The sequence below is a fragment of the Wenjunlia vitaminophila DSM 41686 genome (genome assembly GCF_000380165.1).
GTDB classification, from domain to species: Bacteria; Actinomycetota; Actinomycetes; order Streptomycetales; family Streptomycetaceae; genus Wenjunlia; species Wenjunlia vitaminophila.
Genome location: NZ_KB904652.1, coordinates 57,672 through 114,256, shown reverse-complemented (window position 1 = coordinate 114,256; position 56,585 = coordinate 57,672). Strand labels below are relative to the sequence as shown.

Here is a 56,585-nt window from a genome sequence, read left to right as displayed (position 1 = left end):
TCCACCTGCGCTGGACGGCGACCGACCCGGACACCGCCGCCGCGCTGACCGAACACGCCGGTCTGGTGTCCGAGGAGGTGCTGGCCACGGACTTCGGCCAGGGCGAGGAGGCCGACGCGTTCGGCCCCGCGTTCCACGAGGACTCCCTCGGCCTGACCTTCCGGCTCCGCCGCGCGGACCAGTAACCACAACAAGGCTCCGGCCCGGGGATTCCCCGGGCCGGAGCCTTGTTGTTCGTCAGGGGCGACGGGTCAGTTGTCGTCCTCGTCGATCAGGAAGCCGCGCATCGGCGTGGGCGCCTGCTGGAGCGGCTGGGGCGCCTGCGGGCGCACGGGGGCCATCGGCTGGGTCATCGACGGCGCCATGGGCTGGCCGTGGCCGTTGCTGTGACCGCCGCTCATCTGCTGGCCGCCCATGGTGTGGCTGCCGGCACCCATGCTGTGGCCCATCGCGGCGCCGGCCGGGGCCATGGAGGGGGCCCCCATCGAACCGCCGCCCATCGAGCCGCCACCCATGGAACCGCCGCCCATCCCCGAGGGGGCGGGCAGGGACGCCGCCGCCGGGGTCCGCGGGGGAGCCAGCGAGTCCTCGGCCTGGTTCTCCAACTGCCGTAGCTGGCTCTCCAGGTAGGACTTCAGCCGGGTGCGGTACTCGCGCTCGAAGCCGCGCAGGTCCTCGACCTTGCGCTCCAGGGTCGCCCGCGCGCTCTCCAGCGAGCCCATGGCCACCCGGTGCTTCTCCTGGGCGTCCCGCTCCAGGGCGTCCGCCTTGGCCCGTGCGTCGCGCTCCAGGCCCTCGGCGCGGCTCCTGGCCTCACCAACGATCTTGTTGGCTTCCGACCGCGCCTCGGCGATCGCCTGGTCCGCCGTCTGCTGCGCCAGGGAGAGGACGCGGGCGGCGCTGTCCCCGCCGGGACCGCCGGGGGGCGGCATGTGCGGGCCGGGGCCGCCGGGACCCATACCCGGGCCGGGGCCGAGCCCCTGCGGCGGATGCCCCTGGTTGGGGTGGCCCTGGTTGGGGTGGCCCTGGTTGGGGTGGCCCTGGGGGCCGTGGCCAGCCGGTCCTGCCGGGAGCTGCGGGGCGCCGGGAAGCTGGGGCGGCCCCATGTGCTGCGGCGGGACAGGCTGTGGTCCGGATATGGCCGCGGGGACCGGGGCGTTGGGCCTGTCCTGCGGCTCCGGCTTGCGCATCTGCTGCTGCTGGCTCTGCGCCGCGGCCCGAGTCGCCGCGGCCAGTTTGGCCCGCAGGTCCTCGTTCTCCCGCAGCAGGCGGGTCAGCTCTCCCTCGACCTCGTCGAGGAAGGCGTCGACCTCGTCTTCGTCATAGCCTTCGCGGAGACGGACGGTCGTGAACTGCTTGTTCCGAACGTCCTCGGGGGTCAACGGCATCTCTTCACCTCAACGTGATCGTCGACATATCGGGAGCCCGCATCGTTCACATCAGGCTCCTCACGACGGTAATCAGGATCCAGATGATGATCATCAGTACGAAGAAGGACAGATCGAGCGCCATGCCCCCGAGACGAAGCGGCGGTATGAACCGCCGCAAAAGCTTGAGCGGCGGATCGGTGACAGTGTAGGTGGCTTCGAGGACCACCACCATCGGCTTCCCCGGTTGCCACGAACGGGCGAACATGAAGACGTAATCCATCACCAATCGGAAAATCAGGACGACCAGGAAGCACATCAGCACGATGTAGATCACCTCCAGCGTGACGCCCATCGTGCGCTCCACTCCCCACTCGTAGATCGGCCCGGAACTGCCTACCGGACTCAGCTCTGGTTGAAGAACCCGCCCTCGGCGATACGGGCCTTGTCCTCCGCCGTGACATCGACGTTAGCAGGCGACAACAGGAACACCTTCTGTGTCACGCGCTCGATACTGCCATGCAGGCCGAACACCAACCCCGCGGCAAAGTCGACAAGTCGCTTCGCGTCCGTGTCGTCCATCTCCGTCAAGTTCATGATGACCGGGGTCCCCTCACGGAAGTGCTCCCCGATCGTACGGGCCTCGTTGTAGGTCCTGGGGTGCAAAGTGGTGATCCGGTAGGGCTCTCGCTCGGACACGACCTTGGGCATGATCACCGGTGCGTTCTTCTCCAGACTGTGGCGCTCAGGTGTGATGGATGCCACTGGCGCCACTCGCGGCTCCTGTCGGACCGGCGGGTGTGCCACCCTCGGTGTCGGCTCTTCCTGTTGCCGCGGCACCCGCTCGCGTTCGGGCTCGAGTTCGGGCTCGAAGTCGTCGTCGGGGTCGAATCCCCGGCCGTCGTACCCATCGTCCTCCACGAGGCCGAGGTAGACCGCCATCTTGCGCATCGCGCCGGCCATGCTCAGAACCCTCCGTCCGTGGTGGATCGGCCCGCACTGTGGTACCACGATCCACAGGCCCGCCCGGTTCCGCCGGGACAGACCATGATTTTTTGCTGTGGTCCGACTTTGCGTGACGTTACCCGAGCCGGGACCGTACGCCGAGTACCGCTGTACCGACGCGGACATGTGTCGCCCCCGCCGCCACCGCGTCCTCCAGGTCCCCGCTCATCCCTGCGGAGACCATGGTTGCAGCCGGATGGACCGCCCGCACCCGGGATGAGATTTCCCCCAGTGCCTCGAACGCCGCCCGGGGCCGCCCCCGGAACGGCCCCTCCAGCGGAGCCACCGTCATCAGGCCGGTCAGGCGCAGCCCCTGGGCACCTGCCACCGCGTCAGCGAGGCGGTCGATCTCCCCGGGCGCGGCACCGCCCCGCCCGCCGCCCGTCGGACCGCCACCGGCTCCGTTCCCGTCCGGGACCCCGCCCTCCAGGCCCACCTGGAGCAGACAGCCGATCTCCCGACCCTGGCGGACGGCGGCCGCCGAGAGCGCCGTGACCAGCCTCACCCTGTCGACAGAATGCACATAATCCGCATAGCTGACGACCGATCGTACTTTGTTGGTCTGCAACTGTCCGACAAAATGCCAGGTCAACGAGGTGTCAGCACAAGCCTGTGCCTTGCCCGCGGCCTCCTGGTCCCTGTTCTCGGCCACATGCCGCACACCGAGTTCCCACAGCAACCGCACATCGTCCGCCGGGTAGGTCTTGGTGACCACGACCAGGGTCACCTCGTCCCGGTGCCGCCCGGCGGCGGCGCAGGCCGCGGCGATGCGCTCCTCCACCCGGGCGAGGTTCGCGGCCAGTTCCGCACGGCGCTCGGACCGCGGTCCACGCTCCTGCTGGTGCCGCTCGTTCACCCGCTCCTCGCCGCTCACCCGTTCCCCCGTTCAGTCCGACCGCTCACCTGTCGCAGCCCCATCGGTCAACCCGCTCACTCGTCTGGCTTCTCGTCATCACCGGGGCTTACTCGCCGCCCAGCCAGACGTAACCGGCCTGGCGGCCGGTGGTCCGCTCACGCCGGTAGGAGAAATGATTCGTCGATTCCAGGGTGCAGACCGTGGACCTCCGCCCGGACGGGATGCCGAGCTGGCGCAGTTGCGCGTGGACCCCGGCCGGGACGTCCAACGCCGGCGTGCCCCAGCTCGTCGTGGCCCGTGCCTCGGGCACGGCCCGGGCGACCTCGGCGCGCATCTCCTCGGGCACCTCGTAGCACCGCCCGCAGACGGCGGGGCCGGTGGCGGCGACGATCCGGGACGGTTCCGCGCCCTGGGCGAGCATCGCCTCGACCACCGCGGGCACCACTCCGGCCAGCAGGCCCGGCCGTCCGGCGTGCGCCGCGCCGACGACGCCGGCGACGGGGTCCGCGAGCAGGACCGGAGTGCAGTCGGCCACCAGTACGGCGAGGGCGAGACCGCGCCGGGTGGTGACCACGGCGTCCACCCCGGCGTCCGGGGTTCCCGAGGCCGGGGCGGCACAGGTCGGGGCCGCGCCGTCGGCGTCGCCCGGTGGTGCGTCCACCACGGCGACGTCCCGGCCGTGCACCTGCCTCATCCACACCACGGCGGCCGGGTCGAGACCGAGGTGGGTGGCCGCCAGCTCCCGGTTGGCGCGTACCGCGCCCGGGTCGTCCCCGGCCGCCCCGCCGAGGTTGAGCTGGTCATAGGGAGCGGCGCTCACCCCACCCCACCGATCGGTGAAGGCGAAGTGCGCGCCGCCGCTGTCGAACCGCTGGCTTATCACGCCCCGATGGTCACTTAAGGAAGTCGGGGACGTCCAGCTCCTCGGCTGTGTCCTGGTGGTAGGGCCGCGCGGCCGGGACCTGGGGCGGGCTCGGCGGGGGCGTCGGCAGCTCGGGCTCGGGCTGCGGCTCCTCCGAGCGCGGCGGGACGCTGCCCAGACCACCGAACGACGACGTCCTGGCCGGTTCGCCCAGCCGGGCGGCGGTCGTCCCGGTGGACGCCGCGGGCTCCTCGGTCCGGGTACCGCTGTAGCCGAGCACCTTGTCCCGGCCTCCGCCCTTGGTGGGCGGCTGGCCCCCGTCGAAGCCCGCGGCGATGACGGTGACCCTGACCTCGTCGCCGAGGGCGTCGTCGATGACCGCGCCGAAGATGATGTTGGCCTCGGGGTGGGCCGCCTCGCTGACGAGCTGCGCCGCCTCGTTGATCTCGAAAAGACCGAGGTCGGAGCCGCCGGAGATGGACAGCAGCACTCCTCGGGCACCGTCGATGGAGGCCTCGAGCAGCGGGCTGGAGATCGCCATCTCGGCCGCGGCCACCGCCCGGTCGTCACCGCGCGCCGAGCCGATCCCCATCAGTGCGGAGCCGGCCTCCGACATCACGGACTTGACGTCGGCGAAGTCCAGGTTGATCAGGCCGGGCGTGGTGATCAGGTCGGTGATGCCCTGCACACCCGACAGCAGCACCTGGTCGGCGGACTTGAACGCGTCCAGCACGCTGACCTGGCGGTCCGAGATGGACAGCAGGCGGTCGTTGGGGATGACGATGAGGGTGTCCACCTCGTCGCGCAGCCCGGCGATCCCGTCCTCGGCCTGGTTGGCCCGGCGGCGCCCCTCGAAGGTGAAGGGGCGGGTGACCACACCGATGGTCAGCGCCCCCAGCGAGCGCGCGATGTTGGCCACCACGGGCGCCCCGCCGGTGCCGGTGCCGCCACCCTCGCCCGCGGTGACGAAGACCATGTCGGCCCCCTTGAGGACCTCCTCGATCTCCTCCCGGTGGTCCTCGGCGGCCTTCCGGCCGACCTCGGGGTTGGCGCCGGCCCCGAGACCGCGGGTCAGCTCACGACCGACGTCGAGCTTGACGTCGGCGTCGCTCATCAGCAGGGCCTGTGCATCGGTGTTGATCGCGATGAACTCGACGCCCTTGAGACCGACCTCGATCATCCGGTTGATGGCGTTGACGCCACCGCCGCCGATGCCGACGACCTTGATGACTGCGAGGTAGTTCTGCGGTGCTGCCACGTCGAAGGCCTCTCGCCTCGAGTTACGTGCCGCCTGGCGGTGACGCTTTGGCGGCTTATGCCGTTGGATTTCGCGTGCTCAGGGGTTTCTCACTGCCGACCCCAACCCTAACCTTGAGGTTTAGGGTTATCAGTACGCCTGTCTCTTATGCTGCGTTGAGACAGGACACTAAGTCGACAAGCGTGCCGCGTTCAACGAACACGCCGAACCTCCCGTTTTTCTTTTGACCCTATGTGATCAGCCCCTGGCCAGGCGAGCCGGGGTGGGAACGAACGCAGGGAACCAGTCAACTCCCGCTCGTGGCACGGCAGTACGGCTCAACACCCCTCCGGGCGGAACCGCCCCGGGGCACCCCGGTGACGCGGGTCAGCGCGCCGCCGCGGGAGCGGACGGGGCACTGACGTCGTAGCGCGTCGCGTCGGGGACGGCCTTCATCAGCGCGAGCAGGGCGCCCCGTTTGGCGTCACGGCCCTCCGGGCTCCCCCACACCACGGTGCGCTTCCCGGACAACCGCAGCCGGATCTCGTCATATGACCGGACGTCGATGGACTTCACCTGCCCCCGCACCTCCTCGGGCAGCGCCGCGGCGACCCGGGCGGACGCCCGCAGCAGGGCGGTGCGGCCACGGCCCGACGAGTCCTGCTGGCGACGGGGCGCGAGGTTGACCAGGGGGACGCCGGCCGGGGGCCGTTCCACGGTGGCGTACCCGACGCCCCGGCGATCCACCTCGGTGAATCCGGCGCCGCGGCGCAGCACCACGGCCGGGCGGCGTTCGGTGACCTTCAGCAGCACCGTGTGCGGCCAGGACCGCTCCACCTCGACCCGCTCGATCCTGGGCAGTTCCCCGCGCAGCCGACGGGCCACCGCGGAGGTGTCCACCGCCGCCAGGGGGCCGCCCGGCGAGATGTCCGCGACCTCACGCACCCGGGACGGGGCCAACGCCTCGGTCCCCGTGACCCGCACCTCGCGCACCTCGAACAGCGACGTGCCGTAGACCACCCAGACCCCGCCCCCACCGAGGAGGGTGAGCACGAGCAGCAGCACGAGCAGTCTGCGCCGCGACCGCACCGCCCGGGGCGGGGACCCGGCGGGGGGCGGTGCCGGGGCGTCGTGGCCCGGCAGTTCCTCGCCGGGAACCGGGGGACGGGCCCGCAGCCGGGGGCGGCGCCGGGGCGAGCCGGCACCCGCGGAGCGGTCAGGTCCCGCACCGTGCCCCGCGCGCTCGCTGGTCGTCGATCCCGCCACGCCCGCCCGTCCCTGGTGATCCTCGGTGGTGTCGTCCGCCTATCCTGCCCGGCCCGCAGCCACTGCCTCGCGCACCATGCCGACCAGCAGCTCGTCCGCGTCCCGTCGGCCGAACTCCGACGCCGCGTGGCTCATGGCGTAGAGCCGGTGCGGGTCGCTGAGCACGGGCACCACGTGGGACAGCACCCACTCGGGGGTCAGCTCGGCGTCGTCCACCAGCAGTCCCCCGCCGGCCTTGACCACCGGTTGGGCGTTCAGCCGCTGCTCGCCGTTGCCGATGGGCAGCGGCACGTAGGCCGCGGGCAGGCCCACCGCGGACAGCTCGGCGACGGTCATCGCGCCGGCCCGGCAGAGCATCATGTCGGCCGCGGCGTAGGCGAGGTCCATCCGGTCCAGGTAGGGCACCGGACGGTAGGGCGGCATGCCGGGCATGTGGTCCACCACCGGCAGCTCGTTCTTGGGCCCCACGGCGTGCAGGATCTGGATGCCGGACTGCTGGAGGCGCGGCGCGACGGCCTGCACCGTCTCGTTGAGCCTGCGGGCGCCCTGGGAGCCCCCGGAGACCAGCAGGGTGGGCAGGTTCTGGTCGAGGCCGAAGGCGGCGCGTGCCTCCGGGCGCACCGCGGCGCGGTCCAGGGTGGCGATGGAGCGGCGCAGGGGGATGCCGATGTAGCGGGCGTCACGCAGCTTGCTGTCGGGGGTGCTGACGGCCACGAAGCTGGTGTAGCGGGACCCGATCTTGTTGGCCAGGCCGGGCCTGGCGTTGGCCTCGTGGACCACGATCGGCACCCCGCGCCGCTTGGCCGCCAGGTAGCCGGGCAGGGCGACGTACCCGCCGAACCCCACGACGCAGTCGGCCTTGGTGCGCTCCAGGATGTCCTGGGCCGCCTTGATGGTGCCGCGCAGCCGCCCGGGGACCGTGATCAGCTCCGGGGTCGGGCGGCGCGGCAGCGGGACCGCCGGGATCAGCGCGAGATCGTAGCCGCGCTCGGGGACGAGCCGGGTCTCCAGGCCCCGCTCCGTGCCGAGCGCTGTGATCCCCACGGTCGGATCCTGCCTGCGCAGGGCGTCCGCGAGGGCGAGCGCGGGCTCGATGTGGCCGGCGGTCCCTCCGCCGGCAAGCACGACATGCACCGAATTTCACCGCTCTCCGGGTGGCCGTCTCCACAACAGCCGCCCCTTGGTCCGAGTTAGCACCCCTGGGCCCCGCGCGGCCAGCGCCGCTCGCGCGGCGGGCTCGCTCCTCGCGAAGGAGAGCAGCATGCCGACGGCGAACATGGTCGGCAGCAGCGCCGAACCCCCGTAGGAGAACAGCGGGAGGGGCACTCCGGCGATCGGCAGCAGGCCGAGCACCGCACCAATGTTGATCACTGCCTGGGCCGTGATCCAGGTGGTCACTCCTCCCGCGGCGAACCTGACGAAGGGATCGTCCGTGCGTCCGGCCACGCGGATACCCGCATAGCCTAGAGCCGCGAAGAGAGCGAGGACGGACAGCGTCCCCGCCAACCCCAGTTCCTCCCCCGTCACGGCGAAGATGAAGTCGGTGTGTGGTTCTGGCAGTTGCCCCCATTTCTCCACACTGGCTCCGAGCCCGCTGCCGAACCAGCCGCCGGAGGCCAGCGCGTACATCCCGTGCACGGCCTGCCAGCACTGGTCGTTCGGCCCGGGTTCCGTGGCGCCGAGGCAGGCCAGCCGCCCCATCCGGTTGGCGCTCGTCCTGATCAGCACCACCGAGAGGACGACGGCGATGGCCAGCGTCCCGCCGAAGAGGCGGCCGGGGGCGCCGGCCATCCAGAGCAGCCCGAACAGCACGGCGACCAGGACCATCCCGGTGCCCATGTCCCCGCCCAGCATGATCAGGCCGAGCAGCACCATGGCCCCGGGCACCAGCGGGACCAACAGGTGCTTCCACTGGGTGAGCAGGCGGGTCCGGTGCTTGCGCGCGATCAGGTCGGCGCCCCACAGCACCAGCGCCAGCTTGGCGAACTCACTGGGCTGGAGCTGGAACGGCCCGCCCAGGTAGATCCAGTTCTGGTTGCCGTTGACCGCGTGGCCCACCCCGGGGACCTGGACCAGCAGCAGCAGGAAGACGGAGCAGAGCAGCAGCGGGTACGCCAGCGCGCGGTGCAGCCGCACGGGCATCCGGGAGGCGACCAGCAGCAGCACGCAGCCGAGAGAGGCTGCGAACAGTTGTTTGACGAAGAAGTAGGTGGAGGGCAGTCCCGCCTGGAGGGCCTTGATCTGCGAGGCGGAGAAGACCATCACCAGGCCCAGCACGATGATCAGCAGGCTGCCGCCGAGGATCAGGTAGTAGGCGGTGAGGGGGCGGTCGAACGAGCGGCGTGCCTGGGCGGCGGAGCGCCGCAGCCCGCCGAGCGGCGTGGCACCGGTGGCCCTGGCGGGCGGGCGGGCCGCGGGGCGGGGGCGGCGGGCGGGCGGCCGGGCCGGGGGGACGCGGCTGCGCCCGGCGCGCGGTCCTCCGGTTCGCTGGTCCGGCATGCGTGTCCCCTCCGCGTCCCTGGCCCAACCTGGGCCAACCCAATCAGCCCGAACCTGGCGCCGCGGCCGGCACGGGCCACCAGACGGGACCCTATGCCGCAGACGCCCCGGCCCGCCCCGGACACACCCAACCCGGCCACGACCAAAACCGCACCCGCGGACCCGCCCCTCTACGAACCAGCCGCAGCGGGTGGGCCGCTACCGGAGGTCGGCCACCGACACACCCGCTCCCGCCCCTCTACGAACCAGCCGCAGCGGGTGGGCCGCTACCGGAGGTCGGCCACCGCCGCGGCGAAGGCGTCCCCGCGTTCCCCGTAGTTGACGAACATGTCCATCGAGGCGCAGGCCGGAGCCAGCAGGACGGTGTCGCCCGGCTGGGCCAACCGGGTCGCGGCGTGCACCGCCGCGGCCATCGCCCCGGTGTCGGTCTGGTCGAGGTCCACGACGGGCACGTCCGGGGCGTGCTGGGTCAGCGCGTCGCGGACCAGGTGCCGGTCGGCACCGATCAGGACCGCCCCGCGCAGCCGGGGGCGGGCCCGGCGCACCAGGTCGTGGAAGTCCGCCCCCTTGGCCAGCCCGCCGGCGATCCACACCACCTGGTCGAACGCGGCCAGGGAGGCGGCCGCGGCGTGCGGGTTGGTCGCCTTGGAGTCGTCCACGTAGGTGACCCCGCCGACCGTGCCCACCACGGCGATCCGGTGCGCCTCCGGGCGGAACGCGCGCAGGCCGTCGCGGACGGCGGTGGCGGGCACCCCGTAGGCGCGGGCCAGGGCGGCCGCGGCCAGCGCGTTGGCCACGTTGTGCGGGGCCGGCGCGGGGCCGGGAACGCCCCCGTCCACGACCTCGTCGCCGGTCGGCCAGGCCAGGTCGGTGACCTCGGCGAGCTCCTGCGCGTGTGTGCGCCGGTTCTCCACGAAGGCCCGGTCCACCAGGATGCCCTCGACCACGCCCAGCTCGGAAAGGCCCGGGCTGCCCAGGGTGAAGCCCACAGCCCGGCAGCCCTCCACCACGTCGGCCCCGCGGACCAGGCGTTCGGTGGCGGGGTCGGCGGTGTTGTACACGCAGGCGACCCGGTTGCCCTCGTACGCCCGGCCCTTGTCCGCGGCGTACGCGTCCATGGAGCCGTGCCAGTCCAGGTGGTCGGCGGCCACGTTGAGCACCACCGCGGAGTGCGCCCGCACCGAGGGCGCCCAGTGCAACTGGTAACTGGACAGTTCGACGGCGAGGACGTCGTACGGCTCCCGCGAGGTCACCGCGTCCAGGATCGGGGTGCCCACGTTGCCGACGGCCGCGGTGCGCAGGCCCGCCGCCTCCAGGATCGAGGCGAGCATGCGCACCGTGGTGGTCTTGCCGTTGGTCCCGGTGACCGCCAGCCACTCGGCGGCGTCGGGGCCGCGCAGTCGCCACGCCAGTTCCACGTCCCCCCACACCGGCACGCCGCGGTCGGCCGCCGCCGCGAACAGCGGGCTGTCCGGTCGCCAGCCGGGCGAGGTGACGACCAGGGTGCTGTCCTGCGGGAGCGTCTGCGCGTCGCCGAGCCGGACGACGGCGCCGGCCGCTTCCAACGCGTCGGCGCGGTCCTGGAGCCTGGCGCCCGCCCCGCCGTCCACCGCCGTGACCCGGGCGCCGAGGCCGAGCAGCGTGGTCGCGACGCTGACCCCGGTGATGCCGATCCCGGCCACGCACACACGCTGCTCTTCCCAGTTCACTTGGCCAGCCACCCCGCGTAGAAGATCCCGATGCCGACGGCGACGCAGACGCCCTGGATGATCCAGAACCGGACCACGATCAGGACTTCACTCCATCCCTTCAGTTCGAAGTGGTGTTGGAGCGGTGCCATCCGGAAGACGCGCTTGCCGGTCATCCGGAAGGAGCTGACCTGGATGATCACGGAGAGGGTGATCAGCACGAAGAGGCCGCCGAGCATCGCGAGCAGCAGCTCGGTGCGGGAGCAGATGGCCAGGCCGGCCAGGGCGCCGCCGAGAGCGAGGGAGCCGGTGTCGCCCATGAAGATCTTCGCTGGTGAGGTGTTCCACCACAGGAAGCCGAAGCACGCGCCCATCAGGGCCGAGGCGACGATGGCCAGGTCGAGCGGGTCCCTGACCTCGTAACAGGCGGGCCCCGCGGTGGCCTCGTGGGCGCAGGACTGCCCGTACTGCCAGACGCCGATGAAGACGTAGGCGCCGAAGACCATCACCGAGGCACCGGTGGCCAGGCCGTCCAGACCGTCCGTCAGGTTCACCCCGTTGGACATGGCCAGGATCATGAACAGCGCCCAGACCGCGAAGATCACCGGTCCCAGGGACCAGCCGAAGTCCTGGGTGAACGAGAGCCGGTCCTCCGCCGGCGTCCGCCCCCCGGAGTCCGCGAACCGCAGTGCCAGCACCGCGAACGCGATGCCGACGATGAGCTGGCCGGCCATCTTCGCCTTGGCCCGCAGACCGAGGCTTCGCTGCTTGGCGACCTTGATGTAGTCGTCGAGGAAACCGACCACGCCCATCCCCGCCATCAGGAACAGGACCAGCAGGCCCGAGACGGTCGGCTCGCTCAACGTGATGACCTTCGCCCCCACGTAGGCGAGCAGCGTGGCCAGGATGAACACCGCCCCGCCCATGGTGGGCGTGCCCCGCTTGCTGTGGTGGCCCTGCGGGCCGTCGTCCCGGATCATCTGGCCGTAGCCGCGGCGCACCAGCAGCCGGATGGCCAGCGGCGTGCCGATCAGGGACAGGAACATGGCGATGACACCGGCGAACAGGATCTGCTTCATTACCGGCCGCCCTCGTCCTCGCTCCCGGCCACCCGGGCGCCGCCGCCCCCGTCAGGGGGCGGGCCGGCCTCGGCGGCGAGCGCCGTCGCGACCCGTTCGAGACCCACTGCCCGCGACGCCTTCACCAGCACGACGTCCCCCGGGCGCACCTGTGTGCGCAACAGGTCGATCGCCGCATCCGCGTCGGACACCAGCACCGACTCCTCACCCCACGAACCCTCGTTCTTGGCACCCATGTCGAGCCAGGCGGCTTCGCGACCGCCCACCGCCACCAGCCTGGTGACGTTGAGGCGGACGGCGAGCCGTCCGACCGCGTCGTGCTCGGCGAGCGAGTCGTCCCCGAGCTCCGCCATCTCCCCGAGCACGGCCCAGGTGCGGCGGCCCGCGCCCATCGCGGCCAACGCGCGCAGCGCGGCCCGCACGGAGTCCGGGTTCGCGTTGTAGGCATCGTTGACGATCGTGACGCCGTCCGCGCGCTCGATGACTTCCATGCGCCAGCGGGACAGGGCGCCCGCCTCGGAGAGTGCGGTCGCGATCTCCTCGACAGGCATGCCGAGTTCACGGGATACGGCGGCCGCGGCGAGCGCGTTCGACACGTGGTGCTCACCGTACAGGCGCAGGGTCACCTCGGCCGAACCCTGGGGTGTGCGGAGTGTGAAGCTCGGGTGCCCGGCCGTGGTCAACCGGACGTCGGTGGCGCGCACCTCGGCCTCGGGCGACTCGCCGAACAGCACGGTCCTGGCCCGGGTCCTGGTGGCCATCGCGGCCACCAGCGGGTCGTCGGCGTTGAGCACGGCGAGACCGTCCGGCGGGAGCCCTTCGACCAGCTCGCCCTTGGCCTGGGCGATGGCCTCCCGGCCGCCGAACTCGCCGATGTGCGCGGTGCCCACGTTGAGCACCACCCCGATGCGGGGCGGGGTGAGGCCGGTCAGGTACCGGATGTGTCCGATGCCGCGCGCCCCCATCTCCAGGACCAGGTGGCGGGTGCCCAGCTCGGCCCGCAGCGCGGTCAGCGGCAGCCCGATCTCGTTGTTCAGGGAGCCCGTCGGGTACACCGTGGGCCCGATCCGCTCCAGCAACTGGGCGATCAGGTCCTTGGTGCTGGTCTTGCCGGCGGAGCCGGTGAGCGCGACGACGGTGGCACCGAGCCGTTCCACCACCAGCCGGGCCAGCGCCCCGAGACCAGCGGTGACGTCCTCGACGACGACGGCGGGGACGCCGACCGGCCGGGCCGCGAGCACTCCCACGGCCCCGTCGGCGACGGCCTGCCGGGCGAAGTCGTGCCCGTCGACCTTCTCCCCGGAGAACGCCACGAAGAGGCCGCCCGGCTTCACCGTACGGGAATCCAGGACGACCGGCCCCGTCACTCGGGCGGCCGGGTCCGGTATGTCGTGCATGCTCCCGCCGACCGCCTGGGCGATCTCGGCGAGGGTGAGTGGGATCACTGGTTCTCCGTGTTGTGGTTCAACTGGCCCGGCCACCCTCGGTGGGCGGGCGGTGATGGCCACCGGACGGGACGGGCGGCGGTCCGCCGCTCACCTGTCGGGCACCGCCGTGGTGGGGGTCCCCGGGGTCGGCAGCGCCGGCCCGGCGGTCGCAGCGGGCCTCGATGGCCTCGCGCAGCACCTGTCGGTCGTCGAACGGGCGGGTCACACCCGCGGTCTCCTGGCCCTGTTCGTGGCCCTTTCCGGCGACCAGGACGGTGTCCCCCGGACGGGCGCGGGCCACCGCGGTGGCGATGGCCGCCGCGCGGTCCCCGTCGACCAGCACCGCGCCCCGCTCGTGGGCGGGGACGCCCGCGGCTCCGGCGAGCATGGCGGACAGGATCGCCAGGGGGTCCTCGGACCGGGGGTTGTCGCTGGTGAACACGGCGGTGTCGGCGAGCCGGGCCGCCGCGGCACCCATCGGGCCGCGCTTGTGCGGGTCCCGGTCGCCGCCGCAGCCGACGACGACGTGCAGGGCGCCCTTGGTGACGCCGCGCAGGGTGCGCAGCACCGACTCCACCGCGTCCGTCTTGTGCGCGTAGTCCACCACGGCGAGGAACGGCTGGCCCGCGTCCACCCGCTCCAGCCGGCCGGGCACCCCGGGCACCTGCGCGACCCCGGTGATCGCCTGGCTCGCCGGCACCCCGGCGGTGACCAGCGCCACGACCGCGGCGAGCGCGTTGGCGACGTTGAACCCGCCGGGCAGCGGCACCGAGGCGGCGGCGTCCACACCGGGGCCCACCACCCGGAAGGTGCTGCCCAGCGGACCGAGCACCACGTCCTGCGCGCGCCAGTCGGCCTCCGTGGAGCCCTCGGCCGAGTAGGTGACGACCGGGACGGTGGCCTGCGCGGCCAGCCGGCGGCCGTACTCGTCGTCGAGGTTGACCACGCCGACCCGGCTGCGCCGCGGGGTGAACAACTGTGCCTTGGCCCGGAAGTAGTCCTCCATGTCGGTGTGGAACTCCATGTGCTCCGGGCTGAGGTTGGTGAAGACGGCGACGTCGAAGACGACGCCGTCCACCCGGCCCAGCACCAGCGCGTGGCTGGACACCTCCATCGCCACCGCGCCGACCCCCCGCTCGCGGGCTGCCGCGAACAGCGCCTGGAGGTCGGTGGCCTCGGGGGTGGTGCGCTCGCTGCCCCACCGCTCGTCCGCCACCCGGGTCTCCACGGTGCCCACCAGGCCGGTCAGCCGGCCCCCCGCCCGCAGCCCCCCCTCGAGCAGGTAGGCGGTGGTGGTCTTGCCCGAGGTCCCGGTGACGCCGATCTGCAGGAGGTCGTCGCCGGGCCGGTCGTAGATGGCGGCGGCCAGTTCGCCCATCACCGCCCGCGGGTCGTCCACCACGAGCACCGGCACGTCCGCGGCGGCGAGGGCCGCCCCCGCCGGGTCGGTGAGCACGGCCACCGCCCCCCGGTCCACGGCCTGGACGGCGAAGTCCGCACCGTGGAAGCGGCTGCCCGGCAACGCGGCGTACAGGTCCCCCGGCCGGGCGGCGCGCGAGTCGTGGGTGATCCCGGTGACCTCGGGGCACGGGCTGGACGCCGGACCTGGGCGCGGCACCCCCAGCCGGTCCGCCAGTTCGTCCAGGGGCTTGGCACGGACCTGGGTGGGGCGGGGCGCACCATGGCGTCCGTTCCCCGGCCCGGGCCCGGAACGGGGCTGATCTGGGTTCGGCACGGCGGTGAGAGTACCGGTCGGCCCGGGCTCGCCGCGAAAGCAGGGCTGCTCCCCCGGGGTGGTCCGCCGCCCGGGGTCGGAGGAACCGGAGTCCTCGGGTCCGTGTGGTGTGACCGTTGTCACCTGGAGCTCACCCGGGTCCCGGAGTGAACTCGACCGGCAGCGCGGACGCCTTGGTTCCGGTCGGTGGCACCTTCAGTGTCTTCAACGAGAACTCCATGACCCTCTTGAACACCGGCCCGCAGATCTGGCCGCCGAAGTAGCTGCCGCGGGTGGGGTTCTGGATGACGCAGGAGACGGTGAGCCGGGGGTTGTCCGCGGGGGCGAAGCCCAGGAACGAGGACGTGTAACCGGAGTACTGCCCGGTGACCGGATCCACCCGGTTGGCCGTGCCGGTCTTACCCGCCACCCGGTAGCCGGGGATCTGCGCCCGGGTACCGGTCCCCTGGTCGTCCCCGACCACGGACTCCAGCATCCGGGAGAGCGTCTTCGCGTTCCGCTCGCTGATCACTCGGGTCTTCTTCGGCGCGGGCGCCGGCACGAACTTCCCGTCCGGCCCGGTGCTGCCCCTGATCAGGGACGGCTCCACCCGCACCCCGCCGTTGGCGACCGTGGAGAACACCGAGGTGGACTGGAGGGCGTTCACCGAGAGTCCCTGTCCGAAGGGGATGGTGTACTGCTGGGAGGCGTTCCAGTCCTCCGGGGACGCCAGCAGTCCCTGGGTCTCCCCCGGCAGGCCGACGCCCGTCTTCGACCCGATCCCGAACTTCCGCAGGTAGCGGTGGAGGATGCGGTTGGACTCCGCCTGGTCCCCGCCGAGCGCCTCGGCCACGGTGATGGTGCCCAGGTTGCTGGACTTGGCCAGCACCCCGTTGAGGGTCAGGTACCAGGTGGGGTGGTCGATGTCGTCGTGGAACACCCGGTCGGCGCGGCGCAGCGTGTTCGGTACGGTGATCTTGGTGTCCCAGGTGGCCACGCCCTCCTCCAGCACCGCGGCCATGGTCATCAGCTTGCTGACGCTGCCGGGTTCGTAGGCGTCCTGCAGCGCGGGGTTGCCCAGTTGTTCGGGGTCCGCCCGGGCGTAGTCGTTGGGGTCGAACCCGGGTGCGGAGGCCATCGCCAGGACCTCGCCGGTGCGGGTGTCCTGGACGATGACGTAGCCGCGGTCCGCCGCCGACTCCTCCACCTGCCGGGTGATGGCGTCCTGCGCGGCCCACTGGATGTCCCGGTCGAGGGTGAGTTCGACGTCCTCCCCCGGGACCGCCGGCTGCTCGCGCGTCCCCGCGCCCGAGACCTGCCGCCCGCCGGCCCTGGCGTTGGTGCGCTTGCCGTCCTTGCCGGAGAGCCTGTCCTGGAGCACCTGCTCGAGACCGGCGCCGCCCTCGCCGGAGGTGTTGACGAACCCCAGCACCCCGGCGGCGAGGTCGCCCGCGGGGTAGACGCGCTTGCTGTGCTCCTGGGCGAACACGCCGGCGAGCACGTTGCCGCCCGTGGCGCCGGCCAGCGACGCCTTCAGGTCCTTGATCTTCTTCCAGGCCTGCGGGCTGCGTTGCCTGGCCAGCAGCACGTAGCGGGAGTCCGGCGTGGACAGCTTCTTCTCCAGCGTCGCCCGGTCCACCCCGACGACCGGCGAGAGCAGCGCGGCGGCCCGGGCCGGGGCGTCCGGCGTCCCGGCCTGTTCGGGGGTGAACAGGTAGGGGTCGGCGGTGATGTCATAGGCGTCCACGGTGGTGGCCAGGCGCACACCGTTGCGGTCGGTGATGGCGCCCCGGTCGGCCGGCAGCGGCACCTCGACGTAACGGTTGACGGCTGCCTTGGCGGCGTACGCGGAGGCGTCCACCACCTGGAGCTGGAGCAGCCGCCCGACGAAGACCACCAGCACCATGGCCAGCCCCATGGAGATCAGCCGCAGCCGGGGTCGGTGGTTGGCGAGGCGCAGCGGGCGGGTGCCGAGCGGCGCGCGCGGGGGACGTCCGCCCGCGGAGCCGGACCGGGGGCGGGGGGCGGCCGGGCGGGCCGCGGCGCGCGGTCCCTGGGCACGCGGTCCCTGGGCACGGGGTGAGCCGGCACGGGGGGGTTGCGCGGACGGGCGCCTGGCGGGCTGGGGCTCACGGGGCCCGGCACCGCCCGCCGGCGAGGACCGTTCCCCGCCGGACCTGCGCCCCGCCGAGCGGGCCGCGCCCGACCGTCCCGCGGGGGGCGGAACCGGGCGGGAACCCGGTGTGCGCCGGCGCCCCTCGGCTCCCCCGGGCTGCCCGGGACGCGGCGGTCTCGACTCGGTCACGTCACCCTCCTCACTGTCCGGACGCCGACGGGTCCGGGCGGCCCCGCACGCCGCCGTCCGGGTGGAGGAACCGCGGACTGCCGCCGGGCACCAGGCCGAGCTCCTGGGCCCGCTTGGCCAACGCCCGGGGGTCGGAGAACTCGTCCACCTCCTGCTGCAGCGCCTGTTCCTGGTCGCTCAGTTCCGAGGACTCCTTCTCCAGCTTGGTGAGCTGGAAGGAGCCCTGGTTGACCGCGGAGTTCAGTACCAGCAGTGCGATCAGCCCGGTGGCCAACAGCACCACGATGAGCACGACGAACGGGGTCCTGGCGGCCGTGGTGGTGCCCGAGGGCAGCAGCCGCCGGGTCAGCGCGCCGTTCCCCCGGACGGCCGGGGCCGTCCGGGGGGAACGCGGCGGCCCCGACACGCCCGCCGTCCTGCCGGTCCTGTCACGTGTCACACCTGCTCCTCCCGGACTCGCTGCGCCGCCCTCAGGCGGGCGGGCGCGGCCCTGCGGTTGTCGGCGACCTCGTCGGCGGTCGGGTGCTCGGCGCCCCGGGTGAGCAGCCGGAGCCGTGGCTGGTAACGCTCGGGGACCACGGGCAGGTCGGGCGGCGCGGTGGACGCCGCACCGGCCGCGAACACCTGCTTGACCAGGCGGTCCTCCAGGGAGTGGTAGGACAGCACGGCGATGCGACCGCCCACGGCCAGTGCCGCCACCCCGGCCGGGATCGCCCGTTCCAGCACCGCGAGCTCGGCGTTGACCTCGATGCGCAGGGCCTGGAAGGTGCGCTTGGCGGGGTTCCCCCCGGTGCGCTTGGCGGCCTGCGGCAGCGCCTGCCGGATCAGCTCGACCAGGCGGGCGCTGGTGGTGAACGGCTCCCTCGCCCGTTCCCGGACCACCGCCTCCACGATCTTCCTGGCGTACCGCTCCTCGCCGTAGCCGCGCAGGATGCGGACCAGTTCGCCCGGCGGGTACGTGTTGAGCACCTCGGCGGCGCTGATCCCGGTGGACTGGTCCATCCGCATGTCCAGCGGCGCGTCCTGGGCGTAGGCGAAGCCGCGCTCGGCCCGGTCGAGCTGCATGGAGGAGACCCCGAGGTCGAACAGCACGCCCTGCACCCGGGGCAGGCCCAGCTCCGCGAGGACCCGCGGCAGTTCGTCGTAGACGGCGTGCACGCGGTGGACGCGGTCGCGGTACGGGGCCAGCCGCCTGCCGGCCAGCTCCAACGCCTGCTGGTCCCGGTCGAGCGCGACCAGCCGCACCCCGGGGAAGCGGGCCAGCAGCGCCTCGCTGTGTCCGCCGAGCCCCAGGGTGGCGTCCACCACCACGGCGCCGGGGGCCTCCAGCGCGGGGCCGAGCACCTCCAGGCAGCGCTCGAGCATCACGGGCACGTGGGCGGGCACCGTCAGCATCCCTTCCACCCGCCGGTGTCCCGCCGCACCGCGCCGGCACCGGCCCGGGGGCCGCCGGAGGACGGCCGTTCACAGGAGCCGGGGCGCCGGGCACCCCCGTGCGCCGCCGTGCCCAGGACCCGGGCGGCGGCCCACGGCGAACGTGTGCGGGGAAGGGGGTCGTGGGAGGTCATGTGGGCCCTTCTGACGTGCGCGCCCGGTGCACTGGCTCCTGGCTGTCCCTGCCGGGGGTCCGGGATGCTCCCCCGGCGGCACGTTACCGCCAGGGGCCACCCGGCCGGTCGGACGTACCACCGGGTCCCCACCCGCTCTTCCTGGGGAAGTGGGCCGGCTGGCACCGGGGAAGGTGTGCCAGCAGGCTGACGAGCGGGAGGAGGCCGAGTCGTACGTACGCGGTCGCCGGCCCGAAGCCGGTCAGGGTAGTCCGGGAAGCACCTCCTGCGACAGCTCCGCGAAGGTCTCGTCCTGGGCCGCGAGGTACTGGCGCCACGCCGCGGAATCCCACACCTCGACGCGTGTGTTGGCGCCGATCACCGTGCAGTCCCGGCGCAGCCCGGCGTACTCGCGCAGGGCCCGGGGGATGACGATCCGGCCCTGACGGTCCGGTATCTCGTCGGTGGCCCCGGCGAACAGCACCCGCAGGTAGTCCCGGGCGGACCTGCTGGTGACCGGCGCCCTGCCCATGCGCCTGGTCACCGCGGCGAACTCCGCGGCGGGCCACACGCAGAGGCAGTGTTCCTGCCCCTTGGTGATCACTAGGCCCTCCGCGAGCTGGTCCCGGAACTTCGCCGGCAGCACGAGCCGGCACTTGTCGTCCAACCGCGGCTCGTAGGTCCCCAGGAACACAGGCACCCCTTCGACACGGACACGGGTCGGCACGAGCGGCGGTCGCTCGAACGACCGCCGGAACGACCGGCCACCAGTGCGACGAACACCGGTGGGAACGGCCACACCCAGGCGGGTGGCCGCGGCTCCCGACCGACTCGCCACGGACAACAGGGGAAGCGCGAGGGCCTCCCCACTTCGCGCCACCTTACTCCACTGCGCCCCACCGTCAACCGCAGACAGCGGCACGACCATAGATCACCTGGGTGATGAAACAGCAGGTTAGAGGGGTTGTTCGAGGAGGCGTGCGCGAGCTGTGGACGGCGCGCCGGAGCCCGAACGGCTCGTCCCCACCCCTCCACTCCGACGGCGTCCACCGGCGCATGACTGTGGCATGCGTCACAGCGCTCGCAGTTGACCGGTATGCCCGTTAGTGGGACTGATCTCCGTTCCGGGGCCGGACTACCGTTGAACCATGCAGAATCCTTCTCCCGAGCCGCGGCCCGAGAGCGCCGCCCATTCGGCCGACCGCGCGGTGACCGATCGGCTGCTGAAGTCGAACCACGAGTACGCCGAGCGGTTCACCGACCCCGGCATGGACGCCCGTCCGGTTCTCCACGTCGCCGTGGTCACCTGTATGGACGCCCGGCTCGACGTCCACGCGCTGCTCGGGCTCGAGCTGGGCGACTGTCACGTCATCCGCAACGCCGGCGGTGTCGTCACCGACGACACCATCCGTTCGCTCACCATCAGTCAGCGGGCGCTGGGCACCCGTTCGGTGATCCTGATCCACCACACCGACTGTGGCCTGCTCAGTCTGACCGAGGACTTCCGCCAGGACCTGGAGATGGAGGTCGGCATCCGTCCGTCCTGGGCGGTGGAGAGCTTCACCGACCTGGACCAGGACGTGCGCCAGTCCATGGCCCGGGTCCGCACCTCCCCGTTCGTACCGCACACCGAGGTGGTGCGTGGATTCGTGTTCGACGTGCGGACCGGATCACTGCGTGAGATCGACGGGTGACGGTGCGGTGGCACCGCCCACGACGCGCCCGGGAACCGTCCACCGCGGCAAGTGACGGCGGGCCGGCCATCAGGCAAGAATGAGCAAGTGGCGTCGGTCGGCCGTACGGTGGGACACCCCGTGGCGGGACGGAGCGTCTCCGCGGCCCGGATCAGCCGGGCCGCGCGCACTCGGGGCGGGGCCGGGTCGGCGAACGCGGCTCAGGCCCCTTTGATACGGGCCTTAGGAGGGCCGCGTGACGACCTATGACGACCAAGCGAGCCTCACCGATCTGTCCGCGACCGTGGAGCGGGTACGCCGCTCCGTGGAGAGCGTGATCGAGGGCAAGCCCGAGGTCGTACGGCTCTCCCTGACGGTGCTGCTCGCCGAGGGACACCTCCTCATCGAGGACGTTCCCGGGGTGGGCAAGACGATGCTGGCCAAGGCGCTCGCCCGGTCGGTGGACTGTTCGGTGCGCCGCATCCAGTTCACTCCGGACCTGCTGCCCTCGGACATCACCGGGGTGAGCATCTACGACCAGCAACGCCGCGACTTCGAGTTCAAACCCGGCGCGATCTTCGCCCAGATCGTCGTCGGCGACGAGATCAACCGGGCGTCCCCCAAGACCCAGTCGGCGCTCCTCGAGTCCATGGAGGAACGGCAGGTCAGCGTGGACGGCAGCACCTACGAGCTGCCCACGCCCTTCATGGTGATCGCGACCCAGAACCCGATGGAGATGGAGGGCACCTATCCGCTGCCCGAGGCCCAGCGGGACCGCTTCATGGCCCGGATCTCCGTCGGCTACCCCAACCCCGCGGCCGAGCTCCAGATGCTCGACGTGCACGGTGGGGCCTCCCCGCTGGACAACCTGCAGCCGGTCGCCCACGCCCACGAGATCGCCAAACTGGTGGAGACCGTCCGCACGGTGCACGTCGCCGAACCGGTACGGCGCTACGCGGTGGACCTGGTGGCCGCCACCCGCAACCACCCCGAACTGCGCCTCGGCGCCTCCCCGCGGGCCACGCTGCACCTGGTGCGCGCGGCCAGGGCCGCAGCCGCCCTTGAGGGCCGCGACTTCGTGCTGCCGGACGACGTCCAGGCGCTGGCCATGCCGGTGCTCGCCCACCGGTTGCTGCCCACGGCGCAGGCCCAGCTCGGACGGCGCACCACCGAGCAGGTGGTCACCGAGATCGTCCAGCGGATTCCGGTGCCCGACCCGTACGGCGGGCAGCTCAGGGGCGCCCCGCCGCGGAGGATGGGATGACCGACGGCGGTGAGGCGGACGGCGGGACGGCGGGCGGCGGGGGGTTCCGCGGTGTGCGCACCGCCCTCGCCGGGCTGACCACCCGGGGGCGTTCCTTCCTCGCAGCGGGGCTCGCCGCCGCCGCGTGCTCGTACCTGCTGGGGCAGCCGGACCTGCTGCGGGTGGGGCTGCTGCTCGCGGCGTTGCCGCTGGTGTGCGCGGCCGTGCTGTACCGCACCCGGTACCAGGTGGCGGCCGTCCGCCGACTGACCCCGTCCCGGGTGTCGGTCGGCGCCGAGGCCCGGGTGCAGCTCAGGTTGGACAACGTCTCCCGGGTGCCGACCGGGTTGCTGATGCTCCAGGACCGGGTGCCGTACGTGCTGGGGCCCCGCCCGCGGTTCGTGCTGGACCGGGTGGAGCCGGGCGGCTTCCGGGAAGTGGCCTACCGGGTGCGTTCCGACCTGCGCGGGAAGTACCCGCTCGGGCCGCTCCAGCTACGGCTGTGTGACCCGTTCGGGATGTGTGAGCTGTCCCGTTCCTTCCACACCCACGACGTCATGACCGTGGTGCCGGCGGTGCAGCCGCTGGCCCCGGTGCGGCTCGTCGGCGAGTCCGCCGGGCGCGGCGACAGCAACACCCGCACGTTGGCGCTGGCCGGCGAGGACGACGTGATACCCCGCGACTACCGGCGCGGCGACGACCTGCGCCGGGTGCACTGGCGGTCCACCGCCCACCACGGTGAGCTGATGGTGCGGCGCGAGGAGCAGCCCCGGCAGGCCCGGTGCACGGTGCTGCTCGACACCCGCGGGATCGCCCACGAGGGGATGGGGCCCGACTCGACGTTCGAGTGGGCGGTCTCGGCCGCCGCCTCCGCCGCGGTGCACATGCTGGAGCGTGGCTACGGCGTGCGGCTGGTCACCGACACCGGGGAGTCGGTGCCGGCCACCGACTGGTCCGACATGGGCGGCGTCGGGCGCGGCGCGGACGGCGTGGGACTGCTGCTCGACACCCTGGCCGTGATCGACCACTCCGAAGGAGCGGGGCTCTCCCGGGCGCTCGACGCGCTCAGCGGTTCCGGGGAGGGCCTGCTCATCGCCTTCGTCGGCGATCTCGACCGGGAACAGACAGCGATACTGGCCCGGATGCGGCAGCGCACCACCGGCGCCGTGGCGTTCCTGCTGGACACCGGGGCCTGGTCGGTCCCGGAACTGCTCCGTGCCGCCAGCGCCACGTCGACCGGCGAGCAGGAGGGCCGGCTCCGCGACGCCGGGTGGGTCGTCCAACGGGTGACCCCCGGGGCCTTCCTGCCCGCGCTGTGGGAACGCACCGATCGTCATCGCCAGGACGGGGCCGGTTGGGTCCCGGCCGGCCAGGGGGGGTACCACCAGCCGTGAACGTCACGCCACACCTCGTGCACGGGGCCGGTCGCCGACGGCCCGAGCCGCCACCCGGCCCCCGTCGGCGCGGTGGTGGGTGCGGCCCCCGGCCCGGGAGCTGGACCCGTCGGGGGTCGATGTGAGCAGCCAGGTCCGGCTGACCGCGTTCGCCGCGCTGGCCAGCGTCCTCACCGGGTGCGCGCTGCTCCCGCTGGTGTCGCCCTCCGGCTGGCTGGCGCAGGCCGCCCTGCTGGTGGTCGCCCAGGGCGCGGTCGGCCTGCTGGGCCGACGGGCGCCGCTGCCCCGACCGGTCACGGTGCTGTTGCAGTGCGTGACCCTGCTGGTGCTGTTGGTCTTCGGGTTCGCCAGGGACGTCGCGCCGCTGGGGTTCGTTCCCAGCCCGGACGCCGTGGTTCGGCTCGGGGACCTGCTGGCCACCGGGGGCGACGACGTCAGCCAGTACCAGACGCCGGCGCCGGTGACCGACGGCATCCGGTTGATCCTGGTCGGCGGGGTGGCGTTGATCGCCCTCCTGGTGGACGTGCTCGCGGTGACCCTGCGCAGCGCCGCATCGGCGGGCCTTCCGCTGCTCGGCCTGTACTCGGTGGCCGCGGGGCTCACGCCCGAGGGGGAGTCCCGCTGGCAGTGGTTCCTGCTCGGTTCCGCGGGTTTCCTCACGCTCCTGCTCGCCGACGGCCGGGACCGGCTGTCCCGGTGGGGTCGGGTGTTCTCCGGTGGGGCGCCGGCGGGGCGCGGTCTGCTGCCTGGCGGCGCCTCGGCGCTGGACCGGTCGAGCAGGAGCCCGGTCCGCACCGGCCGGCGGATCGCCGGGGTCACCCTGGGCATCGCCGTGCTGGTGCCGTTGGCGCTGCCGTCACTGGGCGACGGGGTGATAGACACGGACCGGCCGGGCGGCGGCGGGGTGGGGGGCGGCCAGGCCATCGCGGTGAACCCGCTGGTCTCCATGCAGGACAGCCTCAACCAGCCGCAGAACCGCGAGGTGATGAAGTACCGCACGAGCGCCAAGGAGAACTCGGACGTCTACCTGCGGATCATGGCCCTGGACGAGTTCGACGGGACGACCTGGCGGCCGGCGGAACGGGAGCTCCAGTCGCTGCCACCGGTCCTGCCCGACCCTCCCGGTCTCACGGACGGCGTCAATCGCACAGAGATCCGCACATCGGTGGCCACCGCCGGCTGGTACCGGCAGGACGCCCTGCCGATGCCCTACCCGGCGACCGCGGTGGACGCCAGCGGCGACTGGCGCTACGAGCCCCTGGGCCAGAACGTCATCGGGGACGAGGGACAGCGCGTCGGGGGGATGAGCTACCAGGTCAGCAGCCTGGTGGTGAGGCCGACCGCGGAGCAGTTGGCCGGGGCGCCGCCGCCGTCCAAGCGGATGCTCGACGAGTACACCAAGGTTCCGGGGAACGTCCCCGACGTGGTGGCGCGGGAGGCCCGGCGGATCACCCGGGGGGCGGCCAACGACTACGAGCGGGCCATGGCCCTGCAGGAGTGGTTCACCGGCTCCGGGAGGTTCGTCTACAACACCGAGGTGGACTCCGGGGTGGGAGAGCGGGCCATCGAGCGCTTCCTGGAGAAGAAGGAGGGCTTCTGCGTCCACTTCTCGTTCACCATGGCGGCCATGGCCCGCACCCTGGGCATCCCGGCCAGGGTGGCGGTGGGCTACGTCCCCGGCACGTCGAACTCCGACGGCACCTACTCGGTGGGGCTCCAGGACGCGCACGCCTGGCCCGAGTTGTACTTCGAGGGCGTCGGCTGGGTGCGTTTCGAGCCCACCCCGTCGCGGGGCAACACCCCGGACTACGCCCAGGAGCAGACGGAGAACAACGAGACCTCGGCTCCGACGACGGCGCCCGACCCCACAGCGGAGGCGACCCGGGGCGCCACCCAGGAGCCGGTCTGCGACGCCCGGGCCCAGCGCGCGGGTGAGTGCACCACCAAGGACCCGCTGGTCGCCGGCGGCTCGAGCAGCGGCGGCCCGCCGACCTGGCCCACGGTGGCCAAGGCCGCAGGACCGGTCCTGCTGTTTCTGGCGCTGCTGCTTCCCGTGGTGTGGCGCAGGAGGCTGCGGACCCGCCGGTTGGGCACTGGTCGCAACGGCGGGGCGCCGGACAACGGCGAGCTGGTCACCGCGCGGACCCTGGCCGCCTGGCTGGAGCTGCTCGACACCGCCTGGGACTTCGGCGTGCTGCCGGACCACAGCGAGACCCCCCGCAGGGCGGCGGCGCGGATCATTCGGGAGAGCGCTCTGGAGGGCGACGCGGCCGACGCGGCGCGGCGCACGGCCACCGCGGTCGAGCAGGTGCTCTACGCACCGGCGCCCAAACCCCCCACCGGTCTGGCGGCGGACGTCCGCGTGGTCATCGCCGCCTTGGGTGTGGCGGCACCGTCGCGCGTCCGGTTCCGGGCGCTGTTCCTGCCACGGTCCCTCGCCCGGGTGCGGTGGGCGGCGGCCGACCGCTGGTCCCGGGGCACCTCCCGGGTCGCGGCGGCCCTGCGCGGGCTCCCCCGGCCGTCCCGGCTGCGGCAGTCCGGCGCTCAGCGGTGACGCCGCCGTTCCTGCCCCGCCACGGGGCGGGAACGGCGATCCGGCCCGGCGGTGGACGAGGGGCACGTCCAGCGGGTCACCGGACGACGGCAGGGGGTGACGGGCTCGCGGGCCCGGGCTGCGGCCCACCAGCCGGAGAGCACGGACGGCTGACACTGCACCTGCGGGGGAACGGCACCTGCGCGGACAACGCAACGGCCGGGCCGCCAGTGGGCGGCCCGGCCGTGAGTGCATGCGGTCGTTCAGTGGGGGATCAGGGGCCCTGCTGCTCGTCGCGGCGGCGCTGCCAGCGGTCCTCGATGCGATCCATGACCCGGCGCTTCTGCCTGCCACCGCGCCGGCCGACCTGGGGCCCCCGGCGCTCGGACGGCTTCGGCGCCCTGCGCCATCCTGTGATCGCCAGCCAGGCGCATCCCAGCATCACGAGGAAACCGACGACGCTGACCCACCATTCCTGGCCCACCATCCCGGCCATCAGGAGCGCGATACCCACAAGGAAGCCGGCGACCGCCTGGTAGACCCGTCGCCGGGTGTACGTGCGCAGCCCGCTTCCCTCAAGCGCTGTCGCGAACTTGGGATCTTCGGCGTACAGCGCTCGCTCCATCTGCTCGAGCAGTCGCTGCTCGTGCTCCGAGAGCGGCACGGAGTCCTCCTACTCGTCGGTCGCGGGGGCGACCGGTGCGACCCCTCTCAGGATAGGCAGGGAATCGCCTTCATGAAACCCGCCCCACTGCGCATGGCTACCTGGCATGCTTCCCCCGCACCGGGGCACCACCCCAACGTCCTTCTTGCCCAAAGTCCACGTTGACTGGTGCATTCCCCATCTGCTGGCTCCTCATGCCGCACTGCTCACCCCAGATCATACGGGCCCGGGCCGCTGATCGGGTGGCTCGTCCGGAGACGCTTTCCCCCACCGGCGGGCCCCCCGTGGTCAGGCTTCCTGACTCCGGTCGGCCAGCAGGTGCAGTTGAGTGGCGCACGAGCGGAACGAGGGCTCCTGGGCGGCGGCGGACTCCAGCCGGAGCAGCGCCTGAAGGGCCCCGGGCTCGGTGTCCACCAGCGCCCCGGGCACCAGATCGGCGAAGACCCGCACGCCGTGCACCGCGGCCACGCGCAGCCCGGCGCCGGTGACCAGGGCGGTGAGGCCCGGCTCGGTGAACCGCCGGGGCACCGGGTCGCCCTGGCCCCAGCGGCCGAGGTCGTCGGTGAGCACCCGCTGGGCCTCGGCGAAGTGTCCGGCGATGGCCCGGGCCAACACCACGCCGTTCCGGTTGGCCACGAGCAGGCTCAGGGTGCCCGTGGGGCGGAGCGCGCCGACGACGTTGCCGACGGCCTCCGCCGGGTCGTCCACGTACTCCAGCACCCCGTGGCAGAGCACGACGTCGTGGGAGTGCCGCTCCACCACCTCGAGAAGGCCGTGCGCATCCCCCTGCACCCCGTGCACCAGCTCGGCCACACCGGCCTCGGCGGCCCTGCGCTCCAGGGCGAAGAGCGCGTCCGGACTGGGGTCCACGACGGTGACCCGGTGCCCGAGCCGGGCCACCGGAACGGCGAAGTTGCCCGTGCCGCCCCCGGTGTCCAGCACGTCGAGGACGTCCCGACCGGTGGCCCGCACCTGCTCGGCCAGGGCGTCGCGCAGCACGTCCCAGACCACGGCGGTACGCAGGGTTGCACGGGGACGCAGTGGTTCGGACACGGCAGGTGGCTCCTGGCGGGCGAGGGGGAGGGTGGTCAACGGCTCCACCTTAAGGCTCTGGCCGAAGCCCCGCGGCCGGTGTCCACCGAAGGCCCGGGCCTCAGCCGGCCCGGGGCACCCGCACCTCCTCGGCCGCGGGGCCCTCGGGGTCGTGCTGCCGCGGCGGCGACACCGGCTGGAGCACCAACAGCCGCTCCACCAGGCGCAGGAACATCCCGGCTGCCCGCAGCAGGTCGTCGGCGTCCCGCTGGCTGGCCGCGCCCACGATCCCAGCTTCGGCACGAGCCCGGCGCGGCGCACCGGCCTCGAACAGCGAGGCCCACTCGGCGAGCTCGGGGGCGACCTCCGGCAGCACCTCCCAGGCGCTGCGGATGCTGCGGCGGCGCCGCGGGGAGGTCTCCGGACGGCCCCGGACGGCGAGCACGGCGGCGGCGGCGCGCAGCGCGGCGAGGTGGGCGGCGGCGTAACGTTCGTTCGGCGCGGAGCAGGTGACGGCTTCCTGGAGTCCACGGTGCGCCTGGGCGAGCAGGTCGAGGGCTGCCGGCGGGGCCGTGCCGTGCCGGAGCACCGGGTGGACGTCGGTGGCGGGGCCCTGGCCGGAACCCGGGCCGTGGTGGGCTGCGGCGGACAGCGTCATGGGGCAGCCTCCTGTCGTCTTCCCCGCCGACCTGCCGGCCGGCGGCTCGAGGTCCCCTGACCGGGCTGGTCGGGGTCCGTGCACCAACATCGTCCGCCACACCACTGACAATCCCGGCTGACCTGCCCGAACGCCGTGCGGCGGGCGAGTGGCGCCGGCGCCGGCCAGGACCGCCGCAGCCCCCGCGCCGCCTTCCCCGCGCGGGGCGGGAGGCCGGCCCGATCTACCCACTGGCGCATATTGATCACCGTCAGGCACCGGTACGGGGAGAATCACCGCATGAACAGCGCACGTCGCCAGGCCACCCGCCGGAAGCTGTACCAGGCCGCCGTCACTCTCATCGCCGAGCAGGGGTTCTCCTCGACCACGGTGGACGAGATCGCGGAGCGCGCCGGTGTGGCCAAGGGCACCGTCTACTACAACTTCGCCAGCAAGACGGAGCTGTTCGAGGAGCTGCTGCGGCACGGCGTGGGGATGTTGGCGACCTCGCTGCGGGAGGCCACGGTGGCGCGGAGGCAGGCGGGGCACCGGGTGGACGCGCTGGACGCGGTGCTCCGCGCCGTCCTGGACTTCGTCGCGGCCCACCCCGCGTTTTGCCAGCTCCTGGCGGCCGAGCTGTGGCGCACCAACCGACCCTGGCAGCCCACCCTCCTGGCCGTGCGTCAGCAGGCGCTCTCGGTGGTGGCGGACGCCCTCAGGGACGCGGTGGACGACGGTGAACTCCCCCGTGACCTGGATGTCCACCTGACCGCCTCGGCGTTGTTCGGCCTGGTGCTCGTGGCTGCGCTGGACTGGCAGGCGTTCCAGCCGGAGCGCTCCCCCGAGGAGGTGCACGCCGCGCTGTCCGGGCTGGTGCGGGGCAGGCTCCGCGGAGCCGCTGCCGACGACCCGGTCGCGGCGCCGGCCGGGTGGGCGACGAACGGCGCCGGACGGGGGGCGGAGCCGGATCCCGGACGGCAGCAGCGGGATATCAGACAAGATCGCACCGCGCTCGGACGACGTTGACCGTGCGGCCCGGGTCGGCGTTCGGGCACCGCCGAAGTCCTCCGGGCCGGTCCTAGTGCGCCGAGGGACCGTCGGCGACGAGCACGCCGGGGCGGCCCTCGGTTAGCATCGACGCCGCCGAACGAGGCACGGGGGGCGGAGGAAAGAGTGTCGGTGCTACCTCTGGTTTTCACCAGTGGCTGGGCGAGCGGGATCAACGCCTACGCGGTGGTTTTCCTGCTCGGGGTCCTCGGGGCGACCGGGGTCAGCGACGACGTGCCGGGCGCCCTGGAGCGCCCCGAGGTCGTGGTCGTCGCGGGCCTGCTGTTCCTCGTCGAGGCGGTCGCGGACAAGGTCCCGTACCTGGACACGGTGTGGGACGGGGTGCACACCGTGGTCCGGCCCGTGTCCGGCGCGGTGGTCGCGGCGCTGCTCGCCGGACAGGACGGCTCCCTGCCCCAGCTCGCCGCCGGCGCCCTCGGCGGGAGCACGGCGCTCGCCAGCCACCTGGTCAAGGCCGGCACCAGGATGGCCGTCAACACCTCCCCTGAGCCGGCGAGCAACATCGTGCTCAGCTTCCTCGAGGACCTGGTCGTCGCCGGGGTCATCGTGTTCGCGGTGTTCCACCCGGTCGCGGCGGCGACGGTGGCGGCCGTGCTGCTCGGCCTCGGCCTGCTCACCGTGGCGCTGGTCGCCTCCCGGATCAGGCGGTTCTGGCGGCGGCGCCGCGAACGGCGCAGGGAACGGGCCTTCGCCCGGGGCAGGGCCGGAGCGCCGACGTACGTCCACCGCGGCTGACGCCGCTGGTCAGCGGGCCGGTATGGTCCCTGACCATGGCAAGGATCGCAGTGATCGGCGCGGGTGTCGGGGCGATGGCCGCCGCGGCCAGACTCGCCACGGTGGGCCACCGGGTGACGGTGTGTGAGCGCTCCGGGACGCACGGGGGCGCCGTCGGCACCTTCTCCCGGGACGGGTTCTCCTTCGACACCGGCCCGGCCCTGCTGGCCCTGCCCGCGGTGTACCGGGACCTGTTCCTGAAGACCGGCAAGGAGCCGCTCGAGGAGTGCGTGGACCTGCGCGAGGTGGACCCGGCCAGCCACCACCTGCTCCCCGGGGGCACCTCGGTGGCCCTGGCGAACGCCTCCCGCGCGGCCGTAGTCCAGGCCCTGGACGCGGCCCTCGGCGCGGGCGCGGGAGCGCGCTGGTCCGCCCTGCTCGACCGGGCCCGGGTGGTGTGGGAGGCCACCCGCAGGCCGCTGCTGGAGGAGCCGTCGGGCGAGGGCCCCGACCGGGTCGTCCACGACCCCTACCCGGCTCCCCGGTGGCCCGTCCCCGGCCGGGGCCGGCCCACCCTCGAGCGGGTGGCCAGGCGGGAGCTGCGGCACCCCGGTCTCGTCGCCCTGCTGGACGGGTACGCGCTGCGGTACGGCTTCGACCCGCGCACCGCGCCGGCGAGCCTGGTGGCGCTGCCCTACCTGGAGCACACCTTCGGCACCTGGTACGTCGCCGGCGGCGTCCGGGCCCTGGCCGACGCGCTGTTCCGCCGCTGCGCCCTGCGGGGCGTGGAGTTCCGCTTCGACGCCGAGGTGGTGGCGGTGGAGCGGACGGACGGGCGGGCCACCGGGGTCCGGCTCGCCGACGGCGACCGGTTGCCGGCCGACGCGGTGGTCTCCGGGGTCCCCGCGCTCGCCCCGCTGCTGGGCGGGGCCCCGCCGCCCGGGGCCCGCACCTGGCCCGGGCGCCTTTCGGTGCTGCTCGCGCTGCGCGGCGCCCGCCCCGACGGCACCGCCCACCGCACCCTGGTCCACGCGCCCGACCGCACCGCCGAGCTGACCGCGGTCTTCGACCCGCCCCAGCACACCCGTGGACCTGCGGCGGGTCCCCCGCGGACGGTGGAGGTGCTGCGCCCGGACGACGCCGGCCTGCGGCCCGACGGGCACGAGGCCGTGACCCTGCGGGTGACCGTGCCCCCGCAGGGGGTGGTGGACTGGACGGCGGACGGGCTCGCCGACGCCTACGCGGACCAGGCGGTGCGGGTCGCCGAGGCGGCCGTTCCCGGACTGCGGGACCGCGTCCTGTGGCGGCACGTGCTCACCCCCGCCGACACCGAGAGGACCACCGGCGCCCCCGGCGGCGGGTGCCCGGGGCCGGTGCTCGCCGGGCACCGGGGGGCGTTCCTCAGCGCGGACAACCGCACGTCGGTCCCCGGTCTCTACCGGGTCGGCGGCTGGGCCCACCCGGGCGGCGGGCTCCCGCACACGGGCATGTCGGGGGCGCTGGTCGCGGCGCTGATCGGCACCCCCTGACCGTGCCGGCCCGGCCGACACGGCCCGCCGGGGCCCCGTGCTGGCGCCCGGGGGTGGGGACTCAGTAGCCGTAGGGGTCGGGGCCGGGGGCCGAATCCGCGGCCGGTGGCGGGCCGGCCGGCGGGGGCGGGACGTACGGTTGCGGCTCGACGGTGGGTTGTTGGGGCAGCCACACCCCGTCGGGAGCGGCGGAGTAGCCGGCGTACGGGTCGGCCGGTGGCTGCGGGAACCCCTCGTCCCCCGGGGCGTCGGCCACCGGCACCCAGCCGGTGGCTCCCGGGCCGGCCCCCTCCCCGAACGAGGGGGCACCGAAGGGGGGCGCCGCGCCGGCGTACGAGGGGTCGGGGGCGTACGGGGGGTCGGGGGCGTACGGGGCGCCGAAGGGGTCCCCGCCGTAGGACGGGTCGCCGGGGGGCACCGACTCCCCGGGGTGGCCCGCGCCCGGGTCGGTCCCCGTTCCCGCGGGGTACCCGTACGGGTCGTACCCCTGGAGCGAATCGCCGTGGGGCGGCTGCGCCGTCAGGTCCTGCGGGGTGTCCCCGAGGTGGGCCGCCGCGCCCTGGACAGGGTCGCCGACCGGCTCCTGCCCCGCGGGTCCGTAGTCCCAGGAGGAGTACGGACCCGCGGGGGCGTCCTGGCCCGGGGTGGCGCCGTACTCGGGAGCCTGCTGCCCGGTGCTGCCGTACGCCGCGTACTCCCCGGTGTCCTCCTCCATCACCTCGGGCTGGTAGACGGGCGGCGGGGGCACGGCCGAGGGTTGGCCCACCGGCTCCACGGGCGTGACGGCCAGGGTGGGCTCGGCGCGCGAGGTACCGGGCGTCCTGCGCCGCCGGCTGGAGCCCGGCCTGCCCCCCAGCGCCCAGCCCGCGGAGAAGCCACGGCGGTAGGAGACGGTGACGAGGGTCTGGCCGACCGCGAACGCCGCCGCGCCGAGACCGATCACCACCACGTTGCGCATCACCACGCCCACCACCAGCACCACGAACCCGGCGAACGCCAACGCCCGCCAGCGCAGTTGGGCCTTGTACTGGAGCAGCACCTCACCGAGCAGCCAGAGCGCCACCATCCCGAACGCGACGTAGAGCACCGTGAAGCCCATGGGCGCACATTTCCTTGTCCTCGGGGCCGTGACGGGTCGTTGGGGTCACGGCCGATGCCGGCCGGTGCGGCGAAGGAGGACGGCTCTCAGACCCGTTGGTGCAGCCCGAGGTTCTCGTAGATCTCCAGCGTCGCCGTCGAATGGTTCAGCGTAATGAAGTGGAGCCCCGGCGCGCCCTCCGCGAGCAGCTTCTCCGACATCTTTGTGGCGTACTCCACGCCGATCGCCCGCACCGCCGCCGGATCGTGCTCCACCGCCAGCACCTGCTCGGCCAGCGCCCGGGGGAACGCCGCGTTGCTGAGTTGGGCGAACCGCTCGATCTGGCGCACGTTGGTCACCGGCATGATCTCCGGGACGATGGGCGTGGCGCACCCGGCCCCGGCCACCCGGTCGCGGAACCGCAGGTAGTCCTCCACGTGGAAGAACATCTGGGTGAGGGCGTAGTCAGCGCCCGCCCGGCACTTGGCGACGAAGTGCCGGATCTCGCTGTCCCAGTCCGCCGACCTGGGGTGCTTCTCCGGGAAGGCCGCCACACCGACGCAGAAGTCCCCGGACTCCTTGATCAGCCGCACCAGTTCGACGGCGTGGGTGAGCCCCTGGGGGTGCGGCACCCACTCGCCCTGTGGGTCCCCCGGCGGGTCACCGCGCAGCGCCAGCATGTTGCGGATGCCGGCGTCCGCGTACTGCCCGATGATGTTCCGCAGCTCGGCGACCGAGTGGTTGACCGCGGTCAGGTGGGCCACCGGGGTCAGGGTGGTCTCCGACGCGATCCGCTCGGTCATCCGCACGGTGCGTTCGCGGGAGGAGCCGCCGGCCCCGTAGGTCACCGACACGAACGTGGGCGACACGGCCTCGATCCTGCGGATGGCGTTCCACAGGTTCCGCTCACCCTGGTCGGTCCTTGGCGGGAAGAACTCGAAGGAGTACGAGCGCCGCCCGGAGGAGATCAGCTCCCGGATGGTGGTCGCGCGATCGGTGCGGGTGGTCGGTCTGCCGAGTGCCATGTCAGGAAGGCTAGCCACCGGACGGAGCCGGCGGGAAATCCGCGCCGGGGCGTCTCACGGTGTGGGTGCGCGGGCTGTGTCCGCGGTGGATCAGTCCTCGAGCGGTCCCCGCTCCCGGAGCCGCCGGGCCAGTTCCGCCGTGGCGGCCGCCGGGTCGTCCGCCTCGGTGATCGCCCGGACCACCACCACCCGGCGGGCGCCGGCGTCCAGCACCTGGTCGAGGTTGTGGGCGTCGATGCCGCCGATGGCGAACCAGGGGCGGGCCGGGCGCAGCCCGGCGGCGTACCGCACCAGGTCGAGGCCCGGCGCCGGACGGCCCGGCTTGGTCGGGGTCGGCCACACCGGGCCGGTGCAGAAGTAGTCCACGCCCGGCTCCACCAGGGCCTCGTCCACCTCGGCCGGTGCGTGGGTGGAGCGGCCGACCAGCATCCGCTCGCCGACCACGGCCCGGGCCGCGGGCACCGGCAGGTCGTCCTGTCCGAGGTGGAGCACCGCGGGTCGGGCGGCGTGCGCCAGGTCAGCCCGGTCGTTCACCGCGAGCAGCCTCCCGTGTCGGCGGGCGGCGTCGGCGAAGACCCGCAGGTGGTCCAGTTCCTCCCGGGCCTCGAGGCCCTTCTGCCGGAGTTGGACGATGTCCACCCCGGCCCCGAGCACCGCGTCGAGGAACTCGGGGAGGTCACCTTGGCGGGTCCTGGCGTCGGTGCACAGGTAGAGCCGGGCGTCGGCGAGCAGTTCGCGGTCCGTGGCAGCCGAAGGGGACGGGGTGGACGTCACGGGGGTGCTCCTGGGTCGGGGGCCGGCCGGGCGGCCGACGTGAGGGGTGGGACGGCGGGCGCGGCCGGTCGGAACGCGCCCGGGCCACTGTGCCGCAACCGGGCGGGCGGGGGAAACGGGCCCCGCGGTCCCGCGCCGGCGCGTGCGGCGGGCGTGCGGGGGCCGGGGCCCGGGAGGCGGGCCGTGGGGAGCGAACGGTCGGGGAGTTCCCGGCGGGAACGGGCGGGGGCCGGGCGGCCGGCCCCCGCAGGGACGGCTCAGCGGGTCGGCGGGGCGCTCACAGCGCCAGCGCCTGGGCGCGGCGCTTCACCTCCGTGCCGCGGTTCTCCCGCAGCGCCTGGGCGGGCGTGCCCGGCAGCGTGGGGTCCTCGGTGAACAGCCACTCCAGCGCTTCCTCGTCGCTGAATCCGTCGTCCCTCAGCAGGGTCAGCGTGCCGACCAGACCCTTGACCACCTTGTCGGCGGCGATGAAAGCCGCGGGCACGTGAAGGGCTCGGTTCTCCCCCCGGCGCACCGCGATGAGCTGGCCTTCCTTGACCATCTGGCGGACCCGTGTCACTTCCACGCCCAGTCGCTCCGCGATCTCCGGGAGCGTGAGCCAGGAATCCACGAGTGCTTCGGTCTTTGCGTCGATCTCGGTCACGTGACAAGCGTGCCATCCCGGTCCGACTTCCGGGGTCATGACGGCCCGCGCCGCGACCGACCACCTCGCTGACCGGTGGCGCACCGCGGGATGGCGCCAGGACGGCCCCGGCCACCACCGGTCCTCAGCACACCACCGGGCTTCAGCACACCGCCGACTTCAGCGGCACCGACGGGTCCGCGGCGCGCTGACGGTCGAGCGCCGCGCCGCGCTCGATCAGCTTGCGCCCCTGGGCGAGGTCCCGGGGCCGGCCGACGGCCAGCAGGGCCACCAGGACCCCGTCCCTCAGCCAGCACGCGGACCAGGCCGGCTCGTCGGGGTTCCCCCGCAGCAGCAGCTCGTCGGCCGTCCCGTGGTGGCCGGCGTACTGCACGAACCGCCCGAACTGCTCGGACCAGAAGTACGGCACCGGGTCGTAGACCGTGTCGGCGCCGAGCAGGTTCGCCGCCACGGTCTTGGGGCCCTGGACCGCGTTGTCCCAGTGGTGCACCAGCAGCCGGGCCCGGTAGCGGGCGGACGGGAACGAGGCGCAGTCGCCCACCGCGAAGACGTCGGGCACCGAGGTGCGCAGCCGGTCGTCGGCGAGCACGGAACGGTCGGCGCCGAGCTCCACCCCGGACCCGGCGAGCCAGCCGGTGGCCGGGCGGGCCCCGATGCCCACCACCACCGCGTCCGCCGGCAACCGCTGCCCGTCCACGAGCCTGACCGCGCCCTGCTCCACCCCGGCCACCTTGGTGTCGGTCAGCAGCTCCACCCCGGCCTCGGCGTACCAGGGGCGCATCAGCTCCCCGAGTTCCCCGGGCAGCGCCCCGGCCAGTGGGGAGCCCGCCGCCTCGACCACGGTGACCGCGCACCCGGCCTGGCGTGCCGCGGTGGCGAACTCGGCACCGATCCAGCCGGCGCCGACCGCCACCACCCTGCCGGCCCGGCGGAGCACCGGCCGCAGCGCCACCGCGTCGTCCAGGGTGCGCAGCAGGTACGTCCCGGGGGCCTGTTCACCGCCCGGCAGGAGCAGCGGCTCCGCGCCGGTGGCCAGCACCAGCCGGTCGTACGGCACCGGGCCCCCGTCGGTGATCAGGGTGTGCGCGGACGGCCGCAGCTCCACGGCCCTGCGGCCCAGCAGCAACTCCACCCCGAGCGCGTCGAAGTCGATGTCGAACGCCGAGCTGTCCACGGTGCCGAGCAGCAGCCCCTTCGACAGCGGGGGCCGGTCGTACGGCGGGTGCGCCTCCTCACCCACCAGCGTGAGCTGCCCGTCGAAGCCCTCCTCGCGCAGGCTCACGGCCGTCAGCGCCCCGGCCATCCCGGCCCCGACCACCACAATCCGCTGCATCCGCCGCTCCTTCGCCGTAGGTCGATCCGCCGTGGTTCGCCCCCGGGTCACGAGGGTGGTACCCCGAAGTACAGGCGGTTCGCTTAGATCTTGGCTAGTCCGGCACTGAAGCACACCCGCACCACGCTGGTGGCGGTCGCGGGCGGCCCGGCGAGCGGCGTCCTGCCGTTCGCCGTCCCCGCCCCAGGGACTACTGTGGGGGCAGGACATCCGCGGGAGCCCGGGCGCAACCGGGCTGAGAGTGGGGCTGGGCGGCCCCTGACCGTACGAACCTGATCCGGGTCATGCCGGCGAAGGGAGGCAGGTTCCCCCATGGGACACGTGGCGGGCCACCCCGACGTGGTGGTGGTCGGCGGAGGCGTCATCGGTCTCGTCACCGCCTGGCGCACGGCACTGCGAGGGCTGCGGGTCACGGTGCTCGACCCGGCTCCTGGCGGGGGCGCGGCGCTGGTGGCGGCGGGCATGCTGGCGGCCGTCTCCGAACTCCAGTACGGGGAGCAGGAGCTGTTCCGCCTGAACCTCGCCTCGGCCGAGCGCTACCCCTCGTTCCTCGCCGAACTCGGGGAGGTCACCGGGGACGACTGCGGCTACCGCGCCTGCGGCACGCTGTTCGTGGCGCTCGACGCCGACGACCGCGCCCAACTCCGCGAGCTGCACGCCTTCCAGGGCTCCCTGGGCCTCGACGCGACCTGGCTGAACGGCCGGGAGTGCCGTCGTCTCGAGCCCATGCTCGCCCCCGGGGTGCACGGCGGGCTGCGGGTGGACGGCGACCACCAGGTGGACCCGCGCCGGCTGGTGGCGGCGCTGCTCACCGCCTGCGAGCGGGCCGGGGTGGTGCTGCGGCGCGCCACCGCGGCGCGGGTGGAGGTGGCCGGGGGCCGCGCCACGGGGGTCACCACCGACGACGGCGACACCCTGTCCGCCGGCCAGGTGGTGCTCGCCGCGGGGAGCGGCAGCGGGCGGCTCGCCGGCCTGCCCGCCGGGGTGCTGCCGCCGGTCCGCCCGGTGAAGGGCCAGGTGCTGCGGCTCCGGGTCCCCGGGCCCCTGGCCCCGTTCCTGTCCCGGACCGTGCGGGCCGTGGTCCGCGGCGGGAGCGTGTACCTGGTGCCCCGGGTCAACGGCGAGCTGGTCGTCGGCGCAACCTCCGAGGAGCTCGGGGAGGACACCACGGTCACCGCGGGCGGCGTCTACGAGTTGCTGCGCGACGCCCACGAGCTGGTCCCCGGCATCACCGAACTGCCCCTGGTCGAGACCCGGGCGGGCCTGCGCCCCGGCTCCCCTGACAACGCGCCGCTACTCGGCCCCACCGCGCTGCCCGGGCTGCTGCTGGCCACCGGTCACCACCGCAACGGCATCCTGCTCACCCCGGTCACCGGTGACGTGATGGCCCACGTCCTCACCACCGGCGAGGTCCCGGAGCAGGCCGCTCCGTTCAGCCCCGGCCGTTTCCTCCCGGAGCCCGGGCCCTCCCCCGCCGCGGCCCGGGGCGTCCCCGGTGCCCAGCCACTCGAGTCCCACCCACCGCAGGGAGTAGCGCCTTGACCGCGACCACACCGGTGACCGTCTCCGTGAACGGCGAACCCCGCCGGATTCCCGCCGGCCTCACCCTCGACCGGCTCGTCGCCACCCTGACCAGCGCCCCGGCCGGGGTCGCCGCCGCGCTCAACGAGTCGGTGGTGCCGCGCGGGCAGTGGCCGGCCACCCCGCTGGGCGAGGGCGACCGGGTCGAGGTGCTCACCGCGGTGCAGGGGGGCTGACCCGATGCCCGGCTCCCGCGCCGTCCACGACGGCCCCGGCCCCGCCGCCGACCCGTTCACCATCGCCGGCACCACCTTCGCCTCGCGCCTGATCATGGGCACAGGCGGCGCCCCCAGCCTGGAGGTGCTGGAACGGTCCCTGCTGGCGTCGGGCACCGAGCTCACCACCGTCGCCATGCGCCGGGTGGACCCCGGCGTCAAGGGCTCCGTGCTCGGCGTCCTGGCGCGCAACGGCATCCAGGTGCTGCCCAACACCGCCGGCTGCTTCACCGCGGGTGAGGCCGTGCTCACCGCGAAGCTGGCCCGGGAGGCACTGGGCACCAACTGGGTCAAGCTCGAGGTGGTGGCGGACGAGCGCACCCTGCTGCCGGACCCGGTGGGACTGCTGGACGCCGCCGAGGCCCTGGTGGACGACGGTTTCGTGGTGCTGCCCTACACCAACGACGACCCGGTGCTGGCCCGTCGTCTCGAGGAGGTCGGCTGTGCCGCGGTCATGCCGCTCGGTTCCCCCATCGGTTCCGGGCTGGGCATCCGCAACCCGCACAACTTCCAGCTCATCGTGGAGCAGGCCGGCGTTCCGGTGATCCTGGACGCCGGCGCGGGCACCGCCTCGGACGCGACCCTGGCCATGGAGCTCGGCTGCGCCGCGGTGATGCTGGCGTCCGCGGTGACCCGCGCCCAGGAGCCGGTGCTGATGGCCGGGGCCATGCGGCACGCGGTGGCGGCCGGCCGGCTGGCCCGGTTGGCCGGACGCATCCCGCGCCGCCACCACGCCGAGGCGTCCTCACCCACCGCGGGTCAGGCGGCGCTGGACCCGGAGCGCCCGGCCTTCCCCGCCGGGTGAGCCCTCCGGCACCGCCCGGCCCGCGTCCAGCGGCCGTTCCCGCCGGGCCCCGGGGAAGTGTCAAGATTCCGGCACAGATCGTCGGCGACCCCACCACAAGCCGCGCGCACAGTCGTTCGGGACAGGGCCGGCTCGTAGACTCCTCGGCGTGGATACGACCGTGAACGACCCCTTGGTCGGGCAGACGCTTGACGGCCGCTACCGGGTAGGGGCGCGGATCGCCGTGGGCGGGATGGCGACGGTTTACCGTGCGCTGGACACCCGACTGGACCGGGAGCTCGCCCTGAAGGTGATGCACCCGGCGCTCGCCTCGGACCAGGGGTTCGTGGACCGGTTCATCCGCGAGGCCAAGGCCGTCGCCCGGCTCTCCCACCCCAACGTGGTCGGTGTCCACGACCAGGGCACCGACGGCTCCTACGTCTTCCTGGCCATGGAGTACGTCGCCGGGTGCACCCTGCGGGACATCCTCCGTGAGCGCGGTGCGCTGCACCCGCGGGCCGCCCTGGACATCCTGGAGCCGATCCTGGCCGCGCTCGGCGCCGCCCACCGCTCCGGCCTGGTGCACCGCGACGTCAAGCCGGAGAACGTGCTCATCGGCGACGACGGACGGGTCAAGGTCGCCGACTTCGGACTGGTCCGCGCGGTCGGCTCGGCCACCGCCACCACCACGGCGGGCTCGGTCATCGGCACCGTGTCGTACCTCTCCCCCGAGCAGGTCGAGCACGGCAACGTGGACGCCCGCTCGGACGTGTACGCCTGCGGCGTGATGCTCCACGAGATGCTGACGGGCAGCAAACCGCACGAGGGCGACACCGCCGTGCAGGTCATCTACCGGCACCTCAACCACGACGTGCCGCCGCCCTCCCGCCTGGTCCCCGGGCTCGCCCCGGAGCTGGACGAGCTGGTCACCCGGGCGGCGGCCCGCTCCGCGGCGGACCGCCCCGGCGACGCGGTGGAGCTGCTCGCCCTGCTCCAGGCCGCGCGGCGGAGCCTGAGCCCGGCGCAGTTGGACGCCGAGCCGCCCACCGCCGCCACCCGGCCCGCGGGCGACACCCACACCACCCGGCTGCGCCGCACCCCGGTCACCCCGCCCACCGCGGCGGCGACCGGCGCAGCGGCGGGGTCGGGGCCGGGCGGGCCGTCGCCGGACGGGGCCGAGCCGCTGAACCGCACCTCCCGGCTCCAGCTCCCTCCCGAGCTGGCCGGGCGCCGGGCCGAGGCCGCCGACCACCCCGTCGGCCCGCTGCCCGCCCCGTCCCGCTTCGCCTCCCGCCGCGGCCTGCTCGCGGTGTTCGCCGCCGTGGCCGCCCTGGTCGGCATCGGCGCCGTGGTCTGGTTCATCGGGGTCGGCCGCTACACCTCCACCCCGAGCGTGCTCGGCCTGTCCCGGGTGGCGGCCGAGGCGGAGCTGGAGGACTCCGGCCTGGACGCGGAGTTCACCGAGGTGTTCAGCGAGACCATCCCCGTCGGCAAGGTCGTCTCCACCGACCCGCGCAACGGTGAGCGCGTCCGCAACGGGGGCACCGTCACCGTCGCCGTCTCCAAGGGCCCGGAACGCATCGACGTGCCCAAGGTGGCCGGGGACCGCAAACGGGACGCCGAGCGGGTGCTGGAGGAGGCGCGGCTGACCGTCGGCACCGAGCGCACCGCGTTCAGCGACACGGTGCCCAGGGGCCGGGTCATCGGCACGGAGCCGGCTGCCGGCACCCGGCTCAAGCCGGACGCCCCGGTCAGCCTGGTGATCAGCAGGGGCGCACCGGTGGACGTGCCCGACCTGGTGGGCCTGACGCTGGAGGAGGCCCGTCAGGAGCTGGCCGACGCCGGCCTGGAGCTGCGCACCGCGGGGGACGAGGTCTACTCCGACGACGTAGACAAGGGGTCGGTGGCCGCCCAGACCCCCGACGCCGGCGCCACGTCGGCCGAGGGCAGTAGCGTCACCCTGACCGTCTCCAAGGGCCCGCAGCTCTTCGAGGTGCCCGACGTCAAGGGCAAGAAGCAGGGCGAGGCCCGGCAGATCCTGGAGGACGCCGGCTTCGAGGTGGACGTGTTCGACGCCCTGCCCCTGTTCGGCGACGACAAGGTGTGGCGGCAGTCCCCGGGCGGCGGCTCCCTCAAGCCCAGGGGTACCACCATCGACCTCACCGTCCGGTGACCGGGGGCGACCCGGCCCGACGGCCGGCGACCACGGGCGGCGACGGGCACCGGCGCAACCCCGTCGGCGGTCATGTCCCGGTGGCCGGTGGCCTGGCCACCGCCGGCCTCGCCTACGCCCGGCGGATGGGCGCCGAGACGGTGCAGGTGTTCGTCGCCAACCCGCGGAGCTGGGCCACCCCGGCCGGCGACCCGGCCGAGGACGAGCTGTTCAAGGCGTCCTGCCTCACCGAGTCGATCCCGGCGTTCGTGCACGCCCCCTACCTGATCAACCTGGGCTCGCACACCGAGGCCACCGTCCTGGCGTCGGTGCTGTCGCTGCGGCACTCGCTGCGCCGGGCCCACGTCATCGGCGCCCGGGGCGTGGTGGTGCACACCGGCTCCGCGACCGGCGGGAGGAGCAGGGAGGTCGCGCTGGCGCAGGTCCGCGAGCGGCTGCTGCCGTTGCTCGACGAGCTGGACCAGGACGACTCGCCCCGGCTGCTGCTCGAGCCCACCGCCGGGCAGGGCTTCTCCCTGTGCTCCCGGGTGGAGGACCTGGGGCCCTACCTCGAGGCGCTCGAGGGGCACCCTCGGGTCGGGGTCTGCCTGGACACCTGCCACCTGTTCGCCGCCGGCCACGACCTCGCCGCCCCCGGCGGGGTCGGGCGGACCCTGGACGCCCTGGTGGACACCGTGGGCGTCGGCCGGCTCGGGCTGGTCCATGCCAACGACTCCAAGGCGGGCCTCTCCTCCCACCTGGACCGGCATGAGAACATCGGCGCGGGCCGGATCGGCGCCGACCCGTTCCGCGAGCTGTTCGCCCACCCGGCGACCGAGGGCGTGCCGTTGACCGTGGAGACCCCCGGCCCGCAGGACAGGCACGCCGCGGACGTCGCCACCCTGAAGGGGCTCCGCGAACGGTCACCGGAGGGCTGACCGGGGAACTGCGCCGCGGGGCGTCAGAGCTCCGGGCCGTCCCCCGGCTCCTCCTGGTAGGAGTAGCGCTGCTCGCGCCACGGGTCACCGATGTTGTGGTAGCCGCGTTCCTCCCAGAACCCGCGGCGGTCGGTGACCATGTACTCCACGCCACGGACCCATTTCGGCCCCTTCCAGGCGTACAGGTGCGGAACGACCATCCGGACCGGGAAGCCGTGCTCGACGGTGAGCGGATCCCCGCCCCGGTGGGTGGCCAGGATCGTGGAGGGGTCGGCGAAGTCGGCGAGGCGCAGGTTGGAGCTGAACCCGTACTCCGCCCACACCATGACGTGGCTCACCCCTGCCGCCGGGGGCGCGAGCTTCAGGATCTCCCCGGCGGACACACCGCTCCACTCCACGTCCAGCATGGAGAACCGGGTGACACAGTGGAAGTCGCCGACGACGGTGGTGCGCGGCAACGCCGAGAACTCCTCGTGGTTCCACGCGTACTTGCCCCCCGAGGCCGTGGCCCCGAAGACCTGGAGCTCCCAGCGGTCGGGTTTGAACCTCGGTACCGGGCCGTAGTGCAGGACCGGCCAGCCCCGTTGCAGGCGCTGGCCAGGGGGAAGCTCGCCCGCCCGCTGGGCCGATCCCTCTTCGCGTTCGGACTGCCCCATGGCTCCATGGTGACAGACGGGTCGGACGGCCCGCACGGCACCCCAAGCATGCCAAGCACGTCAAGTCCGAAATGACGCACCTTTAAGGCAACCCATACTAAGCCCGCACTTACTGGAAGCATTTTCTGAAGAGTGCGAAGATGCGCCCAGACAGTGACGACGGCCGGAAGGAAACCGGCGGGTCCCCGGTTTCTCGGGGGCTTTGCGCGCGATTTTTCGGACAGGCTCCTGACCGGGTCCCGACCGGACCAGACGGTTTCAGATGGCTACCGACAGGATTCAGGAAGGCACGCACCATGCAGGGCGATCCCGAGGTCATCGAATTCCTCAACGAGCAGCTCACCGCGGAGCTGACCGCGATCAACCAGTACTTCCTGCACGCCAAGATGCAGGAGAACTTCGGCTGGACGAAGCTCGCCAAGCACACCCGGAACGAGTCCATCGAGGAGATGCGGCACGCGGAGGTCCTCACCGACCGCATCCTGTTCCTTGAGGGCCTGCCGAACTACCAGCGGCTCTTCCACGTTCGGGTCGGGCAGACCGTCACCGAGATGTTCCAGGCCGACCGGCAGGTGGAGCTGGAGGCGATCGACCGGCTGCGGCGCGGCATCGACGTGATGCGGGCCAAGGGCGACGTCACCTCGGCGAACATCTTCGAGTCGATCCTCGCCGACGAGGAGCAGCACATCGACTACCTGGAGACCCAGCTCGACCTGGTGGAGAAGCTCGGCGAGCCGCTGTACATCGCGCAACTCATCGAGCAGCCGGCGTCCTAGCCCCCCGGGCGGCCAGAGCGGGTGCCCCGGCGGGCACCGGCACCGCTGCGGGCTCCGCCGCCTCCGTGGCCACGGAACGGGGCGAAGGGGGCGCCGCCACGTCGGCGAGCGCGGCCCGGCGGCGGCAGACGGCGGGACGGCCGAGCATCGACTGGATCCGCCGCACGCAGCCGCCGCAGTCGGTGCCCGCCCGGCACGCGGAGGCTATCTGCCGCGGGGACTCCGCCCCCGCCTCGATCTGGGAGCGCACCTGTTGTTCGGTGACGCCGAAGCACAGACAGACGTACATGCGCCGGGCACCTCCGCAGCGGTCCACTCGACAGGCTCTCGATAGAGTGAGGTTAACCTAACCTTACTCGTCGCGCCAGTTCCCGGCCGCCAGCCCCGGCCGTACAACGCGGTGGGGTGCGGACCATCGGCCCGCACCCCACCGCGACACACCCGCCAGCGACTAGCTGCGGTACATCTCCGCCACCAGGAAGGCCAGGTCGAGCGACTGGCTCCGGTTGAGCCTGGGGTCACACGCCGTCTCGTACCGCTGGTGCAGGTCGTCGACGAAGATCTCGTCGCCGCCACCCACGCACTCGGTCACGTCGTCCCCGGTCAGCTCCACGTGGATGCCGCCGGGGTGCGTGCCGAGGCCGTGGTGCACCTCGAAGAAGCCCTTGACCTCGTCGAGCACGTCGTCGAAGCGCCGCGTCTTGTGCCCGCTTGCCGCCTCGAAGGTGTTCCCGTGCATGGGGTCGCAGACCCAGCCCACCAGGGCGCCGGACGCCGTCACCTTCTCCACCAGCTCCGGCAGCCGGTCCCGGACGCGGTCCGCTCCCATCCGGGTGATGAAGGTCAGCCGCCCGGGCTCCCGGTCCGGGTCCAGTCGCTCGACCAGGGTCAGCGCGTCCTCGGCCGTGCTCGAGGGGCCGAGCTTCACCCCGATCGGGTTCCTGATCCGGCTGGCGAACTCCAGGTGCGCACCGTCGAGCTGCCTGGTCCGCTCCCCGATCCACACCATGTGGCCGGAGACGTCGTACAACTGCCCGGTCCGCGAGTCCACGCGGGTCAGGGCGGACTCGTAGTCCAGGATCAGCGCCTCGTGGCTGGAGTACAGCTCGACCGCCTTGAACTGCTCCGGGTCCACCCCGCAGGCGTGCATGAAGCGCAGCGCCCGGTCGATCTCCCGGGCCAGCGCCTCGTACCGCTGCCCGGAGGGCGAGGACCGCACGAAGTCCCGGTTCCAGGCGTGGACCTGCCGCAGGTCGGCGTAACCGCCGGTGGTGAACGCGCGCACCAGGTTCAGCGTCGCCGCCGAGGCGTGGTACATGCGCTTGAGCCGCTGCGGGTCCGGGGTCCTGGCCTCGGGGGTGAAGGCGAACCCGTTCACCGAGTCCCCCCGGTAGACCGGCAGGGTCACCCCGTCCCGGGTCTCGGTCGGCTTGGACCGCGGCTTGGAGTACTGGCCGGCGATCCTGCCCACCTTCACCACCGGCACCGAGCCGGCGTAGGTGAGCACCGCGCCCATCTGGAGCAGCGTCTTGAGCTTGTTCCTGATCTGGTCCGCGGACACCGCGTCGAAGGCCTCGGCGCAGTCCCCGCCCTGCAACAGGAACGCCTCGCCCCGGGCGACCGCCCCCAGGCGCGCACGGAGCTGGTCGCACTCGCCGGCGAAGACCAGCGGCGGATAGGACTCGAGCTCCGCGAGGACGTCGCGCAAAGCCTCCTGGTCCGGCCATTCAGGCTGCTGCGCCGCGGGGAGGTCTCTCCAGGTGTTGCCACCAGTGGTGGTATCGGCGTTCTCGGTCACGCACCCTAGGTTACGGTGTCGGCCCCGGCCCCCCGTCGCCCCGCCCAACAAGTGAGACGCCACGCTCCGCACCACGCCCCCGTGGGCGCCGACCCGGCCGGCGCGCGGTCCGGGCACTCGCCGTGGTCCGCCGGCTGGGCTAGGGTACGGGCCATGCGCGCGCTGACGACCAGCTCCTGGTGGTGGCCCCTCCCCGAGGCGGCCTCCCTGCTCACTCGCGCCTAGGCACACACCGCAAGCGCACACCAAGGCCGCCCCCAGGGGCGGCCTTCGGCGTTTCCGGAGTTCCGTTCCTGAGGTCATTCGGAAGGAACCGACCCGTGGACGACGCCCTCAGAAGGACCACCCCCGTGGACACCACCGCCCGGAACGTGATCCGTCGGCTGCTGGACCCCGCCGCTCCCCCGTTCGCCCTGTTGCGCCGCCGGGGCCCCGGGCGGGAGGACGGCGACACCGTGGAGGTGCTGACCGGCCCCGTCGAGACCGTGGACCGCCTGGCGCGGATCCCGCTGCCCTCCGGGGCACCCACCGGGGGACCGGCGATCGACGCCCTGGCGCTGGTCCCGTTCCGGCAGATCCGCGAGCGCGGCTTCCAGGTCCGGGACGACGGCACGCCACTGCTGGTGCTGCGCCCCACCGAGGTCCACGAGATCGACTGCGCGCAGGCCCTGGGGGCGCTGCCCGACCTGCCGGTCGCGGTGCGCGACGGGGTGTTCGACGTGTCCGACGACGCCTACGCCCGGATCGTGGAGCGCGTGGTCACCGAGGAGATCGGCCGGGGTGAGGGGGCCAACTTCGTCATCCGTCGGACGTTCACCGGCGAGCTGCCCGGCTTCGACGCGGCGACCGCCCTTTCGCTGTTCCGCCGCCTGCTGGTCGGGGAGCGCGGCGCCTACTGGACCTACCTGGTGCACACCCCGCAGCGGACCCTGGTCGGGGCGAGCCCCGAGGTGCACGTGCGGATGGCCGGCGGGACGGTGACCATGAACCCGATCAGCGGGACCTACCGCTACCCCCCGCAGGGCCCCGACCTGGCCGGCCTGCTGTCGTTCCTCCACGACAGCAAGGAGGTCGAGGAGCTGACCATGGTCGTCGACGAGGAACTGAAGATGATGTGCGCGGTGGGCGACCTGGGCGGAGTGGTGGTCGGGCCGCGACTGAAGGAGATGGCGCACCTGGCGCACACCGAGTACGAGCTGCGGGGGCGCAGCAGCGCCGACGTGCGGGAGGTTTTGCGCGCGACGATGTTCGCCGCGACGGTCACCGGGTCCCCGGTGCAGAACGCCTGCCGGGTGATCGAACGCCACGAGGAGGGCGGACGCGGCTACTACGCGGGGGCGCTGGCGCTGCTCGGCCGGGACGCCGGCGGCGGGCAGACGCTGGACTCGCCGATCCTGATCCGCACCGCGGACATCGACCCGGACGGCACCCTGCGGGTCCCGGTGGGCGCCACCCTGGTCCGGCACTCCGAGCCCCGCGCGGAGGTGGCCGAGACCCACGCCAAGGCGGCGGGGGTGCTGGCCGCGCTGGGGGTCCGCGAGGGGCGGCCGGCCCCGGACGGGGCCGCCGTGTCGTTCGCCGACGACCGGCGGGTGGTGGCGGCGCTGGCCGCACGCCGGGCGACGCTGGCGCCGTTCTGGCTGCGGATGCACCACGGGAGGACGCCCGGCCCGCTCGGCGGACACGCCCTGGTGGTGGACGGGGAGGACACCTTCACCGCGATGCTGGCGCACCTGCTGCGCGCGGTGGGCCTGACGGTGACCGTCCGGCAGTACGCCGAACCGGGTGTGGTCGCGGCGGCCCTGGCGCACCCGGGCCCGGTGGTGCTCGGCCCGGGACCCGGTGACCCCCGGGACCCGGACGACCCGAAGATGCGGCTGCTGCGCGGCCTCACCAGGGACCTGTTGGGAGGACATCCGCACGGGGTGCTCGGGGTGTGCCTCGGTCACGAGCTCCTCGCCCTGGAGCTGGGTCTGCCCCTGGTGCGCAAGGCGGTGCCGTTCCAGGGCGCGCAGGAGACGGTGGACCTGTTCGGCGTCCCGGAGACGGTGGGCTTCTACAGCACCTTCACCGCGCGGTGCACCGCCGCCGCGGCCGACCGGCTGGCCCTGCGCGAGGTCGAGCTCAGCCGTGACCCGGTCACCGGTGACGTGGTGGCCCTGCGCGGCCCGGGCTTCGCCGGGGTGCAGTTCCACCCCGAGTCGGTGCTGACGCTGGACGGCCCGGGCATCGTCTCCCGGCTGCTGGCCCCGGTGGTGGTGCCCCGGTGACGCCCGTCGGTGGTCGGTCGGGCGGGCGACGGGCGGCCACCGACCCCCGCGGGCGCCGGCCTTGACCGGCGCCCGCAGCCGGGGTCAGCCGAAGAAGACCTCCGCCTCGGCGTACAGCGCCGGGTTCACCGTCTTCAGCTTGGCGGTGGCGTCACCGATGGGGACCCGGACGATGTCGGTGCCGCGCAGGGCCACCATGGTGCCGAAGTCCCCGTCGTGCACCGCCTCGATGGCGTGCAGTCCGAAGCGGGTGGCGAGCCAGCGGTCGAAGGCGCTCGGGGTGCCGCCGCGCTGGATGTGGCCCAGCACCGTGGTCCTGGACTCCTTGCCGGTCCTCCGTTCGATCTCGCCGGCCAGCCACTCGCCGATCCCGGAGAGCCGGACGTGGCCGAACGAGTCAAGGGAGGCGTCCTTGAGGACCATCTGCCCCTCCAGGGGCACGGCCCCCTCGGCGACCACCACGATCGGGGCGTAGTTGATCTCGAAGCGGCTCTCCACCCAGGCACAGACCTGGTCGAGGTCGAAACGGCGCTCGGGGACGAGGATGACGTTGGCCCCTCCGGCGAGGCCCGCGTGCAGGGCGATCCACCCGGCGTGCCGGCCCATCACCTCGACGACCAGCACCCGACGGTGCGACTCGGCGGTGGTGTGCAGGCGGTCGATGGCCTCGGTGGCGATGTTGACGGCGGTGTCGAAGCCGAAGGTGTAGTCGGTGGCGGACAGGTCGTTGTCGATGGTCTTGGGCACCCCCACGGTCCTGACGCCGTAGTCGACGAGCTGTGCCGCGACCCCGAGGGTGTCCTCCCCGCCGATGGCGACCAGCGCGTCCACCTCGTACTTGCTCAGGTTGTCCTTGATGCGCCGCACCCCGTCCTCGGCCTTGAACGGATTGGTCCTCGACGAGCCGAGGATGGTGCCCCCGCGGGGCAGGATTCCCCGTACCGCCGGGACGTCCAGGGTCTGGATGTCGCCCTCGAGCGGCCCGCGCCAGCCGTCTCGAAAACCGACGAAGTCATGCTGGTACTCCTGCACGCCCTTGCGGACGATGGCGCGGATGACCGCGTTGAGTCCGGGGCAGTCACCGCCGCCGGTCAGAACTCCGATCCGCATGGTCCTTCCCTTCCGAGCACTGGCGTGTGTGACGTCCGTCTCACACCACGCTAACGCCGGCCGAAGGGTATGGGGATGGCCCGGGAATCTTATTCCGCAGAATCCCAGGGGACTTGTTTCTTGCTATTCACTCGCATGAGCGATCCTTGATTTACCCATTCAACGGGCAGGCTTGACGCCTTTTCGAGTACGTCACCGGCGACGCCCTCGCGGGGGCGCGGCGGGCGGCGCCCCCGCCCTTGGGCGGCGACTTCCCGGCACCTCCGGCGCATCGTAAGAGAACGATCGTTCTTGACTGATCGTTCTTGAATCACATACGGTCATGGACATGGGACGACCACGCGCCTTCGACACCGACCAGGTCATCGGAGCCGCGGCTGCCCTCTTCGCCGCCCGGGGCTACGAAGGCACCTCGGTGGACGACCTGGTCACCGCCACCGGCATCCACCGGGGCAGTCTCTACAAGGTCTTCGGCTCCAAACGGAGCCTGCACCTGGCCGCTCTGCGCAACCACCTCGACCGCGAGATCCACCCGGCCGCCGCCGCCGTCGCCGCCCTCACCGACCCCGAACAGGCGCTGACGGCGGCCATCGCCTCCTACGACAACGGCCCGGCCGCCGGACTCCTCCTCCTCGCCGCCGCTGAACGCGCCCCCCACGACCCGGAGGTCGCCGCGCTGGTCGCGGAAGGCATCACTGCCCTGGAGGACGCCCTGGGCCCCGCCTACGGGGACGCCGCCCCCCGACTCGCCTCCACCGTCCTCGGTGCCCGCCTGCGCCTGCGCGCCCTGCCGACCGCCCCCGAAGGAGCACTGACATGGCCCTGATCTCCATCGACCGTGAACGCAACCTGCTGACCGCCGAGATCCAGGGCCTGGACAAGCTCTGGGCCCTCAAGAGCCGCCTGGAGATCCCTCTCGCCCACGTGCGTGGCGCCACCCACGACCCCGGCATCGCCCGCGAACCGAAGGGCATCCGCGTCGGCGGCACCCACCTCCCGGGTGTCATCACCGCCGGCCGCTTCCGCCGCCACGGTGAACGCCTCTTCTGGGACGTGAAGAACCCGGACAAGGCGGTCGTCATCGAACTCGCCGACGCCGAAACCTACGACCGCCTCGTCGTCGAGGTCGATGACCCCCGCGCCACCGTCGCCCTCATCGAACAGTCCATCGCCCGCCGCTGACGCGCCGGGCCTGGGCCTGCTAGGGCCTGTCGGTCGGCTGGTCGCCCTTCCCGCCGGGAGTGCCCTGTCCCCCGGTGGCGGGGCGGTCCCCTTTCTCCCCGGTCCTTCCCGCTTTCTCGGCTGCTTTCTCGGCCGCTTTCTCGGCAGCCTTTTCGGCCTTCCGGGCCTCTTCCAACTCGCGCTTGGCCTCCAGCGCGTAGACGTCCACGTATTCCTGGCCGGACAACTTCATGATCTCGTACATGACCTCGTCGGTCACCGACCGCAGGATGTACCGGTCGTTGTCCATGCCCTGGTAGCGGGTGAAGTCCAACGGCGGGCCGATGCGGATGCCCGGCCGCATCAGTTTGGGCAGCAGCTTGCCCGGAGGTTGGATCTTCTCGGTGTCGATCATCGCCACCGGGATCACCGGCGCCCCGGTGGCCAGCGCCACCCGGGCCAGCCCCCCCGGCTTGCCGCGGTACAGGCGCCCGTCGGGCGAGCGGGTGCCCTCCGGGTAGATACCGAACAGCTCTCCCCGCTCGATCACCTGGATGCCGCCACGGATCGCCGCCTCGCCCGCGCCGCGCTTGCCGGAGCGGTCCACGGGAAGCTGGCCGACGCCGCGGAAGAAGGCGGCGATCGCCTTCCCCTTCAGCCCGGTGCCCGTGAAGTACTCGGACTTGGCGATGAAGGTGATCTTCCGGTCCACCACCGCGGGCAGGAAGAGTGAGTCCGAGAAGGACAGGTGGTTGCTCGCGATGATCGCGGGGCCCTCGCGCGGGATGTTCTCCAGCCCCTCCACCCACGGGCGGAAGGTCACCCGGACCAGAGAGCCGATGGACAGCTTCATGATGCCGTAGAACAACCGAGGACCTCCTGTGTCTGACAGGACAGACCCTAATCCCTTTTCCGGTCCGCGCGGTCTCCCACCATTCGTCGGGCGACCCCGGGGGCCGCGGTCGGTCCTGAAGGGCCGGGGGAGCCCGCATACTTGCTACGACGGGGTCATCACGGGGTCGAGTAGCATGCGGCCGGCGATTCCCCACCCGTCCTCGCCCGCCGCGACCTGTTCCACCCGTTGACCACACGCTCCGCACGTCCAGCGGAAGGAGCCCCCAGGTGCCGTTGATGCCCGGAGCCGAACCGTTCCACCACCAGGGCGGCGAGGTCGGTGTGGTGCTGAGCCACGGCTTCACCGGATCGCCCCAGTCCATGCGCCCCTGGGCCGAGTACCTCGCCGAGCGCGGGTTCACCGTCTCCGCGCCGCTGCTGCCCGGGCACGGGACGCGCTGGCAGGACATGCAGACCACCGGCTGGCAGGACTGGTACGCCGAGGTGGACCGCGCGGTGCGGACCCTGTCCCAGCGCTGCCGGCAGGTGTTCCTGTGCGGCCTGTCGATGGGCGGGGCACTGGTGCTGCACGCCGCGGCCCAACACGGGACGGCGGTGGACGGCCTGGTCCTGGTGAACCCGTCCGTCCGGGCCGACCAGAAGCTGATCGCCGCGGTCCCGGTGCTGCGGCACCTGCTCCCCTCGGTCCCCGGGATCATCCGCGACATCGCCAAGGAGGACGCGGACGAGGTCGGCTACCAGCGGGTCGGACTCCACGCGCTGCACGGGCTCAGCCAGTTGTGGAAGGTCGTACAGGCGGAGTTGTCGCAGGTCAACCAGCCGGTGCTGCTCCTGCACAGCCGGGTGGACCACGTGGTCTCGCCGGCGAACTCCGCACTGGTGCTGGAACGGATCTCCTCGGTGGACGTCACCGAGGTGTGGCTGGAGCGCAGCTACCACGTGGCCACCCTGGACCACGAGGCAGAACTGATCTTCTCCCGCAGCGCGGAGTTCTTCGGGCGCCTCACCCGGGTCGGCACCCCGGCCGCCACGACGGCCGCGGCCCCTGTCGCGGCGCCCGACGCCGCCGCGGAGGCCGGCCTGACGCTCGCCGCCGACGCCGGTGCGGCCCCCGCCGGCGACACAGGACCGGTCCCGGAGGCGGGGGTGGACGGTGGCTGAGGACCGCGACGAGCGCGACCGGAACCAGGAGCGCGAGGACGCGATCTGGGAACAGTTGGTCGCCTCCTTCGACCGGGAGCCCTCCTCCCTGGACACCCCGCCCTGGCCCGACGCGGAGACCCTGGACGACGACGCGGGCACCACGGGCGCCAGGACCGGAGGCGGCCAGGACGAGCACGCCGCGGCGGAGCCCGGCCCCGAGGACGACGCAGGTCCCGGGGACGACGGTGACGCGGTGGACGGTGACGCGGGCGAGAAGGACCCGGGCGACGACGGGGTCAACACCACCCGCAGCATCCTGGTCGCCACCGGCCCCGTGCACTGGCCCCGGGAGCTGGGTCCGCGTGACTTCGAGACCGCGGACGAGGAGGAGCACTTCGTTCCCCCGCCGCCGCCCCCACTGCCCAAGCTCGACACCACCACCAAGTTCGCCTGGCTCGCGGTCCTCGGCGGGCCCCTGCTGCTCATCGTGCTGGTGCTTCTCCAGCAGCCCATCGAGTGGTGGGCGGCCACCCTGGGGATCGGCGGTTTCCTCGGCGGCTTCGGCACCCTGGTCGCCCGGATGAAGGACCGGGACGACGAGGAGGACGACCCCGACGCCGGCGCGGTGGTCTGAGTCCCACGGCCGCCGGCACCGCTGCCGTGGGGAACGGCCCCGGGCGCGCCGGGGCCGTTCGCCGTCGGTCAGCCGCGCAGGCGCAGGGCGGCGAGCACCGGCAGGTGGTCACTCGCCGCGGCCAGGTCCGCCGGGTCCAGGCCCGGGAGGTCCTCCGGCTGGGGCACGCCGCAACCGAGCACCTCCACCTCGGGGGTGACGAACACCCCGTCGATCCGGCGCAGCGGCTCCCCGGCGGGGGAGGTGAACGTCCCGCCCCAGGGCACGGTGGCGTGCGCGTCCCGCAGCTTGCCGGTCAGCAGTTGCCAGGAGCTGCCCTCCGGGGCCTCGTTGATGTCGCCCGCGGCCACCGCGTACCGTTCGCCGGTTCCGTCCACCCGCCGCAGCAGCGCGTCGGCCTGTCGCTGCCGTTCGGCCCGGTCCAGACTCAGGTGGCAGCTCACCACCCCCAGCCTGACCGACCCGAACTCCAGCGTCGCGGTGGCGAAGCCGCGCCGGTGCAGCCCGGGGGTGCGGGGCAGCAGCACGTCCTCGCTGTGCACCACCCGGGCGCGCAACGACGAGAGCAGCAGCGGCCCCGCGGCGGGCTGCCCGCCGGTGACCGCGACGAGCCCACAGTCCCTGGCGAGCCAGGCGGCCTTCTTGCGCCACCGGAAGAAGCGCGGCGCCTCCTGGACGCACACCACGTCCGGCGCGCAGGCCCGGACCACCCGTACCAGGGCGGCCCGGTCGTCGCGCAGCGAGCGGACGTTGTAGCTGAGCAGGCGGACCACCACTGATCCGTCGCTCTCGGAGGCCGAGGCGGGCAGCCCCCTCCCCAGCGCCTGGGTGTCCGCCGGCTCCCCTGGTTCGGCCCGGCCGTTGCGGGCAGCAGAGTCAGCGGGGTCGTTGCCCGGTGTCGGCGACGTCATCACCCGGTCCTCTCAGCCCTGGCGCGCCAGGTCCGCCGCACCGACCAGACCGGCCCTGCCGCCCAGCCTGGCCACCAGGACCTGGGCGTGCGGGCGGTGCTGCCCACCGACCAGCCACCGGCGGAAGGACTTGCGGATCGGCTCGAGCACCACCTCGCCGGCGTCCGAGACCCCACCTCCGACGATGAACGCCGAGGGGTCGAACAGGGACGCGAGGTCGGCGAGGCCGGCACCGGCCCAGCGGGCCAGTTCACGGAAGGAGTCGATGGCCACCGGGTCCCCCAGCTCCACGGCGCGGGTGACGTGCTGGCCCTCGATGCCCTCGCTCGTCCCGTCCCCGAGGGAGAGCAGGACCTCGGCGCTCTCCGGGGTGGCGGCGGCACGCTGGCGGGCGTAGCGGACCAGTGCCCGGCCGCTGGCGTACTGTTCCCAGCAGCCCTGGCTGCCGCAGCCGCACAGCAGCCCGTCCGGGACCACCCGGATGTGACCGATCTCGCCGGCCACGCCGAAGCGGCCCCGGTGCAGCCGGCCACCGATGATGATGCCGCCGCCGAGACCGGTGCCCAGGGTGATGCAGACCACGTCGTCATGGCCCTTGCCGGCGCCGAAGCGGTACTCCCCCCACGCGGCGGCGTTGGCGTCGTTCTCCACCACCACCGGGAGACCCACCCGCTGCTCGACCTTGTCCTTCAACGCCTCCCGGCGCCAGTCGATGTTCGGCGCGAACAGGACGGTGGCCCGCTTGTCGTCCACGTAGCCGGCGGCACCCACCCCGACGGCCTCGATGTCCTGACCACTCGCGCAGACCGCCCGCACCGCGTCGGAGATGGCGTCCACCACGCCCTCGGGGGTCGTCGGAGTCGGCACCTTGACCGTCTCGAGAATCAGTCCTTCCTCGTCGACCACGCCGGCTGCGATCTTGGTGCCGCCGATGTCGACGCCGATGGTGAGTCCCATGTGTCCCTCAGTTGCTCGGTCGATCCCCGCCGGGGGTAACCGTACCGGCCCGGGATGCTTCACGACGTCAGGGGCCCGTGGGCTCAGTCCAGGTCGATGTCCTCGCTGCGGGGCGGCGGACCGTCGGTCCAACGCCGTTCCTGGTCGGTGACCGCGGCACGGTAGGCGGCGAGCAGCTCGTTGCCGGCCGCGGCGAGGTGGTCGAAGAGCTCCGGGTTGCGTCCCTTTGCCTGGTCGAACATCGACTTGGCCTGGTGGACCAGGAGCTGGGTGGGCAGGCCGAGCGGTGTGCCGAGCTCCTGGACGCGGTCCGCGACCGCTCCCGCGAGCTTGCGCAGTTCGTCGGCGGCGCTCCCCGGCTGGTACGCCTGGTTCACCCGGCGCTTGGAGGCCTGTTCGGCCATGTCCTCGGCACACGCCGTGGACCAGGCGTCGTCGTCCGGCTGTGGTGCGCCGGTGGACTTCTCACTGGCGGACGGGTCTGGGGAGAGCGGGGATTCGCTCATGGTCGACTCCTGGTGCGCGCGAGGGCCGGCATGGCCGTGTCCTTGACGTTACCCGACGGTTCGGCGCCGCGGCCACAGCCCCGGGTCCGGCGTGAACCGGACCAGCAGCGCGCCGTCCCGCACGCTGGCGCCCGCGGCGGTGCAGCGCCGCAGCACCGCGGGGAGCGGCAGTATCCGCCGGTACGGGCCCAGGTCCACGACCAGCTCGTCGTCGCGGCGGACCAGGTGCAGGTCGGAGCGCTCCGCGCCGGGCAGGGGCAGCCGCCAGGTGAACTGGCCTTCCTCGGCCCCGTGGACATCGGCCCCGTGGGCGTCGGCCCCGTGGGCGTCGGCCCCGGACGGCAGCACGGTCCACGGTTCGGCCGCGGGACCGGGGGGCCGGGGGGCCACCGCCAGGCCGGCGCCGAGTGCCGCCAGGTCGTCCCGACCGGCGGGTTCGCGTCCCAGGTGGGGGAGCTCGCGCACCGGCAGGCCAGCGGTGCGCAGCGCCTCGATCCCGTCCCGCTGTCGGGCGGACAGCGCCGCGAGCCAGGGGTCGCCGGACCCGGTGGGCAACACCTGGTTGACCAGGAGCGCCTCCAGGCGGTGGCCGAACAGGGCCAGCGCGGGCCGGGCGCGGCGCAGCGCCTGGGCCGCCCGCTGCGGCGGGAGGACCAGGTGGACGGTGGTGGCGTTGTCCTCGACCACGGTCCGGGCGGCGGCGACCGCGGCACGGACCCGCCCGGCGACCTCGTAGAGCCGTTCCGGCGGCACCGGTGCCCCGGCGACCGCGGCGAGCAACGGGTGCAGGGCGCGGGCGGCCCGCCGTTCCGCCGGCAACAACCGGTCGAGGTGCCGGTGCAGCCGCTCGGGCAGGGCCAGCGCGGTGAGGGTGACCGGCAGCGGTGGACAGTCCACCACGACCAGGTCCCAGCGCGGGTCGGCGACGTGTTCGCGCAGGGCCCGCAGGAGCGCGGTCTCGGCGGCGCCGGGGAGCGCGGTGAACTCCTCGGGGTCCAGCGGGCGGGTGCCGAGGAGTTCCGCGGCGAAGTGCGTCAGCGCGGCGGGGTCGTCGGCGCCGGGGCGGGGGCCGAACCGGTGGACGGCGAGCCCGGGCTCCACCTCGACCGGGCGCCCGGCGGGCACGGTGTGGCCCAGCAGGCTCCCGAGCCCGTGGGCGTCCGCCGCCCCGGGGTCCGTCCCGTGGAGCCGGAACCCGTGGTCGTCGGGTCCGTGGTCGCCGGTGAGCAGCAGGGTGCGCGTTCCACGGCGGGCGGAACGCACGGCGGTGGCCGCGGCGGCGGTGGTGCGGCCGGCCCCGCCGTCCCCGGTGACCAGGACGGTGCGCGCGTTCAGAGCTTCTTGGTCCCCTCGCCACGGGCGGGGCCGGACCCGGGCGAGATGTCCTCCACACGCTGCTTCAGCCCGGAGAGCGCCCGGTCGATGATGACCTTCTCCGCCTTCCGCTTGATCATGCCCAGCATGGGGATCTTGACGTCCACGGCGAGTTGGTAACTGACCTCGGTCGCGCTGCCGTCGCCGATCGGGGTGAGCAGGTAGGTGCCGTCGAGCGAGCGCAGCATCTGGGACGTGACCAGGGTCCAGCTCACCCTGCGGTCACCCTCCCAGGTGTAGGCGAGGGTGTGCTCGTCCTTGATCGCGCCGGCGTCGAGGAGGAGGCGGACCTGCTCGGCCCTGCCGTCCGCACCGACCCTGACGACCTCCGCCTCCTTCACCTCACCGGTCCACTCCGGGTAGCGGGCGAAGTCGGAGATGACCCCCATGACCGCGGCGGGGCTCGCTTCGATGGTGATGCTCGACCTGGTGTGGTCCGCCATGGCCTCGGTCCCTCCGGGACGGTTTCGTCCCACATGTCGGTGCGTGGTGCGGGAAGGCTATCGCGTGCGGACCGCGGGCGTGCCGGTCGGGCGGCGCAGGCGTCGTCACCAACGCAGCACCCACGGCCG

Annotated in this window: 54 protein-coding genes, 1 pseudogene and 1 riboswitch (2 of these 56 cut by a window edge); of the genes and pseudogenes, 19 read left to right on the top strand and 36 right to left on the bottom strand. The window is 73.4% G+C overall.

Annotated features, from left to right (window positions below; genetic code table 11):
• Window positions 1-185, top strand: partial view of an isoleucine--tRNA ligase gene (gene ileS / locus A3IG_RS0106165; RefSeq protein WP_018382672.1) — the 3' portion only. The gene continues 2,956 nt to the left of window position 1, outside the view; only the last 185 of its 3,141 coding nucleotides appear in the window; the start codon falls outside the window, past its left edge; the stop codon is at window positions 183-185.
• A gap of 66 nt (window positions 186-251) precedes the next feature.
• Here the strand turns inward: ileS and A3IG_RS0106160 are convergent, their stop codons facing one another.
• The 17 genes from A3IG_RS0106160 to mraZ all read right to left on the bottom strand — a co-directional run bounded on the left by A3IG_RS0106160 (window position 252) and on the right by mraZ (window position 19,546).
• Window positions 252-1,388 carry a DivIVA domain-containing protein gene (locus A3IG_RS0106160; protein ID WP_018382671.1) on the bottom strand — a complete coding sequence of 379 codons (1,137 nt, stop codon included), beginning with the start codon at window positions 1,386-1,388 and terminating at the stop codon, window positions 252-254.
• A 46-nt stretch (window positions 1,389-1,434) separates the two neighbouring features.
• Window positions 1,435-1,722, bottom strand: coding sequence for a YggT family protein (locus tag A3IG_RS0106155; protein WP_018382670.1), 288 nt, complete (start codon window positions 1,720-1,722; stop codon window positions 1,435-1,437).
• A gap of 50 nt (window positions 1,723-1,772) precedes the next feature.
• Entirely contained in the window at window positions 1,773-2,330 is a 558-nt protein-coding gene (locus tag A3IG_RS0106150) for a cell division protein SepF (protein WP_018382669.1), read from the bottom strand.
• Between the two features lie 118 nt (window positions 2,331-2,448).
• Window positions 2,449-3,246, bottom strand: coding sequence for a YggS family pyridoxal phosphate-dependent enzyme (locus A3IG_RS0106145; protein ID WP_018382668.1), 798 nt, complete (start codon window positions 3,244-3,246; stop codon window positions 2,449-2,451).
• Window positions 3,247-3,334: 88 nt separating this feature from the next.
• Window positions 3,335-4,111, bottom strand: coding sequence for a peptidoglycan editing factor PgeF (pgeF, locus tag A3IG_RS0106140; RefSeq protein WP_018382667.1), 777 nt, complete (start codon window positions 4,109-4,111; stop codon window positions 3,335-3,337).
• A gap of 10 nt (window positions 4,112-4,121) precedes the next feature.
• Window positions 4,122-5,348, bottom strand: a complete 1,227-nt coding sequence (gene ftsZ, locus A3IG_RS0106135; protein WP_018382666.1) for a cell division protein FtsZ — start codon at window positions 5,346-5,348, stop codon at window positions 4,122-4,124.
• A gap of 366 nt (window positions 5,349-5,714) precedes the next feature.
• Entirely contained in the window at window positions 5,715-6,593 is an 879-nt protein-coding gene (locus tag A3IG_RS0106130) for a cell division protein FtsQ/DivIB (protein ID WP_018382665.1), read from the bottom strand.
• 39 nt (window positions 6,594-6,632) lie between these two features.
• A complete protein-coding gene (murG, locus tag A3IG_RS0106125; protein ID WP_026219946.1) occupies window positions 6,633-7,727 on the bottom strand; it encodes an undecaprenyldiphospho-muramoylpentapeptide beta-N-acetylglucosaminyltransferase in 1,095 nt (364 codons plus the stop codon).
• 6 nt (window positions 7,728-7,733) lie between these two features.
• The gene (gene ftsW / locus A3IG_RS0106120; protein WP_018382663.1) at window positions 7,734-9,092 is read right to left on the bottom strand and encodes a putative lipid II flippase FtsW; all 1,359 of its coding nucleotides are present in this window, start codon (window positions 9,090-9,092) and stop codon (window positions 7,734-7,736) included.
• A 266-nt stretch (window positions 9,093-9,358) separates the two neighbouring features.
• Window positions 9,359-10,780, bottom strand: coding sequence for a UDP-N-acetylmuramoyl-L-alanine--D-glutamate ligase (gene murD, locus A3IG_RS0106115; RefSeq protein WP_018382662.1), 1,422 nt, complete (start codon window positions 10,778-10,780; stop codon window positions 9,359-9,361).
• 17 nt (window positions 10,781-10,797) lie between these two features.
• Window positions 10,798-11,859: a phospho-N-acetylmuramoyl-pentapeptide-transferase gene (gene mraY / locus A3IG_RS0106110; RefSeq protein ID WP_018382661.1), complete on the bottom strand. Its 1,062-nt coding sequence runs from the start codon at window positions 11,857-11,859 to the stop codon at window positions 10,798-10,800.
• Window positions 11,859-13,304, bottom strand: coding sequence for a UDP-N-acetylmuramoyl-tripeptide--D-alanyl-D-alanine ligase (locus A3IG_RS0106105; protein WP_018382660.1), 1,446 nt, complete (start codon window positions 13,302-13,304; stop codon window positions 11,859-11,861). The genes mraY and A3IG_RS0106105 overlap by 1 nt, the downstream gene beginning before the upstream one ends.
• A gap of 19 nt (window positions 13,305-13,323) precedes the next feature.
• Complete coding sequence (locus tag A3IG_RS28700; protein WP_078500083.1) at window positions 13,324-15,144, bottom strand: UDP-N-acetylmuramoyl-L-alanyl-D-glutamate--2,6-diaminopimelate ligase; 1,821 nt, start codon at window positions 15,142-15,144, stop codon at window positions 13,324-13,326.
• 7 nt (window positions 15,145-15,151) lie between these two features.
• Window positions 15,152-17,305 carry a peptidoglycan D,D-transpeptidase FtsI family protein gene (locus A3IG_RS28695; protein ID WP_078500081.1) on the bottom strand — a complete coding sequence of 718 codons (2,154 nt, stop codon included), beginning with the start codon at window positions 17,303-17,305 and terminating at the stop codon, window positions 15,152-15,154.
• A 10-nt stretch (window positions 17,306-17,315) separates the two neighbouring features.
• A complete protein-coding gene (locus A3IG_RS0106090; protein ID WP_018382657.1) occupies window positions 17,316-17,744 on the bottom strand; it encodes a hypothetical protein in 429 nt (142 codons plus the stop codon).
• Window positions 17,741-18,700, bottom strand: a complete 960-nt coding sequence (gene rsmH, locus A3IG_RS0106085; RefSeq protein ID WP_018382656.1) for a 16S rRNA (cytosine(1402)-N(4))-methyltransferase RsmH — start codon at window positions 18,698-18,700, stop codon at window positions 17,741-17,743. The genes A3IG_RS0106090 and rsmH overlap by 4 nt, the downstream gene beginning before the upstream one ends.
• Window positions 18,701-19,114: 414 nt before the next feature.
• Window positions 19,115-19,546 (bottom strand): division/cell wall cluster transcriptional repressor MraZ, encoded by a 432-nt coding sequence (gene mraZ / locus A3IG_RS0106080; protein ID WP_018382655.1) that lies wholly within the window; start codon window positions 19,544-19,546, stop codon window positions 19,115-19,117.
• 454 nt (window positions 19,547-20,000) lie between these two features.
• Between mraZ and A3IG_RS0106075 the strand changes: the two genes are divergently transcribed.
• From A3IG_RS0106075 to A3IG_RS0106060, 4 genes are all read left to right on the top strand, one after another.
• Window positions 20,001-20,546 carry a beta-class carbonic anhydrase gene (locus A3IG_RS0106075; RefSeq protein ID WP_051087399.1) on the top strand — a complete coding sequence of 182 codons (546 nt, stop codon included), beginning with the start codon at window positions 20,001-20,003 and terminating at the stop codon, window positions 20,544-20,546.
• A 235-nt stretch (window positions 20,547-20,781) separates the two neighbouring features.
• Complete coding sequence (locus A3IG_RS0106070) at window positions 20,782-21,789, top strand: AAA family ATPase (RefSeq protein ID WP_018382653.1); 1,008 nt, start codon at window positions 20,782-20,784, stop codon at window positions 21,787-21,789.
• Window positions 21,786-23,162 carry a DUF58 domain-containing protein gene (locus tag A3IG_RS0106065; protein ID WP_018382652.1) on the top strand — a complete coding sequence of 459 codons (1,377 nt, stop codon included), beginning with the start codon at window positions 21,786-21,788 and terminating at the stop codon, window positions 23,160-23,162. The genes A3IG_RS0106070 and A3IG_RS0106065 overlap by 4 nt, the downstream gene beginning before the upstream one ends.
• 121 nt (window positions 23,163-23,283) lie before the next feature.
• Window positions 23,284-25,716 (top strand): DUF3488 and transglutaminase-like domain-containing protein, encoded by a 2,433-nt coding sequence (locus A3IG_RS0106060; RefSeq protein WP_040910908.1) that lies wholly within the window; start codon window positions 23,284-23,286, stop codon window positions 25,714-25,716.
• Between the two features lie 253 nt (window positions 25,717-25,969).
• Here the strand turns inward: A3IG_RS0106060 and A3IG_RS0106055 are convergent, their stop codons facing one another.
• The 3 genes from A3IG_RS0106055 to A3IG_RS0106045 form a co-directional block, all read right to left on the bottom strand.
• A complete protein-coding gene (locus A3IG_RS0106055) occupies window positions 25,970-26,359 on the bottom strand; it encodes a DUF3040 domain-containing protein (protein WP_018382650.1) in 390 nt (129 codons plus the stop codon).
• Between the two features lie 288 nt (window positions 26,360-26,647).
• Window positions 26,648-27,412 carry a methyltransferase gene (locus A3IG_RS0106050; RefSeq protein WP_018382649.1) on the bottom strand — a complete coding sequence of 255 codons (765 nt, stop codon included), beginning with the start codon at window positions 27,410-27,412 and terminating at the stop codon, window positions 26,648-26,650.
• A 100-nt stretch (window positions 27,413-27,512) separates the two neighbouring features.
• The gene (locus tag A3IG_RS0106045; protein ID WP_018382648.1) at window positions 27,513-28,049 is read right to left on the bottom strand and encodes an SAV_6107 family HEPN domain-containing protein; all 537 of its coding nucleotides are present in this window, start codon (window positions 28,047-28,049) and stop codon (window positions 27,513-27,515) included.
• Between the two features lie 279 nt (window positions 28,050-28,328).
• On the opposite strand from A3IG_RS0106045, the pseudogene A3IG_RS0106040 reads away from it, so the two are divergent.
• The 3 genes and pseudogenes from A3IG_RS0106040 to A3IG_RS0106030 form a co-directional block, all read left to right on the top strand.
• Window positions 28,329-28,922, top strand: a pseudogene (locus A3IG_RS0106040) (TetR/AcrR family transcriptional regulator); the annotation flags it as partial.
• 279 nt (window positions 28,923-29,201) lie between these two features.
• Window positions 29,202-29,831 (top strand): DUF4126 domain-containing protein, encoded by a 630-nt coding sequence (locus tag A3IG_RS0106035; protein ID WP_018382646.1) that lies wholly within the window; start codon window positions 29,202-29,204, stop codon window positions 29,829-29,831.
• 35 nt (window positions 29,832-29,866) lie between these two features.
• On the top strand, window positions 29,867-31,339 hold the full coding sequence (locus A3IG_RS0106030) for a phytoene desaturase family protein (RefSeq protein WP_040910886.1): 1,473 nt from the start codon (window positions 29,867-29,869) through the stop codon (window positions 31,337-31,339).
• A gap of 61 nt (window positions 31,340-31,400) precedes the next feature.
• On the opposite strand, the gene A3IG_RS0106025 is transcribed toward A3IG_RS0106030, so the two are convergent.
• The 5 genes from A3IG_RS0106025 to A3IG_RS0106005 all read right to left on the bottom strand — a co-directional run bounded on the left by A3IG_RS0106025 (window position 31,401) and on the right by A3IG_RS0106005 (window position 36,192).
• The gene (locus tag A3IG_RS0106025) at window positions 31,401-32,438 is read right to left on the bottom strand and encodes a hypothetical protein (protein ID WP_018382644.1); all 1,038 of its coding nucleotides are present in this window, start codon (window positions 32,436-32,438) and stop codon (window positions 31,401-31,403) included.
• Window positions 32,439-32,524: 86 nt separating this feature from the next.
• Window positions 32,525-33,442 carry a methylenetetrahydrofolate reductase [NAD(P)H] gene (metF, locus tag A3IG_RS0106020; protein ID WP_018382643.1) on the bottom strand — a complete coding sequence of 306 codons (918 nt, stop codon included), beginning with the start codon at window positions 33,440-33,442 and terminating at the stop codon, window positions 32,525-32,527.
• Between the two features lie 90 nt (window positions 33,443-33,532).
• On the bottom strand, window positions 33,533-34,216 hold the full coding sequence (thiE, locus tag A3IG_RS0106015; protein ID WP_018382642.1) for a thiamine phosphate synthase: 684 nt from the start codon (window positions 34,214-34,216) through the stop codon (window positions 33,533-33,535).
• A 277-nt stretch (window positions 34,217-34,493) separates the two neighbouring features.
• Window positions 34,494-34,859, bottom strand: a complete 366-nt coding sequence (locus tag A3IG_RS0106010) for an Rv2175c family DNA-binding protein (protein WP_018382641.1) — start codon at window positions 34,857-34,859, stop codon at window positions 34,494-34,496.
• A 142-nt stretch (window positions 34,860-35,001) separates the two neighbouring features.
• Window positions 35,002-36,192 (bottom strand): NAD(P)/FAD-dependent oxidoreductase, encoded by a 1,191-nt coding sequence (locus A3IG_RS0106005; RefSeq protein ID WP_018382640.1) that lies wholly within the window; start codon window positions 36,190-36,192, stop codon window positions 35,002-35,004.
• Window positions 36,193-36,394: 202 nt separating this feature from the next.
• Window positions 36,395-36,508, top strand: a riboswitch (TPP riboswitch).
• Between A3IG_RS0106005 and thiO the strand changes: the two genes are divergently transcribed.
• The 5 genes from thiO to A3IG_RS0105980 all read left to right on the top strand — a co-directional run bounded on the left by thiO (window position 36,505) and on the right by A3IG_RS0105980 (window position 41,862).
• On the top strand, window positions 36,505-37,734 hold the full coding sequence (gene thiO, locus A3IG_RS0106000) for a glycine oxidase ThiO (RefSeq protein ID WP_018382639.1): 1,230 nt from the start codon (window positions 36,505-36,507) through the stop codon (window positions 37,732-37,734). It overlaps the preceding riboswitch by 4 nt.
• A gap of 14 nt (window positions 37,735-37,748) precedes the next feature.
• Complete coding sequence (gene thiS / locus A3IG_RS0105995) at window positions 37,749-37,949, top strand: sulfur carrier protein ThiS (RefSeq protein WP_040910903.1); 201 nt, start codon at window positions 37,749-37,751, stop codon at window positions 37,947-37,949.
• A gap of 4 nt (window positions 37,950-37,953) precedes the next feature.
• A complete protein-coding gene (locus tag A3IG_RS0105990; RefSeq protein WP_018382637.1) occupies window positions 37,954-38,793 on the top strand; it encodes a thiazole synthase in 840 nt (279 codons plus the stop codon).
• 148 nt (window positions 38,794-38,941) lie between these two features.
• A complete protein-coding gene (pknB, locus tag A3IG_RS0105985; RefSeq protein ID WP_026219943.1) occupies window positions 38,942-40,945 on the top strand; it encodes a Stk1 family PASTA domain-containing Ser/Thr kinase in 2,004 nt (667 codons plus the stop codon).
• The gene (locus A3IG_RS0105980; RefSeq protein WP_018382635.1) at window positions 40,942-41,862 is read left to right on the top strand and encodes a deoxyribonuclease IV; all 921 of its coding nucleotides are present in this window, start codon (window positions 40,942-40,944) and stop codon (window positions 41,860-41,862) included. Before pknB ends, A3IG_RS0105980 begins: the two co-directional genes overlap by 4 nt.
• 23 nt (window positions 41,863-41,885) lie before the next feature.
• Here the strand turns inward: A3IG_RS0105980 and A3IG_RS0105975 are convergent, their stop codons facing one another.
• Entirely contained in the window at window positions 41,886-42,518 is a 633-nt protein-coding gene (locus A3IG_RS0105975) for a sulfite oxidase-like oxidoreductase (protein WP_018382634.1), read from the bottom strand.
• 296 nt (window positions 42,519-42,814) lie between these two features.
• Here A3IG_RS0105975 and bfr point away from each other — a divergent pair, with 296 nt between their 5' ends.
• Window positions 42,815-43,294, top strand: a complete 480-nt coding sequence (bfr, locus tag A3IG_RS0105970; RefSeq protein ID WP_018382633.1) for a bacterioferritin — start codon at window positions 42,815-42,817, stop codon at window positions 43,292-43,294.
• Here bfr and A3IG_RS0105965 read toward each other — a convergent pair.
• Both A3IG_RS0105965 and A3IG_RS0105960 read right to left on the bottom strand, forming a co-directional pair.
• Window positions 43,272-43,583, bottom strand: a complete 312-nt coding sequence (locus A3IG_RS0105965) for a (2Fe-2S)-binding protein (RefSeq protein ID WP_018382632.1) — start codon at window positions 43,581-43,583, stop codon at window positions 43,272-43,274. The two genes, bfr and A3IG_RS0105965, sit on opposite strands and share 23 nt — an antisense overlap.
• Window positions 43,584-43,745: 162 nt before the next feature.
• Window positions 43,746-45,092: a class II 3-deoxy-7-phosphoheptulonate synthase gene (locus A3IG_RS0105960; protein ID WP_026219941.1), complete on the bottom strand. Its 1,347-nt coding sequence runs from the start codon at window positions 45,090-45,092 to the stop codon at window positions 43,746-43,748.
• 320 nt (window positions 45,093-45,412) lie between these two features.
• Between A3IG_RS0105960 and A3IG_RS0105955 the strand changes: the two genes are divergently transcribed.
• On the top strand, window positions 45,413-47,362 hold the full coding sequence (locus A3IG_RS0105955; RefSeq protein ID WP_018382630.1) for a chorismate-binding protein: 1,950 nt from the start codon (window positions 45,413-45,415) through the stop codon (window positions 47,360-47,362).
• An 84-nt stretch (window positions 47,363-47,446) separates the two neighbouring features.
• On the opposite strand, the gene A3IG_RS0105950 is transcribed toward A3IG_RS0105955, so the two are convergent.
• A complete protein-coding gene (locus A3IG_RS0105950) occupies window positions 47,447-48,472 on the bottom strand; it encodes a 6-phosphofructokinase (protein WP_018382629.1) in 1,026 nt (341 codons plus the stop codon).
• Between the two features lie 328 nt (window positions 48,473-48,800).
• Here A3IG_RS0105950 and A3IG_RS0105945 point away from each other — a divergent pair, with 328 nt between their 5' ends.
• Both A3IG_RS0105945 and A3IG_RS0105940 read left to right on the top strand, forming a co-directional pair.
• Window positions 48,801-49,298 (top strand): TetR/AcrR family transcriptional regulator, encoded by a 498-nt coding sequence (locus A3IG_RS0105945; protein WP_040910901.1) that lies wholly within the window; start codon window positions 48,801-48,803, stop codon window positions 49,296-49,298.
• Window positions 49,289-49,654 (top strand): hypothetical protein, encoded by a 366-nt coding sequence (locus tag A3IG_RS0105940; protein WP_018382627.1) that lies wholly within the window; start codon window positions 49,289-49,291, stop codon window positions 49,652-49,654. Before A3IG_RS0105945 ends, A3IG_RS0105940 begins: the two co-directional genes overlap by 10 nt.
• A gap of 19 nt (window positions 49,655-49,673) precedes the next feature.
• Here the strand turns inward: A3IG_RS0105940 and A3IG_RS0105935 are convergent, their stop codons facing one another.
• Complete coding sequence (locus A3IG_RS0105935; RefSeq protein WP_018382626.1) at window positions 49,674-50,501, bottom strand: lysophospholipid acyltransferase family protein; 828 nt, start codon at window positions 50,499-50,501, stop codon at window positions 49,674-49,676.
• Between the two features lie 254 nt (window positions 50,502-50,755).
• Between A3IG_RS0105935 and A3IG_RS0105925 the strand changes: the two genes are divergently transcribed.
• Complete coding sequence (locus A3IG_RS0105925) at window positions 50,756-51,649, top strand: alpha/beta hydrolase (protein ID WP_018382625.1); 894 nt, start codon at window positions 50,756-50,758, stop codon at window positions 51,647-51,649.
• On the top strand, window positions 51,642-52,265 hold the full coding sequence (locus tag A3IG_RS0105920) for a hypothetical protein (protein ID WP_018382624.1): 624 nt from the start codon (window positions 51,642-51,644) through the stop codon (window positions 52,263-52,265). The genes A3IG_RS0105925 and A3IG_RS0105920 overlap by 8 nt, the downstream gene beginning before the upstream one ends.
• Before the next feature lie 68 nt (window positions 52,266-52,333).
• On the opposite strand, the gene A3IG_RS0105915 is transcribed toward A3IG_RS0105920, so the two are convergent.
• From A3IG_RS0105915 to A3IG_RS0105890, 6 genes are all read right to left on the bottom strand, one after another.
• Entirely contained in the window at window positions 52,334-53,176 is an 843-nt protein-coding gene (locus A3IG_RS0105915; RefSeq protein WP_018382623.1) for an endonuclease/exonuclease/phosphatase family protein, read from the bottom strand.
• A 12-nt stretch (window positions 53,177-53,188) separates the two neighbouring features.
• Entirely contained in the window at window positions 53,189-54,133 is a 945-nt protein-coding gene (locus A3IG_RS0105910) for an ROK family glucokinase (RefSeq protein ID WP_018382622.1), read from the bottom strand.
• An 83-nt stretch (window positions 54,134-54,216) separates the two neighbouring features.
• A complete protein-coding gene (locus A3IG_RS28690) occupies window positions 54,217-54,639 on the bottom strand; it encodes a DUF5304 family protein (protein WP_018382621.1) in 423 nt (140 codons plus the stop codon).
• A gap of 48 nt (window positions 54,640-54,687) precedes the next feature.
• Window positions 54,688-55,956 (bottom strand): ArsA family ATPase, encoded by a 1,269-nt coding sequence (locus A3IG_RS0105900; protein WP_322887984.1) that lies wholly within the window; start codon window positions 55,954-55,956, stop codon window positions 54,688-54,690.
• A gap of 14 nt (window positions 55,957-55,970) precedes the next feature.
• Window positions 55,971-56,456 (bottom strand): SRPBCC family protein, encoded by a 486-nt coding sequence (locus tag A3IG_RS0105895; RefSeq protein ID WP_018382619.1) that lies wholly within the window; start codon window positions 56,454-56,456, stop codon window positions 55,971-55,973.
• A gap of 105 nt (window positions 56,457-56,561) precedes the next feature.
• A protein-coding gene (locus tag A3IG_RS0105890; protein ID WP_018382618.1) for a metallophosphoesterase family protein crosses the window boundary here: on the bottom strand, window positions 56,562-56,585 show its 3' end. It continues 738 nt past the right edge of the window; only the last 24 of its 762 coding nucleotides appear in the window; the start codon falls outside the window, past its right edge; its stop codon occupies window positions 56,562-56,564.

What these genes read in the sequence shown, in the direction of transcription:
- thiO (WP_018382639.1), top strand. Translation starts at nt 36,505, where the DNA reads ATGGGACACGTGGCGGGCCACCCCGACGTGGTGGTGGTCGGCGGAGGC.
- A3IG_RS0105945 (WP_040910901.1), top strand. Translation starts at nt 48,801, where the DNA reads ATGGGACGACCACGCGCCTTCGACACCGACCAGGTCATCGGAGCCGCG.
- mraY (WP_018382661.1), bottom strand. Translation starts at nt 11,859, where the DNA reads ATGAAGCAGATCCTGTTCGCCGGTGTCATCGCCATGTTCCTGTCCCTG.
- A3IG_RS0106075 (WP_051087399.1), top strand. Translation starts at nt 20,001, where the DNA reads ATGCAGAATCCTTCTCCCGAGCCGCGGCCCGAGAGCGCCGCCCATTCG.
- A3IG_RS28690 (WP_018382621.1), bottom strand. Translation starts at nt 54,639, where the DNA reads ATGAGCGAATCCCCGCTCTCCCCAGACCCGTCCGCCAGTGAGAAGTCC.
- A3IG_RS0105910 (WP_018382622.1), bottom strand. Translation starts at nt 54,133, where the DNA reads ATGGGACTCACCATCGGCGTCGACATCGGCGGCACCAAGATCGCAGCC.
- A3IG_RS0105940 (WP_018382627.1), top strand. Translation starts at nt 49,289, where the DNA reads ATGGCCCTGATCTCCATCGACCGTGAACGCAACCTGCTGACCGCCGAG.
- A3IG_RS0105950 (WP_018382629.1), bottom strand. Translation starts at nt 48,472, where the DNA reads ATGCGGATCGGAGTTCTGACCGGCGGCGGTGACTGCCCCGGACTCAAC.
- bfr (WP_018382633.1), top strand. Translation starts at nt 42,815, where the DNA reads ATGCAGGGCGATCCCGAGGTCATCGAATTCCTCAACGAGCAGCTCACC.
- A3IG_RS0105915 (WP_018382623.1), bottom strand. Translation starts at nt 53,176, where the DNA reads ATGACGTCGCCGACACCGGGCAACGACCCCGCTGACTCTGCTGCCCGC.
- A3IG_RS0106030 (WP_040910886.1), top strand. Translation starts at nt 29,867, where the DNA reads ATGGCAAGGATCGCAGTGATCGGCGCGGGTGTCGGGGCGATGGCCGCC.
- ftsW (WP_018382663.1), bottom strand. Translation starts at nt 9,092, where the DNA reads ATGCCGGACCAGCGAACCGGAGGACCGCGCGCCGGGCGCAGCCGCGTC.
- A3IG_RS0106005 (WP_018382640.1), bottom strand. Translation starts at nt 36,192, where the DNA reads ATGCAGCGGATTGTGGTGGTCGGGGCCGGGATGGCCGGGGCGCTGACG.
- A3IG_RS0106160 (WP_018382671.1), bottom strand. Translation starts at nt 1,388, where the DNA reads ATGCCGTTGACCCCCGAGGACGTTCGGAACAAGCAGTTCACGACCGTC.
- A3IG_RS0105965 (WP_018382632.1), bottom strand. Translation starts at nt 43,583, where the DNA reads ATGTACGTCTGTCTGTGCTTCGGCGTCACCGAACAACAGGTGCGCTCC.
- A3IG_RS0106155 (WP_018382670.1), bottom strand. Translation starts at nt 1,722, where the DNA reads ATGGGCGTCACGCTGGAGGTGATCTACATCGTGCTGATGTGCTTCCTG.
- A3IG_RS0105990 (WP_018382637.1), top strand. Translation starts at nt 37,954, where the DNA reads ATGCCCGGCTCCCGCGCCGTCCACGACGGCCCCGGCCCCGCCGCCGAC.
- A3IG_RS0105895 (WP_018382619.1), bottom strand. Translation starts at nt 56,456, where the DNA reads ATGGCGGACCACACCAGGTCGAGCATCACCATCGAAGCGAGCCCCGCC.
- A3IG_RS0106045 (WP_018382648.1), bottom strand. Translation starts at nt 28,049, where the DNA reads ATGACGCTGTCCGCCGCAGCCCACCACGGCCCGGGTTCCGGCCAGGGC.
- A3IG_RS0106025 (WP_018382644.1), bottom strand. Translation starts at nt 32,438, where the DNA reads ATGGGCTTCACGGTGCTCTACGTCGCGTTCGGGATGGTGGCGCTCTGG.
- A3IG_RS0106065 (WP_018382652.1), top strand. Translation starts at nt 21,786, where the DNA reads ATGACCGACGGCGGTGAGGCGGACGGCGGGACGGCGGGCGGCGGGGGG.
- A3IG_RS0106150 (WP_018382669.1), bottom strand. Translation starts at nt 2,330, where the DNA reads ATGGCCGGCGCGATGCGCAAGATGGCGGTCTACCTCGGCCTCGTGGAG.
- rsmH (WP_018382656.1), bottom strand. Translation starts at nt 18,700, where the DNA reads ATGCTGACGGTGCCCGCCCACGTGCCCGTGATGCTCGAGCGCTGCCTG.
- metF (WP_018382643.1), bottom strand. Translation starts at nt 33,442, where the DNA reads ATGGCACTCGGCAGACCGACCACCCGCACCGATCGCGCGACCACCATC.
- A3IG_RS0105975 (WP_018382634.1), bottom strand. Translation starts at nt 42,518, where the DNA reads ATGGGGCAGTCCGAACGCGAAGAGGGATCGGCCCAGCGGGCGGGCGAG.